General features: G+C 71.5%; 48 protein-coding genes and 1 riboswitch (2 of these 49 running past the window's edge). Of the genes, 27 read left to right on the top strand and 21 right to left on the bottom strand.

Features of this window, described 5'->3' with window-relative positions; genetic code table 11:
* From ACWD38_RS01520 to ACWD38_RS01510, 3 genes are all read right to left on the bottom strand, one after another.
* Positions 1–2,097, bottom strand: partial view of a catalase gene (locus ACWD38_RS01520; protein ID WP_184479407.1) — the 5' portion only. 18 nt of this gene lie to the left of the window's left edge; the window shows 2,097 of its 2,115 coding nt (coding positions 1–2,097); the start codon lies at positions 2,095–2,097; its stop codon lies off the left edge, out of view.
* A 219-nt stretch (positions 2,098–2,316) separates the two neighbouring features.
* Positions 2,317–2,805 carry a VTT domain-containing protein gene (locus ACWD38_RS01515; protein WP_450123086.1) on the bottom strand — a complete coding sequence of 163 codons (489 nt, stop codon included), beginning with the start codon at positions 2,803–2,805 and terminating at the stop codon, positions 2,317–2,319.
* 198 nt (positions 2,806–3,003) lie between these two features.
* Positions 3,004–3,717 (bottom strand): FadR/GntR family transcriptional regulator, encoded by a 714-nt coding sequence (locus tag ACWD38_RS01510; protein WP_450123085.1) that lies wholly within the window; start codon positions 3,715–3,717, stop codon positions 3,004–3,006.
* A 182-nt stretch (positions 3,718–3,899) separates the two neighbouring features.
* On the opposite strand from ACWD38_RS01510, the gene ACWD38_RS01505 reads away from it, so the two are divergent.
* The 8 genes from ACWD38_RS01505 (at position 3,900) to ACWD38_RS01470 (ending at position 13,138) form a co-directional block, all read left to right on the top strand.
* On the top strand, positions 3,900–5,156 hold the full coding sequence (locus ACWD38_RS01505; RefSeq protein ID WP_450123084.1) for an SLC13 family permease: 1,257 nt from the start codon (positions 3,900–3,902) through the stop codon (positions 5,154–5,156).
* Positions 5,157–5,181: 25 nt separating this feature from the next.
* Positions 5,182–6,633, top strand: coding sequence for an acyl-CoA synthetase (locus tag ACWD38_RS01500; protein WP_184479403.1), 1,452 nt, complete (start codon positions 5,182–5,184; stop codon positions 6,631–6,633).
* Positions 6,626–7,990, top strand: a complete 1,365-nt coding sequence (locus tag ACWD38_RS01495) for a carboxyl transferase domain-containing protein (protein WP_450123083.1) — start codon at positions 6,626–6,628, stop codon at positions 7,988–7,990. The genes ACWD38_RS01500 and ACWD38_RS01495 overlap by 8 nt, the downstream gene beginning before the upstream one ends.
* Before the next feature lie 356 nt (positions 7,991–8,346).
* Positions 8,347–9,129, top strand: a complete 783-nt coding sequence (locus tag ACWD38_RS01490; protein ID WP_450123082.1) for a 2,3-dihydro-2,3-dihydroxybenzoate dehydrogenase — start codon at positions 8,347–8,349, stop codon at positions 9,127–9,129.
* Positions 9,130–9,162: 33 nt separating this feature from the next.
* Positions 9,163–10,419 (top strand): isochorismate synthase DhbC, encoded by a 1,257-nt coding sequence (gene dhbC / locus ACWD38_RS01485; RefSeq protein WP_184479400.1) that lies wholly within the window; start codon positions 9,163–9,165, stop codon positions 10,417–10,419.
* Positions 10,420–10,451: 32 nt separating this feature from the next.
* Positions 10,452–12,080, top strand: coding sequence for a (2,3-dihydroxybenzoyl)adenylate synthase (locus tag ACWD38_RS01480; protein WP_184479399.1), 1,629 nt, complete (start codon positions 10,452–10,454; stop codon positions 12,078–12,080).
* 72 nt (positions 12,081–12,152) lie between these two features.
* Complete coding sequence (locus ACWD38_RS01475; RefSeq protein ID WP_184479398.1) at positions 12,153–12,806, top strand: isochorismatase family protein; 654 nt, start codon at positions 12,153–12,155, stop codon at positions 12,804–12,806.
* Positions 12,807–12,904: 98 nt separating this feature from the next.
* Entirely contained in the window at positions 12,905–13,138 is a 234-nt protein-coding gene (locus ACWD38_RS01470; RefSeq protein ID WP_184479397.1) for a phosphopantetheine-binding protein, read from the top strand.
* 389 nt (positions 13,139–13,527) lie between these two features.
* Here the strand turns inward: ACWD38_RS01470 and ACWD38_RS01465 are convergent, their stop codons facing one another.
* Positions 13,528–15,033, bottom strand: coding sequence for a GAF domain-containing protein (locus ACWD38_RS01465; protein WP_450123081.1), 1,506 nt, complete (start codon positions 15,031–15,033; stop codon positions 13,528–13,530).
* 450 nt (positions 15,034–15,483) lie between these two features.
* On the opposite strand from ACWD38_RS01465, the gene exaC reads away from it, so the two are divergent.
* Both exaC and ACWD38_RS01455 read left to right on the top strand, forming a co-directional pair.
* The gene (exaC, locus tag ACWD38_RS01460) at positions 15,484–17,007 is read left to right on the top strand and encodes an acetaldehyde dehydrogenase ExaC (protein ID WP_184479395.1); all 1,524 of its coding nucleotides are present in this window, start codon (positions 15,484–15,486) and stop codon (positions 17,005–17,007) included.
* The gene (locus tag ACWD38_RS01455) at positions 17,007–17,414 is read left to right on the top strand and encodes a DUF779 domain-containing protein (RefSeq protein WP_184479394.1); all 408 of its coding nucleotides are present in this window, start codon (positions 17,007–17,009) and stop codon (positions 17,412–17,414) included. The genes exaC and ACWD38_RS01455 overlap by 1 nt, the downstream gene beginning before the upstream one ends.
* A gap of 143 nt (positions 17,415–17,557) precedes the next feature.
* Here ACWD38_RS01455 and ACWD38_RS01450 read toward each other — a convergent pair whose 3' ends face one another.
* Together ACWD38_RS01450 and ACWD38_RS01445 are read right to left on the bottom strand one after the other, a co-directional pair.
* A complete protein-coding gene (locus ACWD38_RS01450) occupies positions 17,558–19,144 on the bottom strand; it encodes a beta-N-acetylhexosaminidase (protein WP_450123080.1) in 1,587 nt (528 codons plus the stop codon).
* A gap of 119 nt (positions 19,145–19,263) precedes the next feature.
* Entirely contained in the window at positions 19,264–21,141 is a 1,878-nt protein-coding gene (locus ACWD38_RS01445; protein ID WP_184479392.1) for a propionyl-CoA synthetase, read from the bottom strand.
* A 400-nt stretch (positions 21,142–21,541) separates the two neighbouring features.
* Here ACWD38_RS01445 and ACWD38_RS01440 point away from each other — a divergent pair, with 400 nt between their 5' ends.
* The 8 genes from ACWD38_RS01440 (at position 21,542) to ACWD38_RS01405 (ending at position 29,436) form a co-directional block, all read left to right on the top strand.
* Complete coding sequence (locus ACWD38_RS01440) at positions 21,542–21,760, top strand: hypothetical protein (protein ID WP_221317021.1); 219 nt, start codon at positions 21,542–21,544, stop codon at positions 21,758–21,760.
* A gap of 338 nt (positions 21,761–22,098) precedes the next feature.
* The gene (locus ACWD38_RS01435; protein ID WP_246458145.1) at positions 22,099–22,704 is read left to right on the top strand and encodes a CDP-alcohol phosphatidyltransferase family protein; all 606 of its coding nucleotides are present in this window, start codon (positions 22,099–22,101) and stop codon (positions 22,702–22,704) included.
* Positions 22,705–22,889: 185 nt separating this feature from the next.
* Positions 22,890–23,273: a glycine cleavage system protein GcvH gene (gene gcvH, locus ACWD38_RS01430; protein WP_184485270.1), complete on the top strand. Its 384-nt coding sequence runs from the start codon at positions 22,890–22,892 to the stop codon at positions 23,271–23,273.
* A gap of 115 nt (positions 23,274–23,388) precedes the next feature.
* A complete protein-coding gene (gene garA / locus ACWD38_RS01425) occupies positions 23,389–23,847 on the top strand; it encodes a glycogen accumulation regulator GarA (protein ID WP_184479391.1) in 459 nt (152 codons plus the stop codon).
* A gap of 547 nt (positions 23,848–24,394) precedes the next feature.
* On the top strand, positions 24,395–24,871 hold the full coding sequence (locus ACWD38_RS01420; protein WP_184479390.1) for a bifunctional nuclease family protein: 477 nt from the start codon (positions 24,395–24,397) through the stop codon (positions 24,869–24,871).
* A gap of 331 nt (positions 24,872–25,202) precedes the next feature.
* Positions 25,203–25,769: a MerR family transcriptional regulator gene (locus ACWD38_RS01415; protein WP_184479389.1), complete on the top strand. Its 567-nt coding sequence runs from the start codon at positions 25,203–25,205 to the stop codon at positions 25,767–25,769.
* 125 nt (positions 25,770–25,894) lie between these two features.
* Positions 25,895–25,997, top strand: a riboswitch (glycine riboswitch).
* 168 nt (positions 25,998–26,165) lie between these two features.
* On the top strand, positions 26,166–29,063 hold the full coding sequence (gene gcvP, locus ACWD38_RS01410; RefSeq protein ID WP_450123079.1) for an aminomethyl-transferring glycine dehydrogenase: 2,898 nt from the start codon (positions 26,166–26,168) through the stop codon (positions 29,061–29,063).
* A gap of 88 nt (positions 29,064–29,151) precedes the next feature.
* A complete protein-coding gene (locus ACWD38_RS01405; protein ID WP_184479387.1) occupies positions 29,152–29,436 on the top strand; it encodes an iron-sulfur cluster assembly accessory protein in 285 nt (94 codons plus the stop codon).
* Positions 29,437–29,569: 133 nt separating this feature from the next.
* On the opposite strand, the gene ACWD38_RS01400 is transcribed toward ACWD38_RS01405, so the two are convergent.
* The 9 genes from ACWD38_RS01400 to ACWD38_RS01360 form a co-directional block, all read right to left on the bottom strand.
* Positions 29,570–30,448, bottom strand: coding sequence for a 3-methyladenine DNA glycosylase (locus ACWD38_RS01400; RefSeq protein WP_184479386.1), 879 nt, complete (start codon positions 30,446–30,448; stop codon positions 29,570–29,572).
* 85 nt (positions 30,449–30,533) lie between these two features.
* Positions 30,534–30,956, bottom strand: coding sequence for a thioesterase family protein (locus tag ACWD38_RS01395; RefSeq protein WP_221315818.1), 423 nt, complete (start codon positions 30,954–30,956; stop codon positions 30,534–30,536).
* A gap of 3 nt (positions 30,957–30,959) precedes the next feature.
* Positions 30,960–31,373 carry a MaoC family dehydratase gene (locus ACWD38_RS01390; protein WP_221315817.1) on the bottom strand — a complete coding sequence of 138 codons (414 nt, stop codon included), beginning with the start codon at positions 31,371–31,373 and terminating at the stop codon, positions 30,960–30,962.
* Positions 31,370–31,819 carry a hypothetical protein gene (locus tag ACWD38_RS01385; RefSeq protein WP_184479385.1) on the bottom strand — a complete coding sequence of 150 codons (450 nt, stop codon included), beginning with the start codon at positions 31,817–31,819 and terminating at the stop codon, positions 31,370–31,372. The genes ACWD38_RS01390 and ACWD38_RS01385 overlap by 4 nt, the downstream gene beginning before the upstream one ends.
* A complete protein-coding gene (locus ACWD38_RS01380) occupies positions 31,816–33,363 on the bottom strand; it encodes an AMP-binding protein (protein WP_184479384.1) in 1,548 nt (515 codons plus the stop codon). The genes ACWD38_RS01385 and ACWD38_RS01380 overlap by 4 nt, the downstream gene beginning before the upstream one ends.
* Before the next feature lie 37 nt (positions 33,364–33,400).
* Complete coding sequence (locus ACWD38_RS01375) at positions 33,401–33,814, bottom strand: nuclear transport factor 2 family protein (protein ID WP_450123078.1); 414 nt, start codon at positions 33,812–33,814, stop codon at positions 33,401–33,403.
* Between the two features lie 50 nt (positions 33,815–33,864).
* Positions 33,865–34,698, bottom strand: a complete 834-nt coding sequence (locus ACWD38_RS01370; protein ID WP_184479382.1) for a mycofactocin-coupled SDR family oxidoreductase — start codon at positions 34,696–34,698, stop codon at positions 33,865–33,867.
* 357 nt (positions 34,699–35,055) lie between these two features.
* Positions 35,056–36,099 carry a hemolysin family protein gene (locus ACWD38_RS01365; protein ID WP_184479381.1) on the bottom strand — a complete coding sequence of 348 codons (1,044 nt, stop codon included), beginning with the start codon at positions 36,097–36,099 and terminating at the stop codon, positions 35,056–35,058.
* Positions 36,096–37,457 (bottom strand): hemolysin family protein, encoded by a 1,362-nt coding sequence (locus ACWD38_RS01360; RefSeq protein ID WP_450123077.1) that lies wholly within the window; start codon positions 37,455–37,457, stop codon positions 36,096–36,098. Before ACWD38_RS01360 ends, ACWD38_RS01365 begins: the two co-directional genes overlap by 4 nt.
* 534 nt (positions 37,458–37,991) lie before the next feature.
* On the opposite strand from ACWD38_RS01360, the gene ACWD38_RS01355 reads away from it, so the two are divergent.
* Complete coding sequence (locus tag ACWD38_RS01355) at positions 37,992–39,470, top strand: peptide MFS transporter (protein ID WP_450123076.1); 1,479 nt, start codon at positions 37,992–37,994, stop codon at positions 39,468–39,470.
* 55 nt (positions 39,471–39,525) lie between these two features.
* Here ACWD38_RS01355 and ACWD38_RS01350 read toward each other — a convergent pair whose 3' ends face one another.
* Together ACWD38_RS01350 and ACWD38_RS01345 are read right to left on the bottom strand one after the other, a co-directional pair.
* Positions 39,526–41,751: an FUSC family protein gene (locus ACWD38_RS01350; RefSeq protein WP_450123075.1), complete on the bottom strand. Its 2,226-nt coding sequence runs from the start codon at positions 41,749–41,751 to the stop codon at positions 39,526–39,528.
* A 109-nt stretch (positions 41,752–41,860) separates the two neighbouring features.
* Complete coding sequence (locus ACWD38_RS01345) at positions 41,861–42,454, bottom strand: TetR/AcrR family transcriptional regulator (protein WP_184479377.1); 594 nt, start codon at positions 42,452–42,454, stop codon at positions 41,861–41,863.
* A 264-nt stretch (positions 42,455–42,718) separates the two neighbouring features.
* Between ACWD38_RS01345 and egtA the strand changes: the two genes are divergently transcribed.
* The 5 genes from egtA (at position 42,719) to ACWD38_RS01320 (ending at position 47,765) form a co-directional block, all read left to right on the top strand.
* On the top strand, positions 42,719–43,957 hold the full coding sequence (gene egtA, locus ACWD38_RS01340; RefSeq protein ID WP_184479376.1) for an ergothioneine biosynthesis glutamate--cysteine ligase EgtA: 1,239 nt from the start codon (positions 42,719–42,721) through the stop codon (positions 43,955–43,957).
* 83 nt (positions 43,958–44,040) lie between these two features.
* Complete coding sequence (egtB, locus tag ACWD38_RS01335; RefSeq protein ID WP_184479375.1) at positions 44,041–45,429, top strand: ergothioneine biosynthesis protein EgtB; 1,389 nt, start codon at positions 44,041–44,043, stop codon at positions 45,427–45,429.
* 6 nt (positions 45,430–45,435) lie between these two features.
* Positions 45,436–46,191: an ergothioneine biosynthesis protein EgtC gene (egtC, locus tag ACWD38_RS01330; RefSeq protein ID WP_184479374.1), complete on the top strand. Its 756-nt coding sequence runs from the start codon at positions 45,436–45,438 to the stop codon at positions 46,189–46,191.
* Positions 46,188–47,159 (top strand): L-histidine N(alpha)-methyltransferase, encoded by a 972-nt coding sequence (egtD, locus tag ACWD38_RS01325; protein ID WP_184479373.1) that lies wholly within the window; start codon positions 46,188–46,190, stop codon positions 47,157–47,159. Before egtC ends, egtD begins: the two co-directional genes overlap by 4 nt.
* A gap of 141 nt (positions 47,160–47,300) precedes the next feature.
* Positions 47,301–47,765 (top strand): nitroreductase family deazaflavin-dependent oxidoreductase, encoded by a 465-nt coding sequence (locus ACWD38_RS01320; RefSeq protein WP_221316475.1) that lies wholly within the window; start codon positions 47,301–47,303, stop codon positions 47,763–47,765.
* Positions 47,766–47,772: 7 nt separating this feature from the next.
* On the opposite strand, the gene ACWD38_RS01315 is transcribed toward ACWD38_RS01320, so the two are convergent.
* Positions 47,773–48,477: an SAM-dependent methyltransferase gene (locus tag ACWD38_RS01315; protein ID WP_450123074.1), complete on the bottom strand. Its 705-nt coding sequence runs from the start codon at positions 48,475–48,477 to the stop codon at positions 47,773–47,775.
* Positions 48,478–48,799: 322 nt separating this feature from the next.
* Positions 48,800–49,072, bottom strand: coding sequence for a hypothetical protein (locus tag ACWD38_RS01310; RefSeq protein ID WP_221315815.1), 273 nt, complete (start codon positions 49,070–49,072; stop codon positions 48,800–48,802).
* Positions 49,073–49,363: 291 nt separating this feature from the next.
* On the opposite strand from ACWD38_RS01310, the gene ACWD38_RS01305 reads away from it, so the two are divergent.
* The gene (locus tag ACWD38_RS01305) at positions 49,364–50,788 is read left to right on the top strand and encodes an LCP family protein (RefSeq protein WP_450123073.1); all 1,425 of its coding nucleotides are present in this window, start codon (positions 49,364–49,366) and stop codon (positions 50,786–50,788) included.
* Between the two features lie 90 nt (positions 50,789–50,878).
* On the opposite strand, the gene ACWD38_RS01300 is transcribed toward ACWD38_RS01305, so the two are convergent.
* Positions 50,879–53,701: an aconitate hydratase gene (locus ACWD38_RS01300; protein ID WP_450123072.1), complete on the bottom strand. Its 2,823-nt coding sequence runs from the start codon at positions 53,699–53,701 to the stop codon at positions 50,879–50,881.
* A 502-nt stretch (positions 53,702–54,203) separates the two neighbouring features.
* On the opposite strand from ACWD38_RS01300, the gene ACWD38_RS01295 reads away from it, so the two are divergent.
* Positions 54,204–55,106, top strand: coding sequence for an MIP/aquaporin family protein (locus ACWD38_RS01295; protein WP_184479368.1), 903 nt, complete (start codon positions 54,204–54,206; stop codon positions 55,104–55,106).
* A 55-nt stretch (positions 55,107–55,161) separates the two neighbouring features.
* Complete coding sequence (locus ACWD38_RS01290; RefSeq protein WP_184479367.1) at positions 55,162–56,103, top strand: EamA family transporter; 942 nt, start codon at positions 55,162–55,164, stop codon at positions 56,101–56,103.
* A 6-nt stretch (positions 56,104–56,109) separates the two neighbouring features.
* Here ACWD38_RS01290 and ACWD38_RS01285 read toward each other — a convergent pair whose 3' ends face one another.
* Positions 56,110–57,296, bottom strand: partial view of a glycosyltransferase 87 family protein gene (locus ACWD38_RS01285; RefSeq protein WP_450123071.1) — the 3' portion only. It continues 70 nt past the right edge of the window; 1,187 of the gene's 1,257 nt are visible here — the last part of the coding sequence; its start codon lies off the right edge, out of view — the gene reads right to left on this strand; the stop codon is at positions 56,110–56,112.

Raw genomic sequence — 57,296 nt, 5'->3', positions numbered from 1 at the left:
GGTGTCCCGGTTCCACACGCGGTGCCCGGCCAGGACCGCGGCGAACTCGGCCATGAAGCCGTCGGGCAGCGCACCGCCGGTGGCCGCGGCGGTCACGACGCCCTTGTCGGACACCACGCCGTCGCCTTCGCCCGCGTGGCGGACCTTGTCGACCCCGGCGCGCTGCAGCATCGCCAGGCCCTCGTCGCTGGCCGCGACGGGCTTCGCGTGCTTGAACGCCTCCGCGACGAAGTGCACCGCGTAGCCGTCGGCCGACAGCGCCCGCACGCTGCCGCTGCCGCCGGGCACGATGACCCCGTCGTAGAGCGCCGAGGACATCGTGTTGATGGCCCGATCCACCGGGACGTCGCTGTCGTCGGCGCCGCGCACGCTGCCGTCCCGGCTGCCGAGGACCTCGGCGGTCGCGCCGCGTTGGGCGAGCGCCTCGCGGATCTGGGCGACCTCGGCCTGATCGACCCCGTCGGAGACCAGCACGGCGACGGTGCGGGTGGCGATGGTGTCGGTGACCGAGTGGGACTGGCTCAGCGCGGGGGAGTGCTTGCCGTGGTTGGGCCCCGCCGCGGCCGGAGGGGGCGTGACGCCGACCCCTTCGGCGACGGCGATCGCGAGGTCGTGGTCGACCCGGTTGATCTGCTCCACGGCCGCTTCGCGCACGTGGTGGTGCTCGACCTTGCCGAGCTCGAACCGGAACGCGGCGATGATGTGGTCGCGTTCCCACGGCGCCATGCTGTTCCAGAACAAGGTGGCCTGCTGGTAGTGGTTCTGGAAGCTCTCGCTGCGCTGGCGGATCTTCGCGCCTTCCACCTTCTCCTGGTAGTGCTGGAAGGCTCCGTTGCCGGCGCCCGCGATGACCGGGCAGCCGCCGCCGAGGCTGTTGTTGGAGTAGCTGGTCTGCCCCTGGTGGATGCGCTGCTGCTGGAAGCCGTCGCGCTGGTTGGTGGAGACCTCGGCGACCGGGCGGTTGACCGGGATGTGGGCGAAGTTCGGCCCGCCGAGCCGGATCAGCTGGGTGTCCAGGTAGGAGAAGTTGCGCGCCTGCAGCAGCGGATCGTTGGTGAAGTCGATGCCCGGCACCACGTTCGCGGTGTGGAAGGCGACCTGTTCGGTCTCGGCGAAGAAGTTGTCCGGGTTGCGGTCGAGCACCATGCGCCCGACCGGGCGCACCGGGACCTCCTCCTCCGGGATGATCTTGGTGGCGTCGAGCAGGTCGAAGTCGAAGTCGTGCTCCTTCGACTCGTCGACGAGCTGCACGCCGAGCTCCCACTCCGGCCCGTTCCCGGCTTCGATGGCGTCCCACAGGTCGCGGCGGTTGAAGTCGGGGTCCTTGCCCTGCACCTGCTGGCATTCCTCCCAGACCAGCGAATGCGTGCCCAGCCGCGGTTTCCAGTGGAACTTCACGAAGGTGCCGGTGCCCTCGGCGTTGACGAAGCGGAAGGTGTGCACCCCGAAGCCCTGCATCATGCGGTAGCTGCGCGGCAGCGCCCGGTCCGACATCAACCACATGATCATGTGCATCGTTTCCGGTTGCAGCGACACGAAGTCCCACAACGTGTCGTGCGCCGACTGCGCCTGCGGGATCTCGTTGTGCGGCTCGGGCTTCACCGCGTGGACGAAGTCGGGGAACTTGATGCCGTCCTGGATGAAGAACACCGGCATGTTGTTGCCGACCAGGTCGTAGTTGCCCTCCGCGGTGTAGAACTTCGTCGCGAACCCGCGCACGTCGCGCACCGTGTCCGCCGAACCGCGCGACCCCGCCACCGTGGAGAACCGGACGAACACCGGGGTGCGCCGGCTCGGGTCGGTGAGGAACTTCGCCGCCGTGTAATCGGCGAGGCGATCGTCGTAGGCCTCGAAGTAGCCGTAGGCGCCCGCGCCGCGGGCGTGCACGACCCGCTCGGGGATGCGCTCGTGGTCGAAGTGGGTGATCTTCTCGCGGGCGTGGAAGTCCTCCAGCAGCGTGGGGCCGCGCGCTCCCGCGCTCAGGGAGTCGTCGGTGTGGTCGACCCGCACGCCCTGCTGGGTGGTCAGGTAGGTGCCGTCCGGATCCTGGCGCACACCGTCGAGTTGTTCCTGCTTGTCGCCGTGCTGAGAAGCCATGCCGACCTCCGGGAGCGGGTTCGCCTGCTCCCGGTGGGTGCCCGCCCCGGCGGGTCGTTACGCCTCGCTGCCTGTTTTGAGCTCGGCGTGAGTAGTGGGCCGCTCAGCGAAACCTCAGCTGCTTCCTCGCTGCGGGATCGATTTTTCGAGCGGCTCCGCCGCTGACAGGCAACGACCACAATGTCGCTCACCTGGGAAGACAAGCTCAAAGACGGGCGATCAGCCGAAGAAGGGCAGCTGGTGGATCAGTTCGGGTGCGCCCGCGATGATCAGGAAGTGGATCGCCCGCCCGGCGAGGCTCACCGCCAGGAAGCCGAGCAGCGGGAGGCCGGCCGCGCCGGAGAGGAAGCACAGGACGGTGAACGGGGGGAAGCTCGCGACGGCGCTGACGAACAGGACGCCGAGGCCCCACCACGGGTGCTGCCGGGTGCGGTCGTGGAACTTCTCCAGCCAGGCCGCCCAGCGCCCGCCCTTGCGCGCTTCGGTCATGCGGCCGAGCCGGGTGCCGAGGCTGAAACCGCCTCGCCCCGCCAAGTAGAACAGCGTCTTGCCGGTCATCTGGCCGATCGCGGCGGCCAGCGCCAGTGCCCACCAGTTCAGCCCGTCGACGCTGGTGAGGACGCCGACCAGGTAGAGCTCGATGTTGGCGAGCGGGAAGACGCTGCCCAGCAGGGCGGTTCCCGCGGTGGCCAGCAGCCATCCGATCATCGTGCGAGTCCCGGCCGCGTGCCGTCGGGTCGGGGGCGAGCGGGCATCAGGCGGTACTCCACGGAACTCGAACGGGGGAACGGGGCGACCTTACCGGGGTGTCCGGGCAGGTCATCGGGGGAGTGGGGCGGTGTGCGGTACGTCCTGTTCCGCGCGGTGGACGCCGGTCGCGACCGCCCTGGCCGGGTGGTGCTCCGCTCAGGGCTGCTCGTCGGCGTCCGGGTTCCAGGCCAGCAGGCGGACCCGGCTGACGGTGCGCAGGTGCCGGCGCATCGCGGTGCTCGCGGTGCGGGGATTGCCCGCGCGGATCGCCTCGGCGATGCGCTCGTGCTGGGCCAGCGACTTCGGCGGCCGGTTCGGCTGGCGCAGCGACTCCTGGCGGCTCTCGGCGATCTCGTCGGCGATGGTGCGCATGAACTCGGCGAGCATCGTGCTGTGCGCGGCGGCGGTGATCGCGGCGTGGAAGCGGCGGTCCCCGTCGCCGCCCAGCTCGCCGCGTTCGACCTGGGCGCGCATGTCGGCGAGCGCCGCGTCGATCTCCGCGACGTCGGCCTCGGTGCGGCGTTCGGCGGCGAGCTCGGCGAGCTTGGTCTCCAGGCCCTCGCGGGCGTCGAGCACGTCGGGAAGCCGGTTGCGGCGTGCCACCAGCTCGTCGACGGGCTCGCTGTCCAGGGTGCGTCGCAGCAAGTAGGTGCCGCCGCCGTGGCGGACCTCGACCAGCCCCTGCACCTCCAGCACCACGATCGCCTGGCGCACCGATGCCCGGCTCACGCCGAGCCGCTCCGCGAGCTCGCGCTCCGGCGGCAGCCGATCGCCGATTTCGAGTCCGGATGCCGCGACGTGCTCGCGCAACCGCAGCACGACCTGCTCGTAGAGCCTCGGTCGGGTCAACGGCCGCAGCGCGTCGGACACCTCATCCCCCGTTTCTCCGGAGATCGCGGAAAACCAGACTAGCAGCGGCGGGGCGGGTCAGTGGTTCTAGCACTGGACCACTTCGGCTCTTGACGCTCCATGCGTGGCAGCGCAAAGTGGTCCAGCCAGTAAACCACTGTGTCCGGTCTCACCCGAGGCGCATGGACGGTGAGGAGACAACGGTGTCGCCCGAGCTGATTTCCATCTTCGCGCTCGTGGCCTGCTTCGTGCTGGCCACGACGATGTCGGTGAACATGGGGGTGCTGTCGTTCGCCGCCGCCTTCGCGGTCGGCAAGCTCGCCGGCGGCCTCTCCGACGACGACATCTTCGCCGGATTCCCCGGCGATATCTTCGTGGTGCTGGTCGGGGTGACGTACCTGTTCGCCATCGCCCGCGCCAACGGCACGACGGATTGGCTGGTGCACTGGGCGGTCCGGCTCGTGGGCGGCAGGCTCGCGGTGATCCCGTGGGTGATGTTCGGGATCGCGGCGCTGCTCACCGCCATCGGCGCGGTCAGCCCCGCCGCCTGCGCGATCATCGCGCCGATCGCGCTGAACCTCGCCGCCCGGCACGGGATCAACCCGCTGCTGATGGGCGCGATGGTCGTGCACGGCGCGCAAGCGGGCGGGTTCTCGCCGATCAGCGTCTACGGCGTGATCGTGAACGGGGTCGTCGCCGACAACGGGCTGGCGGCCAGCCCGCTGGTGCTGTTCCTGGGCAGCTTCGCGGTGAACCTGGCCATCGCGGCGGTCGTGTTCGTCGTGTTCGGCGGACTGCGCACCGCCCGTGCCGACACCACCGCCGCCCCGGACGACTCCGCCGACGAGCCGGAGCGCCTGCGGCTCACCCGCGATCGGGTGCTGACGCTGCTCGGCCTGGCCGCGCTCGTCGTGTGCACCCTCGTGTTCGAACTCGACGCCGGGCTGGTGGCGATGAGCGTCGCGGTGGTGCTCACCGTGATCTCGCCGAAGACCGCGGCGAACGCGCCCGCCGAGGTCACCTGGCCGACGGTGCTGCTGATCTGCGGTGTGCTGACCTACGTCAGCGTGCTGCAGGAGATGGGCACGATCGACTACGTCGGGCACGCCGTCGCCGGGGTCGGCCTGCCGCTGCTGGCCGCACTGCTGCTGTGCTACATCGGCGGCGTCGTGTCGGCGTTCGCCTCCTCGGTGGGGCTGATGGGGGCGTTGATCCCGCTGGCGGTGCCGTTCCTGGCCACCGGCACGATCGGTCCGATCGGCATGGTGACCGCGCTGGCGGTGTCCGCCACGCTGGTGGACGTCAGCCCGTTCTCCACCAACGGCGCCATCGTGCTGGCCAACGCGAAGGGCGTGGACCGCGACGTCTTCTTCCGCCGCCTGATGATCTACGGCGGGGTGATCGTGGCCGTGGGCCCGCTTGTGGCGTGGCTCATTTTCGTCCTCCCCGGACTGGGGTGAAATGGAACCGAGCTCGGAGGTACGCATGGATCGCGCGATGGAGTTGTTCCCGACGCTGCGCAGGCCCGAGGGCAAGGAAGCCCTCCGGTTCGGTGCCCGCGCGCTGACCTATCCGGAGCTGGCCGCCGCCGCGGCGGGCATCGCCGAACAGGTCGGTTCCGCCCGGCGCGTCGCCGTGTGGGCGACCTCGGAGCTGGAGACCTGCGTGGCGGTGCTCGGCGCGCTCGCCGCCGGTGCGGCCGTGGTGCCGGTGAACCCGAAGGTGGGGGAGCGGGAACTCGCCCACATCATCGGCGACAGCGAACCGGAGCTGCTGCTGGCGGCGCCGGGGTTCCAGCCGCCGGAGGCGCTGGGGCGGGTTCCGGTCCGAGAGGTGGATCTCGCGCGCACCGGCAGTGAGCTGCCCCCCGAACCGAGCGAGGACGCGCCCGCGCTGATCGTCTACACCTCGGGCACGACCGGGCCGCCGAAGGGCGTGGTGCTGCCGCGGCGCGCGATCCGGGCGAACCTGGACGCGCTGGCCGACGCCTGGGAGTGGACCGAGCAGGACGTGCTGGTGCACGCGCTGCCGCTGTTCCACGTGCACGGGCTGATCCTCGGCACGCTCGGGCCGGTTCGGCTCGGCGGCACCGTGCGCCACTTGGGCAAGTTCTCCTCGCAGGCCGCGGCCGAGGAGCTGGCCGGGTCGGCGACGATGCTGTTCGGGGTGCCGACCATGTACCACCGGCTCGCCGACGACGCGGAATCCGATCCGGAGCTCGCGAAGGCGGTGGGCCGCGCGCGGCTGCTGGTCTCGGGGTCGGCGGCGTTGCCCGCCGTGGAGCACGAGCGGATCTCCCGGCTGACCGGGCAGCGGGTGGTGGAGCGCTACGGCATGAGCGAAACGATCATGAATTCGGGCGTGCGTGCTTCGGGTGACCGCAGACCCGGCTACGTGGGGCTGCCGTTCGACGGGGTGGAGATCAAGCTCGTCGACGACGCGGGCCGGGACATCGAGATCAGCGACGACGAGACGGTCGGGGAGATCCTGGTGCGCGGGCGGAATCTGTTCACCGGCTACCTCAACCGCCCCGACGCCACCGCCGAGGCGTTCGTGGACGGGTGGTTCCGCACCGGCGACGTCGCCACCCGCGCTCCCGACGGATATCTGCGCATCGTGGGGCGCAAGGCCACCGACATCATCAAGAGCGGCGGGTACAAGATCGGCGCGGGCGAGATCGAGAACGCCCTGCTGGAGCACCCTTCGGTCGCGGAGGTCGCCGTGACCGGGCAGGCCGATCCGGATCTGGGCGAACGCATCCTCGCGTGGGTGGTGCCCGCGGCGGACCCCGCCGACTCGGAGGCGACGGCGCGCGAACTCGTCGAGCACGTGGCTCGGCTGCTCACCCCGCACAAGCGTCCGCGTGAGGTGCGGTTCGTGGATTCCTTGCCGCGCAACGAGATGGGCAAGGTCATGAAGAAGGCGCTGCATGGGTGAGGTGGCCGGCGTGCGCGAGCTGATCGGCACCGTGTGCGAGGACTTCGAGGAGTTCGAGTCCCCGCGCGGTGCCGAGCGCACCTCGGCCGCGGACGGGCCGTTGGCGTGGCCCGGCTACGACGATCAGCGCCGCCGCGCCGCCGAGCGCACCGGCGCCGAGGAGTCGGTGCTGTGCGGGCACGGCAGGATCGGTGCGGACCGGGCGGTGTTCATCGCTTTCGAGTTCGGGTTCCTCGGCGGTTCGGTGGGCGAGGAGGCGGGCGCGCGGGTCGTGGCCGCGTTCGAGCAGGCGCGCGAACGCAGGCTGCCGGTGGTGTCCCTGGTCGCCTCCGGTGGCAGCCGGATGCAGGAGGGGATCCGCGCGCTGGTCCAGTTGCAGGCGATCGCGCGGGCTTGCCTGCTGACCAGGCAGGCCCGGATTCCGCACATCACCGTCCTGCGCAACCCGACGACCGGCGGGATGTGGGCGTCGCTGGCGGCGGGCGCGGATGTCGTGCTCGCCGCACCGGAGGCCGCGGTGGCCTTCGGTGGCAGCCGGGTGCGCAGCGCCAGCGAGACCGGTGAGCCGTTCACCGCGGAGGGCAAGCTCGCCGACGGCCAGGTGGATCGCCTGGTCCCGGACGCGGAGCTCCCCGCCGTGCTGGCCCAGCTGGTCGGCCTGCTGCACCCGCAACGCCTGGTGCGTCCGCCCGAGCCGGCCGAGGTCCCGGCACCGTTGCGCGAACCGGATCAGGTGCGACCGGGTGCGGACAGCGGGTGGGACGCCGTCCGGCGAGCGCGGGCCGCCGACCGCCCGCACGCGGCGGACTACCTGGATCGCTACTTCACCTCCCGGTTCGAGCTCAGCGGGGACCGTGCCGGCGGCACGGACTCGGGAATGCTGTGCGGGATCGGCGAGCACGACGGCCGCCCCGTCGCCTACGCCGCGCAGGCGGGAACGGCGAACACCCCGGCCGGATTCCGCACCGCGGCCCGGCTGGTCCGGCTGGCCGATCAGCTGGGCCTGCCGGTGCTCACCTTGGTCGACACACCGGGTGCGGCCAACGACGCCGAGGCCGAGCGCGCGGGTGCCGGAGCCGCCATCGGGCAGCTGTTCACCGCCGTGGCCGAAGCCCGCGTGCCGATCACGACGCTGGTCATCGGCGAGGGCGGTTCCGGCGGCGCGTTGGCCCTGGCGGCACCGGAGTCGACCTGGATCACGGCGGACGCGTACTTCGCCGTCATCGCGCCGGAGTCGAGCGCGGCGATCCTCAAGCAGCCGCCGGAGCAGGTCCCGGAGCTCGCCCACCGGCTCAGGCTCCGTCCGCGGGACCTGCTCGAACTCGGCTTCGTGCAAGGCGTGGTCCCGCCGGGCTGAGGCGCGCCGAGCCCGATGTGCACCGAACTCAGGAGCGCCGTGCTCGGCCAGGGCCGTGCGGCGACGTCGTGCGGGCTGGGCGGCGTTTTGGTGTGCCGCGCGGTCGAGCGATGCGGGGGCGAGAACGGATGTGCTGAGCGGAGGTCCATGCGTTCGACTCTGCCCGTTCGAACACCTGTGCGCCATCGCTGGATCGTGTGATCGCGGAGAGGTCCGGCTCGTCAGGTCCTGGCGGGTCGCCCGGCGCGAGATGTGATGGTCATCCCCTACCGGATCACTCGATGGTCAGGTTAGCCTAACCATACAGGCGCGAGTCAATCTCAGGTACGGCTCGCGTCGCCGAGGGGAAGGGCAAGATGGACCGCAGGGGGATCAGCGGCCGGACCGCGGTGGTGACCGGTGCCGCCCACGGTATCGGCTCCGCGGTGGTGCACGCGCTGGGTGAGCTGGGTGCGACCGTCGCCGCCGTGGACGTGGACGCCGACGCGCTCGCCGAGGTCGTCGCGACCGGCGCGGGCGAAGGGCGCCACGTCCTGGCGTGCCCCGCCGACGTCGCCGACGCCGCCGCGGTCGAGTCCGTGGTCGAACGGGTCGAGTCGGAGCTGGGCCCGGTGGACCTGCTGGTCAACGTGGCGGGCATCCTGCGCCCCGGCACCGTGCAGGACCTCGCCGAGGACGACTGGCACCGCACGTTCGCGGTCAACACGACCGGCGTGTTCCACCTGTGCCGCTCGGTGTCGAAGCGGATGATCCCGCGCCGGCGGGGCTCGATCGTCACGGTCGGCTCCAACGCGGCGGGAGTGCCGCGGCACGGGATGGCCGCCTACGGCGCCTCGAAAGCGGCCTCGACGCTGTTCACCAAATCGCTGGGCCTGGAGCTCGCCGAACACGGCATCCGCTGCAACGTGGTCTCGCCCGGTTCGACCGACACGCCGATGCAGCACCGGCTGTGGGATGAACGCGGCGCCGAACCGGTGATCGCCGGCTCGTTGGAGACCTACAAGACCGGCATCCCGCTGCGCAAGCTCGCCACGGCCGAGGACGTCGCGGAGGCGGTCGTGTTCCTGCTCTCCGACCAGGCCGGGCACATCACGATGCACGACCTGTACGTCGACGGCGGCGCGACCCTGCGCGCCTGAGCCGCCCGACACCCGCCCGCACGGAAGGCACACATGACCACCGACAGCGATACCACTCTGCGCGGAGGATCCGACGATCTCGGCGAGCGGCTGAGCCCGGCCGAACTGCTCGCCGGGTACCGAGCCGGTTCGTCGTTCTTCTTCGCCTCGCCGCGCGGCTCGATGCTGGCGCGCGGCGTCGACGCCGTGGTGCCGAAGACGTGCTCGGGGGGACGGCGGCGGTTGCCGGAGCGGGTCGCCGAGTTCCTGCGCCACGCCGAGGAGTTCGGCCGGGTGAACCCGATGGTCGTCGGTGCGGTGCCCTTCGGCGAGAACCTGCCCGCGCACCTGGTGCTGCCGAGCGAGACGCGCCGAGCCGAGCCGCTGACCGCCCCGGAGACCCCGCCCGACCCGCCCCGGCTGGACTACCGGCTCAAGCAGGTCCCGGCGCCTGCCGAGTACGAGCGGGCGGTGGAGCGGGTGCTCAAGCGCCTGCGCGACGGCGAGATGAGCAAGGTCGTGCTGGCGCGCTCCCTGGAGCTGACGACGTCGGAGCCGATCGACCCCGGCGTGATGCTGCGCAACCTCGCGGGCGCCGACCCCGGTGGCTACACGTACGCCGTGGACCTGCCGAGCCGCGGCGAGGACGGTTCGCGCGACGCCTTCGGCCCGCGGCCCGCGCTCGGTCGCACGCTGCTCGGGGCGAGCCCGGAACTGCTGGTGTCCCGGGACGGCGTGCGGGTGCGGGCGAACCCGCTGGCCGGGTCCCGGCCGCGCAGCGACGACCCCGTCGAGGACCGCCGCCGCGCCGACGAACTGCTGCACTCCGGCAAGGACCTCCGCGAGCACGCCGCCGTCGTCGAAGCCGTCGTGGCGGCGCTGCGCCCGCTGTGCCGCGACCTCGTGGTGCCGGAGCGCCCCTCGGTGGTGCACACCGCCGCGATGTGGCACCTGTCCACCGACATCACCGGTGAGCTGGCGGACCCCGATACCTCGTCGCTGCAGCTCGCCGTGGCGATGCACCCGACGCCCGCGGTGTGCGGCACGCCGCCGCAGGACGCGCGGGTCGCCATCGCCGAGGCCGAACCGTTCGAGCGGGGCTTCTACACCGGCATGGTCGGCTGGTGCGACGCCTCCGGGGACGGCGAATGGGTGGTCACGATCCGCTGCGCCGAGATCGAGGACACCTCACTGCGGTTGTACGCGGGCGCCGGAATCGTCGAGGGCTCCGAACCGGCCGACGAGCTGGCCGAGACCTCCGCGAAGTTCCGCACCGCGCTGTCGGCCATGGGCTGGTCCGACGCGCTGTGACGCCCGCCCGCCCCGAACGAACAGGAACGACGATGCTGCCCGGATGTCCTACCTGGCCGGAAGAGGCCGCCGCCCGCTACCGCGAAGCCGGTTACTGGCGCGGTGAGACCTTCGGCGCGATGCTGCGCGCCCGCGCCGCCGAGCACGGCGAGCGGACCGCGATCGTGGACGCCGCGCGCTCGGTCACCTACGCCGAGCTCGACGCCCGCGCCGACCGGCTGGCCGCCGGGCTGCGCGAGCTCGGCATCGGCGCGCAGGACCGGGTCGTGGTGCAGCTGCCGAACATCGCCGAGTTCTTCGAGGTGTGCTTCGCGCTGTTCCGCATCGGGGCGGTGCCGGTGTTCGCGCTGCCGTCGCACCGGCTCACCGAGGTCGCGTACTTCTGCGAGTTCAGCGCGGCGGCGGCCTACATCACCTGCGACGTGGAGGCCGGGTTCGACCACCGCGCACTGGCCGCCGAGGTCGCGGCGAAGGTGCCGGGGCTGCGGCACGTGCTGATCGCGGGCGATCCGGGGGAGTCCGGTTTCCGCCCGCTGTCCGGGATCGGCGCGGATTCGTCCGATGTGGACGGTCCGGGCCCGGGTGACATCGCGTTCCTGCAGCTGTCCGGTGGCAGCACGGGCGTGCCGAAGCTCATCCCGCGCACCCACGACGACTACGCCTACTCGTTCCGCGCCAGCAACGAGATCTGCGGCGTCACCGCGGAGACCGTCTACCTGGTGGCGCTGCCCGCCGCGCACAACTTCCCGATGAGCTCGCCGGGCGCGTTCGGCGTGCTGCAGGCGGGCGGCCGGATCGTGCTGGCCCGCAGGCCCAGCCCGGACGAGGTCTTCCCGCTGATCGAGCGGGAACGCGTCACGCTGCTGGCCGCGGTGCCGCCGCTGGCGCTGGTGTGGCTCGACGCGGCGGCGAACACCGAGCACGACCTCTCCAGCCTGGAAGTGCTGCAGGTCGGCGGCGCCAAGTGCAGCGAGGAGGTGGCGCGGCGGGTGCGCCCGGTGCTGGGCGCCACGTTGCAGCAGGTGTTCGGGATGGCCGAAGGGCTCGTCAACTACACCAGGCTCGACGATCCCGAGGACGTCATCGTCAGCACCCAGGGACGCCCGATCTCGCCCGACGACGAAGTGCTCGTCGTCGACGACGCGGACGAACCGGTGGCCCCCGGCGGCACCGGGCACCTGCTGACCCGCGGTCCCTACACGATCCGCGGCTACTACCGGGCCGAGGAGCACAACGCGAAGGCGTTCACCCCGGAGGGCTTCTACCGCACCGGCGACGTCGTCCGGTTCACCGCGGAGGGCAACATCGTGGTGGAGGGGCGCGCGAAGGACCAGATCAACCGGGGCGGCGAGAAGGTCGCCGCCGAAGAGGTGGAGAACCACCTGCTCGCGCACCCGGCCGTGCACGACGCCGCGGTGGTGTCCATGCCCGACGACTACCTCGGCGAGCGCACCTGCGCCTTCGTGGTGGCGCGCGGGACGCCGCCGAAGCCCCGGGAGCTGATCAAGTTCGTCCGGGAGCGGGGGCTGGCCGGCTACAAGGTGCCCGACCGGGTCGAGTTCGTCGACCGGTTCCCGCAGACCGGCGTGGGCAAGGTCAGCAAGCGCGACCTGCGCGAGGCGGTGCAGCGCGAACTGGTGCCGGAACTCGAACGTCGTTGACCGGCCGGTCGATCCCGGTGAAGCCCGGCCGGACGGCGGCCGGGCGAGTGAGCAGGACAGGAGGACGTGCAGGTGGGGTTGCCGACGATCGCGCCGTACCGGGTCCCGCGGCAGGACGAGCTGCCCGCGAACCGGGTGGACTGGCGGCCGGACGCGAGCCGCGCCGTGCTGCTGGTGCACGACATGGAACGCCACTTCGTGGGCGTGTTCGAGCCCGACGCGGAACCGCTGACGGAGGTCGTGCCGAACATCCGCGCGCTGGCGCGGCAGGCCCGCGCGTCGGGCGTGCCGGTGGTCTACTGCGCGCAGCCCAGCGGCCAGACGCCGCAGCAGCGCGGGCTGCAGCTGGAGTGGTGGGGGCCGGGCGTGTCCGACGCTTCGCAGGAGGCGATCATCGACGAGCTCGCGCCCGAACCGGGTGACGTGCACCTGACGAAGTGGCGCTACAGCGCGTTCCAGCGCACCGAGCTGCGCGAGATGCTGCGCGGCTGGGGCCGGGACCAGCTGATCATCACCGGGATCTACGCGCACATCGGATGCCTGATGACCGCCGCGGAGGCGTTCCAGCAGGAGGTGCAGGCGTTCCTGGCCGCCGACGCCGTCGCGGACTTCTCCGCCGACGACCACCGGATGGCGGTGCAGTACGCGGCGAAGCGGTGCGCCGTGGTCGATTCGACGCAGCGGCTCGCCGCCGACCTGGCGTCGCAGCCGTCCGCGGTCGCGTGATCGGCTCGGAGAGGCGGCCCCGCCGCTGACGACCGCCGGTGGATCGGGCAGGACCGGGCTTCGCCGAAGCCGGGGAAGATCGGGTGCAGGAGGAGAAGATGAGCGCGAAGCTGACCTTGGAGGGCGTGCGGGCCGACGTGGCCGAACTGCTCTACGAGGACCCGGAGGAACTCACCGACGAGGAGAACCTGCTGGACTGGGGGCTCGACTCGGTGCGGATCATGAGTCTGGTGGAGCGCTGGCGCACCCGGGGCGTGGAGGTCACGTTCGCCGACCTCGCCGAACGGCCCACCTTGGCGGAATGGTGGACCGTCCTCGAACCGAAGGCTTGATCCTCGGCTCCTTGCCGGTCTTGGCCTGAGCTGCGGGTCGGGTGGCGGGTTCTCAACGGTTTCCTCGCTGCGGGATCTTTTTCCAAGTGGCTCCGCCACGAGGGAAAAAGCTGTCCTCGCGAGGAAACCGCTGAGAACCCGCGGGTGGTCGGCTTGCTCGGGCTGGTCACCGCTCGGCGGCTTCGCCGCTGACAGGACAACGACCACCAACGCCGCCCACCGTGGAACGGCAAGATCAAAGGTAGGTGGTCAGCGGTTTCCTGGCTGCGGGCTCATTTTCCGAGCGGGAACGACGAGAAATGCCGTCCTCGCGAGGACAGCCGAGAAACCGCGTGCCGGGCGCTGCTCGGCGGCTTCGCCACCGGTGGTCGAGGACGTGGGCCGGTGCCTCAGCTCGGGTCGTGCAGGAGCCGTTTCAGGCGGGCCGTGATCGTGGGGCGGCGCCAGTCGTGGGTGGCCAGCAGGGTCAGCAGCACCTCGTGGACCTCGATGTCGTCGCTGCCAGCCGGGCCGTCGGCCAGCCGCCACAGCAGCTCCGGGTCGCGTGCCGCCAGCACCGCGCCGCGCAGTCCGGTGATGAGGTCTTCCCGCTCGTCGCGCACCGCCGGTGCCTCCGAGGAGGGCAGCAGCGCGCCGCGGTGCAGTTCCAGCGCCGCATCGAGCCGTCCCGCCCGCAACGCGGCGCGCAGGTCCAGGAAGTCGGCGTCGACGTCCGCGGCGAGCCGGTACGGCTTCGTGTGCACCACGTCGTGGCCCAGCTGGGTGCGCAGCCGGTGGATCTCCGCGCGCACCGTCACCGGATTGCCCTGCTCGCCGTGCAACGCGAGGGCCAGCTGCTCGGCGTTCACGCCGTCCGGGCGCAACGCCAGCACGGCCAGCAGCTCGGCGCGGCGCGGGCTCAGCGACACCTCTCGGCCGCGGAGCTCGGCGACCGGGCGCGAGGTGAGGAAGCGCAGCCGCAACGTCGGAGCCCGCCGCGCCGGGGGCTCCGGTGCGGTGACCGCGGTGGCCTGCCGCGGCGCGCGCAGCAGGTAGCCGTCGTCCAGCGGCTCGATCAGGGCCTCCCGGCCACCGAGCAGCAGCGTGCCGTCCGGCCGGTCCAGCTCGACCCGCTCCGGGAGCCCCAGGTCGCCCGGCTCGGCGGCGATCACCCGGCCCGACGAGCTCAGCAACGCCCCCGGCTCACCGCGCAGCGAACGCAGCACGTCGCGGTGCCGCTCCCGCAGGCGGTCGTCGCGCCGCGCCATCCAGTCCCGCAGGGTGCTCTCGACGAGCGTCGCCGCGGCCGAGACCAGCGCGGGCAGCGCGGGGTGCATGGTGTGCAGCGGACCGCTGAGGTCGATCGCGCCGAGGATCCGCCCCGTCTCCGGGTCGTGCACCGGCGACGCGGCGCAGGTCCACGAGTGGTAGCGGCGGACCAAGTGCTCGGCGGAGTGGATCTGCACCGCGCGGCCGGTGGCCAGCGTGGTGCCCATGGCGTTGGTGCCGATCGAGGACTCCGACCAGGTGGTGCCTTCGGCCAGGTGGACCCGGTCGGCCGCCCGGCACACGTTCGGATGGCCTTCGCGCCACAGGATGTTCCCGTCGGCGTCGGTGACGATCATGATGTGCGTGGTGCCGTCGGCCGCGTCGAGCAGGGTGCGCCGCAGCAGCGGTACGCAGGCCGCCAACGGGTGCGCCGCGCGGACTTCGGCGAGCCGGTCGGAGCCGAACACCACCGGCGGCTCCCACCGCTCCGGGTCGACGCTGGCGGCCAGCGATCGGCGCCACGACTCGAACACCACCGGGCGCGGCGCCTGCGGAGCGCGCTGGCCGGAGAGCACGGCGCTGTGCACCCGCCGCAGCAGGCGGGCCCGTTCCACCGGGTCGGCCGGGGTGTCGTCGGTGCGCTTCATGACTCCGTACTCGCTGCGAGGACTGGGCGGCGCCACCCGCCGCCGGTGCGGTGCGGACGCGGAGTCCGCCGGAGACCTGCCGCGGCACCTGGTCGAACCGTCCTGACCAGGTGCGCGGATGCCCGGACGCCACGGTGAGCCAGCGTCTTCTCCTCTCCAGCCGAGCGCCGAACCCCGGCATCGCCGCGAAGCGGCAACGGTCCGCTTCAAGATCCGGATCCGCTACGGTACCGAACGGTGCTGAGGCGCTCGCGCTCGGAAAGCCGCTCGGCCGGTGCAGCCGAGCGCGCCCGATCGGACCATCCTGGACCGTGACGCAGGCAACAGGCAACCATGGTCACTCCGTTGCCGTCCGCCGCCGCTGCGCCGCGAGGCGTCGGCAACGTCACTGCAACGTCGCCGTCCGTAGCTTCCCGACGACACCGCACAACGTCGTACGGGAGGCACCAGATGACCCTCTACGCAGCACCGGGAACCGCTGGTTCGGTGGTCGAGTTCCGCTCGCGTTACGACCACTTCATCGGCGGCGAGTACGTCGCGCCCGCCAAGGGCGGCTACTTCGAGAACCCGACGCCGATCAACGGCAAGGTCTTCACCGAGATGGCCCGCGGGACCGCCGAGGACGTCGAACGGGCGGTGGACGCCGCCGAAGGCGCCGCGGTCGCCTGGGGACGCACCGCGCCCGCCGAGCGCGCCGGGGTGCTGCTGGCCATCGCCGACCGCATGGAGCAGAACCTGGAGAAGCTCGCGGTCGCCGAGAGCTGGGAGAACGGCAAGCCCGTCCGGGAGACGCTGGCCGCCGACATCCCGCTGGCCATCGACCACTTCCGCTACTTCGCGGGCGCACTGCGGGCGCAGGAGGGCTCGCTGTCGCAGATCGACGCCGACACCGTCGCCTACCACTTCCACGAGCCGCTCGGCGTCGTCGCCCAGATCATCCCGTGGAACTTCCCGCTGCTGATGGCGACCTGGAAGCTGGCGCCCGCGCTGGCGGGCGGCAACGCGATCGTGCTCAAGCCCGCCGAGCAGACCCCCGCGTCGATCCACGTGCTGCTGGAGCTGATCGGCGACCTGCTGCCGCCGGGCGTGCTCAACGTCGTCAACGGGTTCGGCGTGGAAGCGGGCAAGCCGCTGGCCTCGAACTCCCGTATCCGCAAGGTCGCCTTCACCGGTGAGACCACGACGGGCCGGCTGATCCTGCAGTACGCCAGCGAGAACATCATCCCGGTCACCGTGGAGCTCGGCGGCAAGAGCCCGAACATCTTCTTCGACGACGTCGCCGCGCAGCGCGACGCCTTCTACGACAAGGCGCTCGAAGGGTTCACGATGTTCGCCCTCAACCAGGGCGAGGTGTGCACCTGCCCGTCGCGGGCACTGGTCCAGCAGGGCATCTACCGGGACTTCCTGGCCGACGCGGTGGCGCGCACGGAGACGATCAAGCAGGGCCACCCGCTGGACACCGAGACCCAGATCGGCGCCCAGGCCAGCAACGACCAGCTGGAGAAGATCCTCTCCTACATCGACATCGGCAAGCAGGAGGGCGCCAAGGTGCTCACCGGCGGGGAGCGCATCGAGCACGGCGGCGAGCTCGCAGGCGGGTACTACGTGCAGCCCACGATCTTCGAAGGGCACAACAAGCAGCGGATCTTCCAGGAGGAGATCTTCGGCCCGGTGCTGTCGGTGGCGTCGTTCTCGGACTACGACGAAGCGCTCAAGACCGCCAACGACACCCTCTACGGCCTCGGCGCCGGGGTCTGGTCCCGCGACGGCAACACCGCCTACCGGGCGGGCCGCGACATCCAGTCCGGCCGGGTGTGGGTGAACAACTACCACGCCTACCCGGCGCACGCGGCCTTCGGCGGCTACAAGCAGTCCGGCATCGGCCGCGAGACCCACAAGATGATGCTCGACCACTACCAGCAGACGAAGAACCTGCTGGTGAGCTACGCCGAGAGCGGCCCGGGGCTGTTCTGATGGGCGACACGGACACGGGCACTCCCGCACGGGTGGCCGTGACGCCGGAGGCGGCGGAGCTGATCCGCCGCCTCCGCGCGCAACACGGCCCGGTGATGTTCCACCAGTCCGGCGGGTGCTGCGACGGGAGCGCCCCGATGTGCTACCCGCAGGGCGAATTCCGCACCGGCGTCTCGGACGTGCACCTCGGCGATCTGGCCGTGGACGACGAGACGGGCGCGCCGGATCCGGTGCCGATGTGGATGTCCGGCGCGCAGTTCGAGTACTGGAAGCACACCCACCTCACCATCGACGTGGTGCCGGGGCGGGGGAGCGGTTTCTCGTTGGAGGCGCCCGAAGGCCTGCGCTTCCTGATCCGCTCCCGGCTGCTCACCGACGAGGAGTGGGCGGCGCTCGGCGAGAGCTGACGCGGCGCCGGGGTGAACGGACCGTTCGTCCAACCGGATCGGGCGAACGGTCCGTTCACGCAACCCCGCGGGTCGGCGCGTTCGAAGAGTCAACGGACCGTTCGTCCCACGGCATTGGGCGAACGGTCCGTTCACGCAGGTGCTCACGGCCAGGGGATCTGCGGGGAGCGGGTGAAACCGATGCCCGCCGCCGTCCAGCGCGGTCCCTGCTCGGCGAGCCGGGTGCGGAACGATTCCCAGTCGTGCGTGGCCGCGGGCGACCAGCCGAGCTCGGCGATGGCCGGGAGCCGCGGGAACGCCATCGTCTCCAGGTGCGCGGAGTTCTCCAGCGTCTCCGTCCACATCGGAGCCTCGACGCCGAGCACGGACTCCGCGGGAACACCGGGCAGGTGGCTCGCCGGGTCCCAGCCGTAGGCGTCGGCGACCTCGATGAAGGCCGCCCAGCTCAAGCCGAGCTCGGTGGACTCGTCGTACTTCATGTCCAGGTAGGACCGGTCCGCGGGCGACATCAGGATCTTGTTGCCGCGGGCGGCGGCAGCGGCCATCTCGGCGGCCTCCGCGCTCTCCACGCCCCAGTACTGCACGACCGAACCGGCCTGCGGCTCGGCCTTGGCGTACTCGTGCCAGCCCAGGGCGGTCTTGCCGTGCTTCTCGACGATCGGCAGCGCCCGGTCCATGAACGCCCGGTACTGCTCGTCGGTCGTCGCGTCCGCCTCGTCACCGCCGATGTGCAGGTACGGGCCGGGGGTGAGCTCCGCGATCTGGCCGATCACGTCGTCGAGGAACTCGTAGGTGATGTCCTTGTCCACGCACAGCGAGCTGAAGCCGACCTCGATGCCGGTGTACAGCGGCGGCGCGACGCCGTCGCAGTTGAGCTCCGCGTAGGACGACAGCGCCGCGTTGGTGTGCCCGGGGGTGTCGATCTCCGGGATGATCGTGACGTGCCGGGACTCGGCGTAGGCGACGATCTCGGAGTAGTCCTGCTGGGTGTAGAACCCGCCGGGCCCGCCGCCGACCGAGGTGCTGCCGCCGTGCTCGGTCAGGCGCGGCCAGTCGTTGATCTGGATCCGCCAGCCCTGGTCGTCGCTCAGGTGCAGGCGCAGGAAGTTCATCTTGTAGCGCGCGATCTGGTCGATGTAGCGCTTGACCTGCTCGACGTCGAAGAAGTGCCGGGCCACGTCGAGACCGGCTGCGCGGTGCTCGTAGCGGGGCCGGTCGGTGATCTCGCCGCCGGGCACCGTCCACGGCCCCGGCTGGACCTGCGGGCTCTCGATCGCGGCGGGCAGCAGCTGGCGCAGCGTCTGCACGCCGTTGAACAGCCCTTCGGCCGCACCGGCGTGCAGGGTCACGGCCTCGCCGGTGACCTCGAGCCGGTAGCCGGCGGGGCCGAGCTCGGCGTCGTCGAGGCGCAGCGCGACGTCGCCGCCTTCGGCGACGGGCAGCGGGAACCCGGTCGAGGGGCGCAGAACCCCGGCCAGGTAGTCGGCCACGTCGTTCGCGCCGGGATCAGCGGTGATCGCGCTCTCGGCGGTCAGCGCGAACTCGACGTCCGGTGCTTCCCGGACGGTTTCCGGCGCGGGGATGACCTGGTGCAGCGGCGATTCCGGTGCGGCGGTCGCCGCGGGCGTGATCGTGCTCAGCGCTCCGGCGGTGAGCACACCGGTCAGCAGTGCGGCCGTCGCGGCGCGGACCCGGCGCGCGCGGGCAGGCCGTGCGGAGGTGAGGGGCATGGGCTCGCTCCCGGTAGGGGACGTGATCATAAAGGTATAGACCACGCGTCCCGCTCAGGCAGCGCCCGAACGGACGTATCGGACGCCGTCCGGGGCCCCTCCCCGTCTCGCCGCGGTGCTCAGCGGTCGCCGCGCAGCGCCGCCCGCAGGTCCTCCAGCACGGCCGGGTCCTCGATCGTCGACGGCACCTTCGTCTCCCCGGAATCGGCGATCTCCCGCATCGACTTGCGCAGCACTTTGCCGGAGCGGGTCTTCGGGAGGCCGTCGACCACGTCGACGTCGCGGAACGCCGCGACCGGTCCGATCTGGTCCCGCACCGCGGCGACCAGCTCCGCGCGCAGCGCCTCCGGATCCGCCTGCACCCCTGATTTGAGCACCACGAAACCGCGCGGCACCTGGCCCTTGAGCTCATCGCGCACACCGATCACGGCGCACTCCGCGACCGCCGGGTGCGTCGCCAGCACCGCCTCCATCGAGCCCGTCGAGAGCCGGTGGCCCGCCACGTTGATCACGTCGTCGGTGCGGCCCATGACGAACACGTAGCCGTCCTCGTCGACGTGCCCGCTGTCGCCGGTGAGGTAGTAGCCCGGATAGCGCGACAGGTACGACTCGACGAACCGCTCGTGATCGCCCCACAGCGTCGGCAGCATGCCCGGCGGCAGCGGCTGCTTGATGCAGATCGCGCCGTCCGCACCGGTCGGCAGCTCCTCGCCCGCCTGGTCCAGCACCCGCACGTCGAAACCCGGCACCGGGACCGTAGGCGAACCCGGCTTGATCGGCATCGGCTCCAGCCCGCGCAGGTTCGCGCAGATCGGCCAGCCCGTCTCGGTCTGCCACCAGTGGTCCACCACCGGCACCTCCAGCGTGCGCACCGCCCACTGGTAGGTCTCCGGATCGAGCCGCTCACCCGCCAGGAACAACGTGCGCAGGCCGGAGATGTCGTAGCGGGCGAGCTCGGCGGCCTCGTGGTCCACCCGCTTGATCGCGCGGAACGCGGTGGGGGCGGTGAACAACGCCTTCACCCCGTGCTCGGCGATGACCCGCCAGAACGCCCCCGCGTCCGGGGTTCCCACCGGTTTGCCCTCGTAGACCACCGTCGTGGCCCCGGCCAGCAGCGGCCCGTAGACGATGTAGGAGTGCCCGACGACCCAGCCCACGTCGGAGGCCGTCCAGAACACCTCGCCGGGGCCGATGTCGTAGATCGCGCTCATCGACCAGCGCAAGGCCACGGCGTGGCCGCCGTTGTCGCGCACCACGCCCTTCGGGCGACCGGTCGTGCCGGAGGTGTAGAGCACGTACAGCGGATCGGTCGCCGCCACCGGCACGCAATCGGTGGGCTCCGACGCGGCGAGCTCCTCGGCCGCGTCCGCCTCGCCGGGGCCGAGCTCGGCGCGCACCTGGTCCCGCTGGAAGATCAGCACGCCGCCTTCCGGGCGGTGCTCGGCGAGCCGCAGCGCCTCGTCGACGATCGGTTTGTACTCGACCACGCGGTTCGGCTCCAGGCCGCAGGACGCGGCCACCAGCACCGTCGGCCGGGCGTCGTCGATCCGCGCGGCGAGCTCCTTGGGCGCGAAGCCGCCGAAGACCACCGAGTGGACCGCGCCGATCCGCGCGCACGCCAGCATCACCACCAGCGCTTCCGGGATCATCGGCAGGTACACGATCACGCGGTCGCCCTTGCCGACGCCGCGCGCCCGCAGCGCTCCCGCGAACCGGGACACCCGGTCCAGCAGCTCGCGGTAGGTCCACCGCGACACCTGCCCGGTCATCGCCGAATCCCAGATCACCGCGTCCTGGTCGCCGCGCCCGTCGCGGACGTGCCGGTCCAGCGCGTTGAAGCAGGTGTTGAGCACTCCGTCCGGGAACCACCGGCCGGAGTCGTCCAAGGCCCTGGTCGGGGCGCGGTCCCAGTCGACGGCCGCCGCGGCGTCCAGCCAGAACCCCTCGGGGTCCGTGCGGCTGCGCTGGTAGGCGTCGGCGTACGCACCCATGGTCATGACCTCCCGCTGGCGGTGTCGACGAGCCCCAGAGTCCTACCCGACGACGGGCGTTCGCGCCAGCATCCGCGCCGCGCCGGGCCCGGGACGCGCTCCGTCCCGCGCGCCGCCGTGCGACAGTCCACAATGGGCGATCGACGGGCCGGTCGGTTTCCGTCGCAACAACAAGATGATCGTGTGTTTCGCGACGAACGGTCGGTGTGGTTTCTGCCGCGCCGAACCCGCGCACTTTCAAGATCATCCGCTCGTCGGTGCGGTCCTCCCGCTGGGCGCACCCCCGTCGAATTCAGGGGAACGTGCGGTCATGGGTCGAACACAATGCGTGGGTGGGGAGGCGGCCGGATAACGCGCACCGCGGTTCGGTCGACAACCGTGATGGAGGTGTCGAGCATTGATCAGCGTGGAAACGACTCACCGGGACGGCATCGTCGACGATGATGCCGAGACGGCGGAACTGCCCACCACCCCGTGCAGCGTGGTGTGGAGCGGCGGCCACTCGTTCGTCCTCGAAGGCGTGGGCGGGCGCGCCCGCTGGGCGGGCGTCGACGACCGCGGCCGGGCCCGCTTCCTCACCGACGCGGAACTGCAGCGCCGCGGCTGGAGCCACAACCGCGGTTGACCGGTCCGCCCACCCCCGGCCGCTCCGGCCACCGCAAGGGGGGTGTGGCACCCTGATCCGAGCGGGCGCCCGAGGCGCCCGAGACCCGCAGGCGCAGGTGAGCGCTTCGCGGTGGATCGACAACCGTGTCAGGGAGGGCTGTGGTGCAGGACGCCGACGGCACCACGGCCGGAGCCAAAGGCCAAGGTGAAGCGGGCGATCCCACGTCCCCGGAACCGGCGGGCTCCAGCATGGCCGAACACGACGAACCGGACCGGGGCGCGGAAGCCCCGGAGCGGTCGTCGCAGTCCGCTGAACGACCGGAACCCGACGCGGAGGCCCCGGCGCCCGATCCCGGCATGGCCCGGATCAAGGAAGTCGCCGCCGGCGTCTGGGACGACCCCTGGCTGACCTGGCCGAACCTGCTGTCCCTCGTGCGGCTCGCCGGCGTCCCGCTGTTCCTGTGGCTGCTGCTCGGGCCGCAATCCGACCTGCTCGCGCTGCTCGTGCTCGTGGTCAGCGGAGCCACCGACTGGCTCGACGGCAAGCTCGCCCGCTGGCTCGACCAGTACAGCCGCGTGGGCGAACTGCTGGACCCCGCGGCCGACCGGCTCTACATCGTCGCGACGCTGATCGCCTTCGTGCTCCGCGACGTGATCCCCTGGTGGGCCGCCGCGGCGCTGATCGGCCGCGACGTCGTGCTCACGCTGTGCCTGCCGGTGCTGCGCTGGCACGGTTTCGAACCGCCGGAAGTGCACTACCTCGGCAAGGCCGCGACGTTCTGCCTGATGTACGCGTTCCCGCTGTTGCTGCTGGTGCAGGAGGACTTCGCCTTCGAAGGCGTCGTGCGCCCGGTGGCCTACGCCTTCACCTGCTGGGGCGGCGCGCTGTACGTGTGGGCGGGGGTGCTGTACCTGATGCAGGTCATCGCCGCCGTGCGCGCCGCGCGCTCCCGACCGGCCTGACGCCCGCGCCTTCCTCCTGGAGCGACCCGGCCGGGATCCGGTGCCGTGTCGATCACGGCGTGCCCATCTTGCGGTCGAAAGCGGCCGCGACCTACGCTCGCGTGGCCCGTCGCGATCACTGCGCGCGGGTGCGGTGGCGCACTTCGGCCCCCGCTCCACGGCTCGACGAGGAAGGCGGGACCCCAGTGGCCCCGGACGGGATCAAGTACACCCAGGAGCACGAGTGGGTGCTGCGCACCGGCGCGGACACCGTGCGCGTCGGGATCACCGACTACGCCCAGCAGCAGCTCGGCGACGTCGTGTTCGTGCAGCTGCCCGAGGTGGGGGAGACCGTCGAAGCCGGGGGTGGCATCGGCGAGGTCGAGTCGACCAAGAGCGTCTCCGACATCTACGCGCCCGTGGCCGGGGAGATCGTGGCCCGCAACGAGCAGCTCGACGAGCAGCCCGAGCTGGTCAACTCGGCGCCGTTCGGCGACGGCTGGATGATCGAGATCAAGCTCGCCGACCCCGCCGCGCCCGACGGCCTGCTCGAGGAGAGCGACTACCAAGGCCTCATCGACCAGGGATGATCGTTGATCTCGGGTTCGCAGGCGGCTTGAGGTGGGAGTCCCGCGTCTGCGACCTGGGACGGCACGGTACGTTTGAACGCACTTGCACGACCCATCCGCGCAGAGGAGAGCTCAGGTGAGCCAGAACGACGGGCCCGGCGGCGTTCCGCCGGAGCAGTCACCGGAGACCACCTCGGTCTTCAGGCCGTTCCTCTCGGAGCCGGAGAGCACCGAGAGTGCGACCCCGGAGCCAGCGGCCTCCGGGGTCGATGCGCTGCCCGCCGGGGCTGCCCTGCTGGTGGTCAAGCGCGGCCCGAACGCCGGGTCGCGATTCCTGCTCGATCGGGAGACCACCAGCTCCGGACGCCACCCGGACAGCGACATCTTCCTCGACGACGTGACGGTGTCCCGTCGGCACGCCGAGTTCAGGCGAGAGGGCAACGACTTCGTCGTCGTCGACGTCGGCAGCCTCAACGGCACCTACGTCAACCGGGAACCGGTGGACACCTCGGTGCTCGCCAACGGCGACGAGGTTCAGATCGGGAAGTTCCGGTTGGTGTTCCTGACCGGTCCGATCGAGGGCCAGGGCCGCTGAGCCGAGCGTTCCGCGTACCGAGCGCATCGGGGCGGCGCCTTGCGGCGTCGCCCCGATCGTGCTCGGCGGGCACCGCAACCCGGTCCGCCGCACGGCCGATGATCTTCACGGCCGTTCGGCGCCGCCGGCGGGCGGTCGCGTTACGAGGTGCTTTCCGCAGCGCGCAACGGGTTCTGCGGATGGCGGTGCGGTGTATCGTGGCGTTGGGCATCGTTCGCGTCGGGAGCGGTCGGAGTCCTTCATCGGACGGGCCGGTCGGCGACGCCGCGCGAGCTCGCTCCACGAGGGACCTCCGGGTGTTCGCGGAGGGCGGCGGCGTCAGGAACCGCCTCGGAACGATGTGCGGACCGAGTCGGACAAGGGAATGCCGGGTATCGGCGATCGGCCGGTACGCGGCCGTGAACGGGCCGGAAGAGCCGTCCACCGAGCGGGAATTCCGGGCGGAGGCGATGGCCACCGCCGTATCGCGGGTAGCGTCAGAGGCGTCGGTGCGCGATCCTCGACCAAGGATGTCACGCTTCGGCGCGCTGGAGGAGGCGATGAGACGATGAGCAGCGAAATGCGCGTCGTCGGCGTGCGAGTGGAACTACCAGCCAACCAGCCGATTCTGCTGCTGCGCGAGACCGAAGGCGAGCGGTACCTGCCGATCTGGATCGGATCGGTGGAGGCCACCGCGATCGCGCTGGAGCAGCAGGGCGTGCGACCCGCCAGACCGCTCACCCACGACCTGCTCAAGGACGTCATCGGCGCCCTGGGGCGGGACCTGGAAGAGGTGCGGATCACCGATCTGCAGGAGGGTACGTTCTTCGCCGAACTCATCTTCGACGGGGATGTGCGGGTCTCGGCACGCCCGAGTGATTCGGTGGCGCTGGCGCTGCGGGTCGGAGTGCCGATCCACGCTGACGAGTCGGTGCTGGACGAAGCCGGGCTGATCATCCCGGACGAGCAGGAGGACGAGGTCGAGAAGTTCCGGGAATTCCTGGACTCGGTCTCTCCGGAGGACTTCCGCGGCGCCGATACGTGATCAGGTGAGCGGACGTGCGGTCCGCTCACCCCCGGTGCCGTACCCGGCTCCCGGTGCGAGTTCGCACCGGGAGCCTTTTCGCGTTCGGCGAGCGGCGCGAGCCGGAGCGGGGACGTCACACCCGGGGTGGGCGGGCGGCTCCGCGCGTCGCGTTGACCCGCTCACGGGCCGGGCTTACCGTCGGAGTGCGCGAATCGCCCCGATGTGATTTTCCAGGTCGGGGAAGGTCGAAGCCCCGGTTCCATGATCGTTCCCCCGTTCGGCGGATGATCATGCGTCGAGCCGGGTTCTGGTGGTTCGCCGGCCTCGGGCCGGGCGAGGGGAGGCAGGCGTGGTGGAGCGAGCACCTGGCGAGGATTCCGCCGCGGAGCAGTCGGCGCCGTTCCCCGACACCGCGCTCCCGGACGAGCTCGTCGGCTACCGCGGACCCGCGGCGTGCCAGATCGCCGGCATCACCTACCGGCAGCTGGACTACTGGGCGCGCACCAAGCTGGTCGGCCCGTCGATCCGCGGCGCGGCGGGATCCGGGTCGCAGCGGCTGTACTCGTTCAAGGACGTCCTGGTGCTCAAGGTCGTCAAGCGACTGCTGGACACCGGGGTCTCGCTGCACAACATCCGGGTCGCCGTGGAGCACCTGCGCCATCGAGGCGTGCAGGACCTGGCCAAGATCACGTTGTTCAGCGACGGCACGACGGTCTACGAGTGCACCTCCGCCGAGGAGGTCGTGGACCTGCTGCAGGGCGGTCAGGGCGTGTTCGGGATCGCGGTCAGCGGCGCGATGCGCGAGATCACCGGGACGATCCACGAGTTCCCCGCCGAGCGGGCCGACGGCGGCGAGCACGAGGAGCCGGTCAACGACGAGTTGTCCCGCCGTCGCCGGGACCGCCGCACGGGCTGAGCGCCTCGCCCCGTGACGGGGGCGTCACCGCCGGTCAGCGCCGTGCCCGGCGCACCGGAGTGATCGAGCGGGATGAAGATCGCACTTTCGGTCGTCACTGGATCGGGTAGGCTGCTGAGCATCGCTGACCCCGCGCGGGAGAGTTCGCCGGTGACCTGGTCACCGGCGGCGCCGAAGGAGCAAACCCTCCCCGACAACCTCTCAGGCCTGCTGGACCGCACGGGCGAGATACCTCTGGAAAGAGGGACCACCGGTAGGTGGTTCCCCGCCGACGGTGCAAGCCCGGTCGCCGTACCGGGTGAAGCTCTCAGGCGTTCGTATCGCGGACGGTGACAGAGGGGGAGAGCAGCATTCGTGCTGCCGCCCTGTGTCCGTCGCGATGAATGAGGTGTGGCGATGACGACCGAAGACCGTATCCCGCTGGCCGCCCTGGAACACGGCACTCCGTTCGCCGACCGCCATGTCGGGCCGTTGCCCGCCGAGCTGGCGCGCATGCTGGACGTGATCGGTGTCGGCTCGCTGGAGGAGCTGGGCCAGGCCGCGGTGCCCGAAGGCATCCGCGAACGGGACCTGCAGCTGGCCCTGCCGGAGCCGGCTACCGAGGCCGAGGCGCTCAAGCAGCTCCGGGACCTGGCGCGGCTCAACAGCCCGCACACCGAGATGATCGGGCTGGGCTACTACCCGACGATCACGCCGCCGGTGATCCTGCGCAACGTGCTGGAGAGCCCCGCCTGGTACACGGCGTACACGCCGTACCAGCCGGAGATCTCGCAGGGCAGGCTCGAGGCGCTGCTGAACTTCCAGACGATGGTCGCCGACCTGACCGGTGTTCCGGTGGCGAACTCGTCGATGCTGGACGAGGCCACCGCCGCCGCCGAGGGCATGACGCTGGTGCGCCGCGCGGGCCGGGCCAAATCGCCGCGCTTCGTGGTGGACGCGGACGTGATGCCGCAGACCCTGGAGGTGCTGCGGACCCGCGCCGAACCGCTGGGCATCGAGGTGATCGTCACCGACCTCGCCGCGGGTCCCGAGGCGCTGCCGGAGGACGACTTCTTCGGCGTGCTGCTGGCCTACCCCGGTGCCTCCGGCGCGCTCCGCGACCACGAGGCGATCATCGAGCGGGTCCACGAGCGCGGCGGGATGGCCGTGGTCAGCGCCGACCTGCTGGCGCTGACGCTGCTGCGCGCTCCCGGTGAGATCGGTGCCGACGTGGTGGTCGGCACGACGCAGCGCTTCGGCGTGCCGATGGGCTTCGGCGGCCCGCACGCCGGGTACATGGCGGTGCGCAAGGGCATCGAGCGGCAGCTGCCGGGCCGATTGGTCGGCGTGAGCGTCGACGCCGACGGCGACCAGGCCTACCGGCTCGCCCTGCAGACCAGGGAGCAGCACATCCGCCGGGAGAAGGCGACGAGCAACATCTGCACCGCGCAGGTGCTGCTGGCGGTCGTGGCGTCGATGTACGGCGTCTACCACGGCCCGAGCGGGCTGCGGGCCATCGCGCGCCGGGCGCACCGGATGGCCGCTGTGCTGGCGGAGCGGTTGCGCCGGGGCGGGGTGCGGATCGAGCACGCGGAGTTCTTCGACACGATCGTCGCGCGGGTTCCGGGCAGGGCAGCGGAGGTCGTGCGGGCGGCCCGCGAGGGCGGCATCAACCTGCGCCACATCGACGACGACCTCGTCGGCATCAGCTGCGATGAGACCACCACCAGGGAGACGCTGGTGCGGGTGGCCGCCGCGTTCGGGATCGAAGGCGGCTCGGTGGCCGACGTCGACGCGCTGGACGCGGAGACCGCCGACGCGCTGCCCGGCGTGCTGCGGCGCACCTCGGAGTACATGACGCACCCGGTGTTCCACACCCACCGCTCGGAGACCTCGCTGCTGCGCTACCTGCGCCGCCTGTCGGACTCCGACGTCGCGCTGGACCGGAGCATGATCCCGCTGGGGTCCTGCACGATGAAGCTGAACGCGACCGCGGAGATGGAGCCGATCACCTGGCCGGAGTTCGCCGAGGTGCACCCGTTCGCGCCCGCGCAGGACGCGACGGGGCTGCTGGAGATCGTGCGGGACCTGGAGCGCTGGCTCGCGGAGATCACCGGCTACGACGCGGTGAGCCTGCAGCCGAACTCGGGCAGCCAGGGCGAGTTCGCCGGGTTGCTGGCGATCCGCGCCTACCACCACAGCCGTGGTGAGTCGGCCCGCGACGTGTGCCTGATCCCGGCCAGCGCGCACGGCACGAACGCCGCGAGCGCCGTGATGGCCGGGCTGCGCGTGGTCGTGGTGCGCTGCGACGACAAGGGCAACATCGAGCTCGACCACCTGCGCGAAGTGGTGGACCAGCACCGCGACGACCTCGCCGCGATCATGATCACCTACCCGTCCACGCACGGCGTCTACGAGGACACCGTGGAGCAGGTGTGCGGCCTGGTGCACGACGCGGGCGGCCAGGTCTACGTCGACGGCGCGAACCTCAACGCGCTGATCGGCCTGGCGCGGATGGGCAAGTTCGGGTCCGACGTCTCGCACCTGAACCTGCACAAGACGTTCTGCATCCCGCACGGCGGTGGCGGTCCCGGCGTGGGCCCGATCGGGGTGCGCGAGCACCTGGCGCCGTTCCTGCCGAACCACCCGCTGCAGCCCGCGGCCGGTCCGGAGACCGGTGTGGGCCCGATCAGCGCGGCGCCGTGGGGCAGCGCGTCGATCTTGCCGATCTCCTGGGCCTACGTCCGCATGATGGGGTCCGACGGGCTGCGCCGGGCGACGCTGACGGCGGTGGCCGCGGCGAACTACGTGGCCCGCCGGCTCGACGAGTACTTCCCGGTGCTCTACACGGGCACCGGCGGTTTCGTCGCCCACGAATGCATCCTGGACCTGCGGCCGATCACCAAGGCCTCCGGCGTGACGGTGGACGACGTGGCGAAGCGGCTCGCCGACTACGGCCTGCACGCACCGACCATGTCGTTCCCGGTGGCCGGGACGCTGATGGTCGAGCCGACGGAGAGCGAGAACCTCGCCGAACTCGACCGGTTCTGCGAAGCGATGATCGCGATCAAGGACGAGATCGACAAGGTGGCGAGCGGTCAGTGGCCCGCGGACGACAACCCGCTGAGCCAGGCCCCGCACACCGCCGCGTCGCTCGCCGGTCCTTGGGATCACGCCTACAGTCGAGCGGAGGCCGCCTACCCGCTGGGTACCGGGACGCAGAAGGTGTGGCCCGCGGTGCGCAGGATCGACGGCGCGCGGGGCGACCGGAACCTGGTGTGCTCGTGCCCTCCGCTTTCGGCGTACGAAGGCTGATCGTCCTGCGGGGGTGAGCGGGTGCCGTGGGCGATGCACTACGGTGGGCGGCTCCATCATCCCAATCGCCTCCGAGAGGAGTGCAGCAATGCTCACGATCAGCGAGAGCGCAGCTGAGGTCATCAAGGTCGTCCTGGCCGGCGGTGACTCGCCCGAGGGTTCGGGGCTGCGCATCGCCCCGGTCGCCGACGAGGCCGGTCAGGCCGAGTTGCAGGCGGCGATCGCCAGCGAGCCGCAGGGAGACGACCAGGTGGTGGAGGAATCCGGTGCTCGGGTCTTCCTCGAGCCGCAGGCCGCGGAGCTGTTGGGCGACAAGGTGCTCGACGCCGAGCGCGACGACAACGGCGAGCTGAACCTGGCCGTCCGGGACTGAACGTGATCGGCCCGCCGCCTCGGTGGCGGGCCGATTCGTTCGTTCCGGACGGGGCAGCGGCGGTGAACGTGCCGGCCAGGCCCGATCGGGCCTGGCCGTCGTGCTGTCCGGGGTGCCCTCGACGAGGGCGGCCTCATGGAGCGGCGTGCGGCTCCACGGTGAGCAGGTCCTCGCAGGCCTCGATCAGGCGGGCGCGCAGCGGGGCGGCGCGGTCGGCGAAGTCGCGCTGCCTGCGCACGTACTCGGCGCGGCCCTCGGGCGTCTCCACGGCGATCGGCTCGTAGCCGAGCTCGCTGAGGTCGTACGGGCTGGCGCGCATGTCCGCCTCCCGGATCTCCACCGCGAGTTCGAAGCAGTCGGCGACGAGTTCGGCGGGCACCAGCGGGTCCAGCTTGTAGGCCCACTTGAACATGTCCATGTTGTTGTGCAGGCAGCCGGGCTGCTCCAGCGCGACCTGCTCGGCGCGGGTCGGTTGCAGCGCGTTGAGCGGCCGGGCCGGTTCGGTGAAGAAGCGGAACGCGTCGTGGTGACTGCACTTGATCGGCATCGACTCGACGACCTCATCGGTGCCCGCGTGCCCGAGCCGCAGCGGCCACGCCTCGTGGCGGACGTCGCCGGGGGAGGTGCGGTAGAGCATCGCCCACTCGTGCAAGCCGAAGCACCCGAGGTGCGGGCGCCGGGAGCGCACGGCGGTGAGCAGTCCGTGCACGAAGCGCGCCGTGTCGCGGCGCTTCGCGGTGAGCACGGCGGGATCGAGCGCGACCCCGTCGGGGGTGGCGCGGTAGCCACGGCGTTCGAGGAACTCTTCGCCGCCCTCCAACGCGACCCCGAGGCCGGGTTGCCAGCGTTCCAGCAGCGACGGCTTGTGGGAGTAGTAGGTGAACAGGAAGTCCATCACCGGGTGCTTGTGCCCGGCGCGCTGCCTGCGCCGGTGCGGTCCGGTCCAGCGTTCGACCCGCTCCTGGTGCGCGGCTCGGCGGGCCCGCCATTCCTGTTCGCCCAGCACTCGCATAGTGCCGCCAGGATAGGCGGCGGCGGGTGCGGGCGTTCCGGCGGTCCCGGGCCCGTCCGCGTCGGTGCCGGGCTTGCCGAGTCCGTCAGCCCGCCGGGGCGTCGGCGGCTCGCAGCGTCTCCAGCAGGGCCCGCAGCCGGTCCGGGATCGGGGCTTTGGTGCCTTCGGGGCTGCGGCAGGCGAAGGTCATCCGGCCGTAGGTGACGAGCTCGCCGCCCCTGGTGAACTCGAAACCGAGCGTGTACGAGGTGGCGCCGATCCGCTCGCGCACCGCCGCGCAGGCCAGTTCGTCGAACACGTGCACCGGCGCCAGGTAGGTCGCCTCGGAGCGCACGCCCACGGTGCCGGCGCCGAGTTCGGTTGCGAGCTCGGCGGAACGCAGCCCGTGGCCGTGCAGCCAGCTGCTGTAGGTGCGTTCCATCCACGGGTAGTAGATCGCGAAGTACGCGATGCCGAGGGCGTCGCAGTCCCCGTAGGACAGCCGGAACCGCTGCACGTCGTCGACCACCGTTCACCCTCCTACGTGGACCGTCGCGGTGCCGGAGAGCACCGGATCGCCGCCGAGCACGTCGAGTCCGACCTCGCAGCGGACCAGCAGCTCGCCGTCCTGTTCGGACACGTCGAGCACGGTGCCGTGCGCGCGCAGCCGATCCCCGGCGTGCACCGCGCCGAGGTGGCGCAGCCGCAGCTCCCGGACCCGGTGCGCGCCGCCCGCCCAGCGGCCGAGCAGCGAAACCACGTACGCCTGGTTCAGGGGCCCCTGGTTGATCACCCGGTCGCCGAGGCCGAGCGCGCGCACCGCCGCGACGTCGAAGTGGATCGGGTTCGCGTCCCGCATCAGCGCCGACATCGTCTTCATCTTCTCGGCGCTGACCGGGCCGACCCGGTAGTCCGGCAGCGCGTCTCCGGGGCGCACGGAGGTCATCGCCGCTCCCTCGGAAAGAGGATCGAGCTGGTGCAGGACGCGGCGAGCTCGCCGGAGGTCTCGTGCAGGTCGAGCCGGTAGCCGACCAGGTCGAACACCCCGGTCCGCGCACCGCGCTTGCGCCGCGCGGACTCGATGCGCCCGCGCACCGCGTAGGTGCCGCCGACCCGCAGCGGGCGGTGCAGCACGGTGTGGATCTCCCCGGCCATCGGGCCGTCGGACTCCCGCGCGCCGAACCACGACCAGAGCCGCTCCCAGGACACGCCCATCGCGGAGGTCGCGGCGAGGAACACGAACACGGGACTGCCCGCCTCGTCGGCCGGGTCGGCCAGCGCGCACTCGTTGACCAGCCGGACCCACCACCGCTCGAAGGTGAACTCCCCGCCGGGGAATTCGGTGCCGACGAGCTCGTCGAGCTTGGCCTCGTCGGGTACGGCAGGTGTCATATCGACCGCTCCTGATCAGCCCAGTAGGGAGCGCGGAGCTCGCGCTTGATCACTTTGCCGGTCGGCGCCTTGGGCAGGCTCGCGACGAAATCGACCGACTTCGGCTTCTGGTACGAGGGCAGGTGCCGCTTGGCGGTGGTGATGATGTCCGCCTCGGTGGCCGCGGCGTCAGGCTTGAGCACGACGACGGCTTTGACGTTCTCGCCCCACTCGTCGTCGGGCACGCCGATCACGGCGCATTCGAGCACGGCGGGGTGGGCGGCGACGGCCTCCTCGACCTGCACGCTGTAGATGTTCTCGCCGCCGGAGACGATCATGTCCTTGGCGCGGTCGACGATGTAGACGTAGCGCTGCTCGTCCCAGGTCGCGATGTCGCCGGTCCACATCCATCCGTCGCGGACGGTGCGCGCGGTCAGCTCCGGGCGGTTCCAGTACCGCGCCATGTTCGCCTCGGAGCGCACGACGATCTGCCCGGGGCTGCGCCCGTCGAGCGGGACCTCGCGCCCGCCCGGGTCGACCACGCGCAGGCGCGCGCCGAACCCTTCCCGTCCGCAGGAACGCAGCCGGTGCGGGTGCCGTCCGGCGACCGCGGCGACGTGGTCCTCCTGGGACAGGAACGCCATGCCCGGCCCCTCGGTCTGCCCGTAGCCCTGGATCAGCGAGCAGGGGAAGGCGTCCAGCGCGGCGCGCACGATCGACGAGGGCATCGGGCCGCCGCCGTACTGGATGTTGCGCAGGCTCGACAGGTCGTGCGCGGCGAATCCGGGCACCGCCATCATCCAGTTCAGCATCGTGGTGATGCCCAGGAACGCCGACACCCGCTCCTGCTCGATGATCCGCAACGCCTGCTCGGCCTCGAAGTTCACCAGCACCAGCGGGCATCCGTGCCGGAGGTAGTTCATCGCGAGCACGATCGGGATGTGGAACATCTGCCCGGTCATCAGGTAGACGTCGCCGGGCACGATCCGTTCGGCCACGGTCTGGTTCACCCCGCCCGCCTCCGCGCTGCGGTGCGTGTGCAGGGCGCCCTTGGCGCGGCCCGTGGTGCCCCCGGTGTAGAGGATGAAGAAGGGGTCGTCGCCGCCGACGTGCTCGCTGCCGTCGGGTTCGGCGTCGCTAGACGCGGCGAGCAGCTGCTCGTAGTCCGCGCCGAACTCCAGCCAGCGCGCCACGTCGCAGACCTGCTGCAGCCGCCGCACCCGCGCCGCCCACTCGGCGTCGGCCACCACGACCCGAGGCGAACCGTCGTGCACGAGCCGGACGAGCTCGTCGCCGGTGAGCCGCCAGTTCAGCGGTTGCAGCACCAGGCCGGCCCGCCCGCAGGCGAAGTACAGCTCGACGTACTCCAGCCGGTTGCGGGCCAGCACCGCCACCCGGTCACCGGGGCGCGCACCGAGCCCGAGCAGCCCGTTCGCCAGCCTGCGCACGCGCTCGTCGAGCTGCGACCAGCTCACCCGCCGCTCGTGCGGCACGTCGTGGACGGCCAGCGCGCGCGGTGTCAGCGCCGCCCACTTGGCGGGGATGAATCCCTGGTTGAGAGTCATGGCGGGCTCGCGGCGGAACTCATGGGGGAGGGGCTCCTCAGTACGGCAGGTCCAGCCGGATCCGCAGCCGGGTGAGCCGCCAGCCCTGCTCGGTGCGGTGCAGCTCGGTGAGGTAGTCGCCGGTGGTGACCGCGCGCAGCGCGCCGTCGGCGACCGCGAACAGCGTCAGGTAGCAGCGCGCCCGCGCCCGGTCGCCCTCGTGCTGGAGCACGAGGTTCGTGAGCACGTGCCTGCGCCGGTCCGATTGGGAGCGGGCCGTGGCGCGCACCATCTCGACGATCGCCTCGCGGCCGCGGAACGGACCGGCGGGCTCCTCACCGCCGACTTCCAGCGACAGCTCCGCGTCGGCGGTGAAGCACTCGGCGATCAGCTCCAGGTCGCCCTCGTCGTAGCCGAGCGCGTAGCCGGCCAGCAGGTCCTCGACCTCGGCGCGGACCTCGGCCGTCGACATCGGGACGTCCTCTCCTGGTTCGGTGGTGCCGCGTCGGTGAGTGGCCGCGCTCATTTGACGGCGGCCCCGGCGTCGACGGGGAAGGCCGCGCCGGTCACGAACCGCGCCTCGTCGCTGGCGAGGAAGGCGACCGCGTTGCTGACGTCGGACACCTCGACCCACGGGGTGGACAGCACGTTCATCGACCGCATCGTCACTTCGGCGTTCGCCGCGGTCGCTTCCGCGTCGGCCTGGCTGAGCGTCTCGTACATCGCGGGGTGCCGGATCATCGCCGTGTCCACGTTGGTCGGGTTGACCGTGTTCACCCGGATCCCGTGCGGGCCGAGCTCGTTGGCGAGGGTGCGCATCAGCCCGACGACGCCGTGCTTGGCGGCCGTGTAGTGCCCGACGGTCTGGATGCCCTTGGTCCCGGCGATGGACGCGGTGAACAGCAGGCAACCGCCCTCGCCCTGCTCGATCAGCGCGGGGATGGCGACCTTCGCGGTGTGGAACACCCCGGTCAGGTTGGTGTCGATCATCTCCTGCCACTCCTGGGCGGTGAACTCCCAGGTGCGGCCGAAGCCGACGATGCCCGCGTTGGCCACCACGACGTCGATCCTGCCCAGTTCGGCCACGCCGGCGTCGAACGCGGCCTGCAACCCGTCGAGGTCGCGGACATCGGCGACGCGGGGGACGACCCGCCTGCCGAGCTCCTCGACTTCGCGCGCGGTCTCGGCCAGGTCGAATTCGGTGGGCATCGGGTACGGCGTCGAGTCGACCTCGGCGCACCGGTCGACGGCGATGATGTCGGCGCCTTCGGCGGCCAGCCGCAGCGCGTGGCCACGTCCCTGGCCGCGGGCCGCTCCGGTGATGAAAGCGACCTTGCCCGCCATCCGATCGGCCATGCGTCCGCCTCTCCCTCGGTGTCGTCCGGAGGTCGGCATCCGATTCACGGGCCGCGCCGGGCCTGGACTTCTTGGGGAGTATGTCGAACTCGATCTTGGTGTCAAGGTGGTTGCCACCTCGGCGGGAAGCGCTCCGGACGGCGCCGGACGGCGGGTGGCGGGCCTGTTTCCTGGGCTCATGGGAGAGCGCGCACGGTATTCGCACGATTACCGAAGGTGCCCGCCTCGCTGGAATTCACGCGATCAGCCCAAGTCGTCCGCCACTCGTTCGGCCGTGTCCCCGGACGGCGGCCGCACACGCGAAAGCGCGGGCCGTCCCCGGGGAACGACCCGCGCTTCGCGGAGGACGGCGAACCGTCAGGCGGTCACGTGCGTGCCGTCCCGCACGGTGCCGACGTACTCCTCGACGAGGTCCTCCAGGGCGACGACGCCCTGCGGTGTCCCGTCCGCGTCGACCGCGGTGGCCAAGTGGCTGCGCGCCCGCCGCAGCGAGGTCAGAGCCTGGTCCAGGCGAGCCGCCACCGGCACCGTCGGGAGCCTGCGCACCCGGCTCGCCGCGACCCGCGTGGACGGCTCCGCGCCCGCCTGGTCCAGCACGTCCTTCACGTGCAGGTAGCCGAGCAGCTCACCGGACTCCGCGCGCACCGGGAAGCGGGAGAACCCGGTGCTCGACACCGCGTGCTCCACATCGCCCAGCGTCGGATCGCCCGGCAGGCTGGTGACCTGGTCCAGCGGCACCAGCACGTCGGCGACGGTGTGCTCCACCGAGGACAACGTCTGCGCGAGCCTGCGGTGCTCGGACTGCTCCAGCAGGCCTTCCCGGCGCGACTCCACCAGCAGTTCGGCCAGCTCGGAGGAGGTGTAGGCCGTGTCCAACTCGTCCTTCGGCTCCACCTTGAGCAGCTTGAGCACGCCGTTGGCCATCATGTTGAACAGCGCGATCAACGGCCGCGCCAGCTTCACGAACGCCACCAGCGCCGGCACCAGCCACAGCGCGAGGCGCTCCGGGTCGGCCAGCGCCAGGTTCTTCGGCACCATCTCGCCGACCAGCACGTGCAGCACGACCACGATCGCCAGCGCGATCGTGAAGCCCAGCGCGTGCACGACCGGTGCCGGTACCGAGAACGGCTCGATGAGTAGCTCCAGCCGGTGAGCCACGGCGGGTTCGCCGAGCCGCCCCAGCCCCAGCGAGCACAGGGTGATGCCCAGCTGGGCGCTGGTGAGCATCAGCGAACCCTCCTGGCTCGCCTTGATCACGGTGCGGGCCCGGCTCACGCCCTGGTCCAGCAGCGCCTCCAACCGGTCCCGGCGGGAGGACAGCAGCGAGAACTCAGCGCCCACGAAGAAGGCGTTGAGCAGCAGCAACAGCACTCCGAGCAGGATCGCCACGGTGTCGCTCATCGGGTCCCCCCAGTGGTGCCGGTGGAATCGGCCGCCGTGTCGGCGGCCGGGCGCTGCACCTGGCTCAGCCGCAGCTCGGCGATGCGGTGGCGGTCCATGCTCGCCACCGTGAGCCGCCACCGGCCGACCTCGACCTGATCACCGCGGGACGGGATGCGGCCCAGGCGGGCCATCACCAGTCCGGCGACGGTCTCGTACTCGCCGTCGGGCATCTCGAACCCGGTGGCCTCCTCGATCTCGTCGGCGCGCAGCAGGCCGGACACGATCCAGGTGTCCTTGGCCAGCTGGCGCACCGCCGCGGTCTCGCGCCGGTCGTGCTCGTCGCGCACGTCGCCGATGATCTCCTCGACCACGTCCTCCAGGCTCACGATGCCCGCGGTGCCGCCGTACTCGTCGACGACCAGCGCGAGCTGCAGGCCGGAGCCGCGCAACCTGTTGAGCAGCGAGTCCCCGTCGAGCGTTTCCGGCACGGTCGGCACCGGGCGGGCCAGCGAACCGACCGGGGTGGTGTCGCGCTGATCGCCGGGAACGCCGAAGGCCTGCTTGACGTGCACCACGCCCTGGACGTTGTCCAGGTCGCCGTCGTGCACGGGGAACCGGGAGAAACCGGTCCGCCGCGCCACCACCAGCAGGTCCTGGATCGACGCGTCCGAGGGCAGCGACTCCACCTTCACGCGCGGGGTCATCAGCTCGTCGGCGGAGCGGTCGCCGAAGCGCAGCGACCGGTCCATCAGCGCCGCGGTGGACTCGTCGAGCGTTCCGTGCTCGGCGCTGGAGCGCACGATCGACCCGAGCTCGTCGGGGGACCGCGCCGAGCGCAGCTCCTCCTGCGGTTCGATGCCGAAGCGGCGCACCACCCAGTTCGCGCTGTTGTTCATGCCGTCGATGAGCCAGCGGAACACCTGCGAGAAGCGCGAGTGGTACCCGGAGACGGCCCGCGCGGTCAGCAGCGGCCGGGCGATGGCGAGGTTCTTCGGCACCATCTCGCCGAACACCATCGACAGCGTGGTGGCCAGCAGGATCGCCACCACCAGCGAGATCGGCCCGGCCACCGCGTTGGGCAGGCCCACGGTCAGGAACACCGGGCGCAGCAGCTCACCGATCAGCGGCTCGGCCACGTACCCGGTGATCAGCGTTGTCAGGGTGATGGCGACCTGGGCGCCGGAGAGCTGGAACGACAGCGTGCGGTGCGCCCGTTGGACGGCCTTCGCGCGCCGGTCGCCGACGTTGCTGACGTGCGAGTCGACGGTGCTGCGTTCCAGGGAGGTCAGGGAGAATTCCGCGGCCACGGCGAGCGCGGTGCCCAAGGTGAGCACCACGACGAACAGAAGTCCGAGGACGGAGAGCACGATGGCCATCAGCGATCACCTCGCTGCGGGCCGGAGACAGTGAGCGGAAAGCCGGGACTGCTCGGTCCCGGCTCGGTACTACCTTCAGTGGACTGTGCCGTGGGCACCGAACGTGTCACTCCTCGGAAAAAAACGGAAATATGCGACCCGAGTATATCCCGAATGGAGCACCAGGACCGCACACCGTGATGCCCGCGACGCAGGGCACCACCGGTTCGGGCACCGCGCTGCGGGCATCGCGGTAGCCGCTCGGAGCGGCGTTGAGCAGTGGTTTCGGGGTTCTCGTGGAGCGTTCGGCGGCGGCCGGGTGCGGAGTGCCGAACGCGCCCTGGCGGAGATCGACACGACGCGCGTGGTGCGCTTGCCGCCCTGGTCGACGACGGGGGAGCGGCTCCCGCGTCCGCTCGATGATCATGTGAGGGGGCTCCCCCGAGTTTTCACCGTATTTCCGGGTTGTGGTTCACACCATTGGCCGAGGGCGTAACCTCTGCGCAGTTCCGCAGGCGGCCACCAGCCGCATCCAGCACCAGAGAGGTCGTGATCGTGAGTACCCCCACGGTTGCGGACGCGCCGCAGCAGGGCTTTTTCGGGCACCCGCGGGCATTGTCCACGCTGTTCTTCACCGAGATGTGGGAGCGCTTCTCCTACTACGGGATGCGCGGGATCCTCGCGCTCTACCTGTACACCGCGATCCAGGACGGCGGCCTCGGGCTGCCGGAGACGACCGCCACCTCGCTGGTCTCCGCCTACGGTGCCTCGGTCTACCTGACCGGTGTCGCCGGCGGCTGGCTCGCCGACCGCCTGCTCGGTGCCCGCAGCGCCGTGTTCTGGGGCGGCGTGCTGATCATGTTCGGGCACATCGCGATGGCGGTGCCCGGCGGGCTCACCACCACCGGGATCGGCCTGATCCTGATCATCGCCGGTACGGGTCTGCTCAAGCCGAACGTGTCCAAGATGGTCGGTGACCTCTACACCGAGCAGGACAAGCGCCGCGACTCCGGCTTCTCGATCTTCTACATGGGCATCAACCTCGGCGGCTTCGCCGGGCCGTTGATCGCCGGGCTGCTGCAGTCCGAGATCGGCTTCCACTGGGGCTTCGGCGCCGCGGCCGTCGGCATGGCGCTGGGACTAGTGCAGTACGTGGTGGGCAGGGGCAACCTCTCCAGCATCAGCCAGGTGCCCGCCAACCCGCTGCCCGCCGAGCACAAGGGCGGCGTGCTGGGGCGCGCCGGTGGCATCGCGGCGGTGTTCGTGGTGGGTCTCGTGGCGCTGGTGGGCACCGGGACGATCGGGCTCGACGGCCTGGTCAACCTGGTGACGATCATCTCGGCCGTGCTGCCGATCATCTACTTCGCGGTGATGCTCCGGAGCAAGCAGATCACCGCGGTCGAGCGCAGCAGGCTGATCGCCTACATCCCGCTGTTCCTCGCGACGGCGTTGTTCTTCCTGCTCTTCGAGCAGCAGGCGTCCACGCTGGTGATCGTCACCGACATGCAGACCACCAACGAGGTGTTCGGCTGGGAGTTCCCGGTCAGCTGGTTCCAGTCGATCAACTCGCTGACGATCATCATCCTGGCTCCGGTGTTCGCCGCGCTGTGGCTCAAGCTCGCCGACCGCCAGCCGAGCACCCCGATCAAGTTCGTCGGCGGCCTGGTGTTCGTCGGCCTCGGTTTCCTGTGGGTGGTCCTGTCCGGCTTCGTCACCAACGCCGAGGGCAAGCAGCTCGCGCTGGTCGTGGCCATGGTCTTCGTCATCATGACCATCGGTGAGCTGATGCTCTCGCCGGTGGGCCTGTCGGTGACCACGAAGCTCGCCCCGGCGGTGTTCTCCTCGCAGACGATGGGCCTGTACTTCCTGGCACCCGCGATGGGGCAGGGGATCGGGGCGCAGGTGGTCAAGCTCTACGACCCGGCGAACCAGACCCTGTACTTCGGCGTGATCGGGCTGGCCACCATCGGCTGCGGCGGTTTGCTGGCGCTGGCCGCGCCGAAGATCAAGAAGCTGATGCACGGCGTGCCGTGATCTGAGCAGGGCGACGAGCGGCGGGCGGTCCCGGAATCCGGGGCCGCCCGCCGCTTCACGTCCGGGCCGCGTCGGTGTCGCGGCCGAGCGGCGAAGCGCCCTGGTCCGGGACGCCGATCTCGGTCGCGGCGTCGTCGAGCAGGGAACGCAGCCGGTCCAGCACGGCCAGCGTCCGGTGCAGCGAGGTCGGGTCCTGCGGCAACGACTCGGCGATGTCGCGCAGGTCGTCGGCCCAGCCGCGCGCCGACTCCCGCGCGGCGCCGAAGCTCTGCTCGGCCTCGCCGGTCATCGCGTTCGCCATCTCGGCCAGCGCCCACAGCAGCTCGGCCAGCCGGGTCCTGGTGTCGTCGTCGACCATCTCCACCGCGGGCGGCAGGACCTGGGCGAGGTTGCGGGCCGCGTACGCGCAGCCGGTGAACACCGTCAACGACCGGTCCAGCGAGCTGCCCCGCGACGGCAGTCGGTAGGCGACGAGCGGACGCGCGCTGGAGAGCGCCTGGTGCAGAGCGTCGTCCACCTCGCGCACGCCTTCGCGCAGTCCGTCGTCGGGGGTGCCCGCGCTGACCGAGGTGCCCGTCGAGCGCAGCACGTCGCGCAGCCGGAGCAGGAACTCCTCGGTGTTGTCCCGCAGCAGCCGCCGGGTGCCGGTGGGCAGCACCAGCGTCGCGGCGAGCACTCCGGCGACGGCGCCGATCGCCGTCTCGGCCAGCCGCACGCCGAGCACGGTGACGTCGAACGTGCCGAGCACGCCGTAGAGGGCGCCCAGCATCGTGGTGATGAAGAACGTCATCCCGGCGTAGGAGACCCCGGCCAGGTAGAACGCCATGAACACGCAGCCGAGGATCATCGCCAGCTCGGCCGCGGAGTTCCCGGTGATGCGCGAGGCGACCAGCACCCCGGCCACCACGCCGAGCATGGTGCCCGCGGTCCGCTGCCAGGCCCGCACGACCAGTTCGCCGCGGCTGTTGGCGCTGATGAACACGACGAACGCCGTGATCACCGCCCAGTACCAGCGGTTCGGCGAGATGAGCTGGCCGAGCACGATCGCGACCGCCGCGGCGCAGGTGACCTGCACGGCGGCGCGCACCTCGGGGCGCCGCAGCCCGGTCTCCTGCTCGGTGCGGTCGTCGGTGCCGCGTTCACCGGAGTCCGCGTCGTGGTCCTCGTCCTCGTCGCCGGAGCCGGAGCCGGAGTCGCCGGAGCCGGTGTCGCGGGGACGGGGTGCGACCCGGCCGAGGTCCGCGCTCGCGGCGGTGAACTCGGCGAGCGCGGCACCCAGCCTGCGGATCGCCATCGCCAGCTCCACCGAGCCGTCCCGCCCCGGCCGGGGGCGCTCATCGGCCGCGGAGTCGTCGACGGGCCGGACGCCGTCGCGTTCGATGCGGTCGGCGAGACCGCGGGCCGCGGCCCGGACCTCCGACGCGTCGCTGCGCACCACGGCGAGCAACCCCGCCACGGCCTGCGCCACCGCGGCGCCACCGCTGGGGTGGTCGATCACCCGGATCAGCGGGTTGAGCAGGTTCTCCGCGGTCAGCTCCACGCTCAGGATCCGGCGCCGCAGCAGCTCCCGTTCGGCCTCGTCGAGCCCTTCCAGCTCGGAGACCGCGTTCTCCAGCATCCGGGCGGTCTCGTTGAGCCGCGTCGAGCGGTGCTGCAGCCGCTTGCGGTACCGGGTGGCCTCGGGGTTCTGGGCGACGTTGCGCACGTCGTGCAGCAGCCCTTGGACCTGGGCGCGCAAGGTGCGCCGGCCGCGGTCGAGGATGCCGCGCGGGTCGTCGCGCAGCAGCACGAACCGCAGCACGAACGCGCTGAGTGCGCCGCACACGGCGGCCAGCAGCAGATCGGGCAGCTGGGGCGGCTGCGGGCGCAGGAACATCGCGAAGAAGTACCCCATGAACGCGACCATGCCGCAGGCGAAGTAGCGGGGCCCGAACCGCCGGATGTAGGTCGCGACGAACACCACCGGCAGGAACAGCCCCACGTGCAGCACCGGCATGCTCGCGGTCGAGACGGCCAGCACGAGCGAGACGGCCGCGGGCAGCGGCATCAGCAGCGTCGTGCGGCGCCGCTCGCGCTCGGTCTCGTCGTTGACCGCCGTGGTCGAGTTGACCGCGACCACTGCCGCGATCATCCCGTTGGTCAGCGGGCGGTCCCACAGCGCCAGGAGCCCGAGCGTCACCACGAGCGACAGGGCCGTCGCCGCCGTCACGCGCGTGGCGTTGCGCAGGCGGCGGAGCGCAGGATCGGAGGCGAGGAAGCGGTTCCACCACTCGCTGACCATCGCGCGCGCCCGCTCCTCTCCCGGCGGTCCGGTCGGCCGCCGCCGCGACCTTACGCCCGCGCGGGTGGTGGCGACCCGCTCAACCGCGCCGCGCGGACGGCGACGTCGATCACCGGCCGCGGTGGCGGCGGACGCTCTCCTCGACGACGTCGAGCACCGGCCCGAGATCGTCGGCGGGCAGCCCCATCGCCAGGTGCGAGACGAGTCCTTCGAGGACGAGCTCCAGATAGGCCGTGAGCACGTCGACGTCCACGTCGTCGCGCAGGTTGCCGCCTTCGCGCTGCCACTGCAGCCGGGCCTTCGTGGCGGCCGTGAGCTGTTCGGAGCGCTGCGCCCAGCGCGCCCGGAACTCGGAGTCCGTGCGCAGCCGCCGGGACACCTCCAGCCGGGTGCCCAGCCATTCGGTCTCCGATTCGGACCCGCCCCCGGGCGTGCGATCGGAGAGCAGGTCGCGCATCACCTGCACCAGGCCTTGTTCGGCCACCACGTCGGCCATTCGAGCGGCATCGTCCTCGGCCAAGGCGAGGAACAACGATTCCTTGTCCTTGAAGTGGTGGAATATCGCGCCGCGGGACAATCCGGTGGCTTCTTCCAGCCTGCGAACCGTGGCGCCTTCGTATCCGTGGCGCGCGAAGCAGGTCCGGGCACCGTCGAGGATCTGACGGCGCCTGGCCTGGAGGTGATCCGGACTGACCCTGGGCATTGGATGATCGTCCCAGGTCGGCGGCGCCCAATGCAATCCGTACGTACGTATTGTTGGCAACCGTCCACCTGTTGGGGAATCATCTCGCACAGGCACTGGACTTTTCCGCACACCTGCGCGCCGATCCCGCCAATTCGAGTGATGTTCGTCCGATTCGTGTCATTCCTGCTGTTCCTTCGCGAATCGTGCCGGGCGCTCGACCGGACGGGCGCGACCAACGTCGGTCCTCGGTAGCGTCGGTTCCCCACCCAGGTGGTGATCAGCATGACCGTGTCGATCGATTCCGCGACCGCGGCGCGCCCGCCCGCCGAGGTCCCCAGCTCCCGCATCCGCACTCGCGCCGAGGCCGAGACCTACGTGGCCTCGGTCTGCTTCAAGCACGGGCCCCCGAGGCTGCTCGGCGTCGAACTCGAATGGACCGTCCACCACGCCGATGATCCGCGCAGACCGCTCGATGCCGAGACGCTGATCCGCGCGCTCGGCCCGCACGCCCCGCACTCCCTGGTCCCGGACAGCCCGCAGCGCCCGCTGCCGCACGGCTCCGCGCTCACCGTCGAACCCGGCGGCCAGGTCGAGGTCTCCAGTCTTCCGTCGCCCTCGATGCGCTCCCTGCTCGACACGGTCGCCGCCGACGCCGAGCACGTCCGGCGCAGGCTCGCCGATGCCGAACTGCTGCTGGGGGAGCACGGCACGGACCCGTGGCGCACTCCGCACCGCCTGCTGCACGTGCCGCGCTACGCGGCGATGGAATGCGCGTTCGACCGCATCGGCATCGGCGGGCGCCTCATGATGTGCAGCACCGCCGGGGTGCAGGTGTGCCTCGACGCGGGTGAACCGCACCGGGTCGCGCCGCGCTGGGCCGCGCTGCACGCGCTGGGGCCGGTGCTGATCGCCGCGTTCGCGAACTCGCCGGAGCTGTTCGGCGAGCCCACCGGATGGGCGTCGGCGCGCACCCGGTCGCTGCTGCGCACCGACATCCCGCGGATGCGCCCCGGCCCGGCGACGGCCGATCCGGCGGCGGACTGGGCGCGGCGGGTGCTCGACACCGCGCTGCTGTGCCTGCGCCGCGACGGCGCCGACTGGGGCGCGCCGGGCGGGGTGACCTTCGCCGAGTGGATCGGCGGGGCGTTGCCGGCGCCGCCGACGTTCGACGACCTCGACTACCACCTGACCACGATGTTCCCGCCGGTGCGACCGCGCGGTTACCTGGAGGTGCGGTACCTCGACGCGCAGTTCGGCGACGGGTGGATGCTGCCCGCCGCGGCGCTGATCGCGCTGTTCCACGACGAGTCCACCGTGGACGAGGTGCTGGAGCTGGCCGCCCCGGTGACCGGCAGGTGGGTCGACGCGGCACGCCGCGGGCTGGCCGACCCGGTGCTGGCGCGGACCGCGACCGCGGTCGTGGAGCTCGCCTGTCGATGTCTCGACGACCTGGGCGAAGCACCGGAACTGGTGGGCCCGCTGGCCGATGCGGTGGCCCGGCGGCTCGCCGACGCCCGCTGATCGACGCGTGCAGTCCCGCGCGTCGGGGCAGGGGCGACGACTCCCCGAGCGCGCTCGTTTCCCGCGAACTTGGAGGTGACCCGGTGAGCACCAGGTCGAAGGCACACACCGATCCCGAGACGGACACCGCGCCGGAGGTCAGCCGCGGCGACCTCGCCGAACTCGGCGTCGAACGGCTGCGCTCGCGCGTGGCCGGCGAACTGATCCGCACCCGCGAACGCAGCGCCGCGCTCACCGAGAGCGTCGACGACGACGACCTCACGCGCCAGCACTCGCCGCTGATGTCGCCGCTGGTGTGGGACCTCGCGCACATCGGCAGCCAGGAGGAGCTCTGGCTGGTGCGCGACGTCGGCGGTGCCGAGGCGATCCGCCCCGACATCGACGACCTCTACGACGCCTTCCAGCACCCGCGCCGCGACCGGCCGCAGTTGCCGCTGCTCGGGCCGGCCGAAGCCCGCTCCTACGTGGGCACCGTGCGGCAGAAGGTGTTGGACCTGCTCGACCGCGCCCCGCTGGAGGGCAGGCGGCTGGTGGAGCAGGCGTTCGCGTTCGGCATGATCGTGCAGCACGAGCAGCAGCACGACGAGACGATGCTGGCCACCCACCAGCTGCGCGACGGACCGCCGGTGCTGACGGCCGAGCCGCCGCCCGCCGCCTCCGGAGACCTGGCGGCGGAAGTCCTCGTGCCCGGCGGCCCGTTCACGATGGGCACCTCCACCGAGCCGTGGGCGCTGGACAACGAGCGCCCCGCTCACCAGGTGCACGTCGCGGACTTCCTCATCGACACCACGCCCGTCACCAACGGCGCCTACCGGCGCTTCGTCGACGGCGGCGGCTACGACTCGCCCCAGTGGTGGAGCGACGCGGGCTGGGCCTACCGGCAGCACGCGGGACTCGGCGCACCCCGGTTCTGGCGGCGCGACGGCGCTAGCTGGCTGCGGCGGCGTTTCGGGCACGTCGAACCGCTGCCCGACGACGAACCCGTGCTGCACGTCAGCTTCCACGAGGCCGAGGCGTACGCGCGGTGGGCGGGCAAGCGGCTGCCCACCGAGCAGGAGTGGGAGAAGGCCGCCCGCCACGACCCGAGCACCGGCCGGTCGCTGCGCTACCCGTGGGGCGACGAGGATCCGGGGCCGGAGCACGCGAACCTCGGCCAGCGGCACCTGCAGCCCGCACCGGCCGGGGCGTACCCGCGCGGCGCCGCCCCGTGCGGAGCGCGGCAGCTCATCGGGGACGTGTGGGAGTGGACGTCCTCGGACTTCCTGCCGTACCCGGGGTTCGGCGCGTTCCCGTACCGGGAGTACTCGGAGGTGTTCTTCGGCCCCGAGCACAAGGTGCTGCGCGGCGGTTCGTTCGGCACCGACGCGGCGGCCTGCCGGGGCAGCTTCCGCAACTGGGACCTGCCGATCCGGCGGCAGATCTTCGCCGGGTTCCGCTGCGCGCGCACACCGCGTCCGGGCGAGCTCGGCTGACCCGGCATGTGCAGGCACCTGGGCTATCTCGGGCCGCCGGTCCCGCTGGCGGAGCTGTTGCTGGACCCGGCGCATTCGCTGCTGGAGCAGACCTGGTCGCCGCGGGACATGCGCGGCGGCGGGACCGTCAACGTCGACGGGTTCGGCGTCGGCTGGTACGAGGACGACGGCGAACCCGCCCGCTACCGCGCCGCGGTTCCGATGTGGACGGACACCGCCTTCGCCGGGCTCGCCCGCAGGCAGCGCGCGGGCGCGGTGCTGGCGGCGGTGCGCTCGGCGACGGTCGGCATGCCGGTGATCGAGACGGCCTGCGCCCCCTTCGCCGACGGGCGCTGGTCGTTCAGCCACAACGGGGTCGTGGCGGGCTGGCCCGAGTCGTTGGCGAAGGCGGCCGGTGACCTCGACGTGGTCGACCTGATGACCTTGGAGGCCCCGACGGATTCCGCGGTGCTGTGGGCGCTGCTGCGCCATCGGCTGCGGCGCGGCGCGGACCCGGCCGAGGCGGTGCGCGAGGTGCTGGGGCAGGTGGTGCGGACCAGGCCGGAGTCCCGGATGAACCTGCTGCTCACCGACGGCACCACGCTCATCGCCACCACGTGGGGCCACGCGCTGTCCGTGCGGCGCGGCGAGGGCTCGGTGACGGTGTCGTCCGAACCGTTCGGCGACGACGAGCAGTGGACGGCGGTGCCCGACCGCAGCCTCGTCGTCGCCGACTCCCGCGACGTGCGTGTTCAGCCAGTGGACGAGGGGGAACTACCGTGAGCGAGCCCGAACTGATCGTGCACTTCACCGAGGCCGACGCGGCGCGCGACCTGCGCGCCGACGCCCGCGCGGGCCTGACCGACCGGCCGAAGTGGCTGACGCCGAAGTGGCTCTACGACGCGGCGGGCAGCGAACTGTTCGAGCGGATCACCGCACTGCCGGAGTACTACCAGACCCGCGCCGAGCACAACATCCTCACCCGGCACGCCGTGGAGATCGCCGAGATCACCGGTGCCGGGACGCTGGTCGAACTCGGATCGGGTTCGTCGGAGAAGACCCGGTTGCTGCTGGACGCGTTGCGCAAGACCTCGACGTTGCGGGAGTTCGTGCCGCTGGACGTCTCGGAGTCGGCGTTGCGCCAGGCCGTCACCGCGATCGCCGTGGACTACCCGGAGTTGCGGGTCCGCGGCATCGTCGGCGACTTCACCACCGAGCTCGCCGCCGTGCCCGCCGGTCAGGGCCGGTTGGTGGCGTTCCTCGGCGGCACCATCGGCAACTTCCTGCCCGCCGAGCGCGCCCGGTTCCTCGCGGCGGTGCGGTCCTCGCTGCGGCCGGGGGAGTGGCTGCTGCTGGGTACCGACCTGGTGAAGGACCCGCGGCGGCTGGTGCAGGCCTACGACGATGCGCAGGGCGTGACCGCCGAGTTCGACCGCAACGTGCTGCGGGTGCTCAACCGGGAACTGGACGCGGAGTTCGACGCGGACGCCTTCGAGCACGTGGCGCGGTGGAACGCGGAGCAGGAGTGGATCGAGATGCGGCTGCGCGCGAGCCGCGCGATGCGGGTCCCGGTCGCGGGGCTCGGGCTCACCGTCGAACTGGAGCGGGGGGAGGAGATCCGCACCGAGATCTCGGCGAAGTTCCGCCGCGAGCGCGTCGCCGGGGAACTGGCCGACGCCGGTTTCGAGCTCAGCCGCTGGTGGCTGGACGAAGGCGGCGACTTCGCGCTGTCACTGGCCACGGCGATCTGAGCTCGTCCCGCGCTCGGGACCGGGCCGCTTCGCCGCCGCCACGAGCGCGCGCCCACCGGAACGGGCGACCGGAGCCGGGCGTGAGCGGCCTGGACCACCGCGCTCGGGACCAGGTGTGACAGGGTTGCGGGCGTGAATCCGATGATCAAGGTGGCGCAGCACCTGGGCAGGCAGCAGTGGTTCGCGTCGGTGGGCAAGAAGCTGGTGCCCGCCGACCTGGCGGTGCAGCGGCGCACCGGCGGCCGGGTGAGCCTGGCGCGGCTCGGCGGGTTGACGTCGCTGGTGCTGACCAGCACCGGGCGCAAGAGCGGCCGGCCGCGCTCGGTGCCGCTGATGTACGTCCCGCACGGCGCGGAGCACATCGTGATCGGCTCGAACTGGGGTCAGTCCACGCACCCCGGCTGGTCGGCGAACCTGCTCGCGCACCCCGAGGCCGAGGTGGACCTCGTGTCCCGGCGGGTGCCGGTGCGGGCGCGGCTGGTCACCGGTGCAGAGCGGGACCGGCTGTGGCGCGAGGTGATCATCCCGACCTGGCCCGCCTACGACGACTACGCCCGCCGCGCGGGAGGCCGCGAACTGCGCGTCTTCGTGCTGACCCCGCGCTGACGGGCGCTCACTTGAGCTCGCCGACGAGGATCGACCAGCCGATGGAACCGCGTTCGCGGGTCAGGTAGTCGTTGCGGAAGCGGCGCGAATCGGCGAGCACCGTGTGCCGGTCCGGGTGGTCGGGGTTGCGCTTGACCCAGCTGTGGACGTTCTTCCAATGCCCGGATTCGTAGCGGTCCCAGTCGTCGACCGACGCGGACACGAGGCCCGTCACCTCGACGCCGAACTCCTCGGCGATGTGCACGAGCTCGATCAGCGACGGCAGGTCCTCGGTGGAGGAGCCGTCGACGGAGTGCACGTCACCGATCGCGATGCGGCCCCGTTCGACGAGCGTGGCGACCATCCATTCGAGGGCGGCCCGGTACCCGCCGAGCGCGAAGCTCGCGCCCAGGCACGTCGCGACCGTGTACGTGCCGGGTTCGAAGTCCAGTGCCGGGCCCGCCACGTGGCGCACCCGGTCGGTCAACCCGGCGCCGTCCGCACGTTTGCGGGCCGCGGCCACGAACTCGTCGTTGATCTCCAGTCCGACCACTTCCGCGCCCATCGCGGCCAGTTCGGCCGCCCACCAGCCGCGCCCGGATCCGACGTCGAGCACCTGATCACCGGCACCGATCTCCAAGTGCTCGGCGACCTCGCGGAGTTTCGCCGGGCTGCTCGGATTCTGGATGTCGTGGGTGGATTCGACGATGGAGAAGTAGTCGATGTCGCTCATCGGCGGCCAGGGTAGCGGACCTCCCGGAGGGGGCTCGGAGCGAATCGGCGACCACCGGGCCCGAGAACCGCCGGGATGGATCTTTAGCGCGTTCCGCGGACTGGAGAAGAGTCGCGGCGAGCGCGTTTCCGACCGGGAGGAGAGCCGATGCCCCGCGTGCGCCGATCCCGTTGCGCCGCACGGCGCCCGAACCTGGCCGATCCCCCGGACCGGCACGTGCGGGGCGAGTGCCCGGCGGGCGGTGACCACGTCCTGATCCCGGAGCAGGGCGGCGGCCTGGTGTGCGTCAAGTGCAACCAGACCCGCAGACCGGGCGGTGCGGTCACGCCCGTCCCGGCGCGGGCAGCCCGACCAGGCAGCGCAGGCACGGCATGCCCGCGGGGCCGTGCGAGACCTCCGCGGACTCGGCGGGGATGAGCTCACCGCACGCCGTGAGCCACTGCGCGACCTCCTCCGGGGGCTGCGCGGTCTGCGCGAGGTGCGCCTGCCTGCGCGACTCGGCGACGACACCGGGTGCGTAGCGCACCGCCACGATGCGTTCGGCGGGCGCCGGTAGCCGATCGTCGGGGGGCGCGTTCTCCGATGCGTCGGGCAAGCCGGTTCACCTCCGGGAGTGGGACGCGCCCGCCCGCACAACGTGACGCGGGGTAGGCGAAACCGCTACCTGACCAGGGTAACGATCGCGGGAGGAGGCCGGAAGTCTCCGGCCGAACGGCGCATTTTCGGTGCGCACAGTGATGATTCGGCAAAATCTCCGTCGGTCGGGCGGGGAATTCGGCGGAATGGAGCATCAGCGGAGATCCGGCGTTGAGCGCTCGGCGCACGGCTGAACGGAGCAGCTCCCGATAGCCTGACCGGCGGCCATCGACATCCAGGGGGTAACTCGTTGAGCCGAGAACGACGTGAGTTCGCCGCGCCGGATGTGCCGTACCGCTCCCGCGCCGCCACGGGCGCCAAGGTCGCCGTCGCCCTGCTCTCCGCCACCGTGCTCGCGGTGGCCGGCTACGGCTGGGCGAACTACGGCGACCTGCAGTGGGCGCTGAGCACCAGCGCCGCCACCGACGGAGCCACCGCCGACGGGGCCACCGACATCTTGCTGGTGGGGCTGGACAGCCGCACCGACGCGCAGGGGCGCCCGCTGCCGGAGGACGTGCTGCGGAAGCTGAAGGCCGGGCAGAACCCGGCGAGCCTCACCGACACGCTGATCCTGGTGCACGTCCCGGAGAACGGGCGGCGGGCCACCGCGTTCTCCATCCCCCGCGACACGTTCACCACCATCCCGGGGCACGGGCAGCACAAGATCAATTCGGCGTACGGCCGGGGCAAGGCGGCGGCAGCGGCGCACCTCGGCGGGCTCGACGCGCAGGAGCGGGAGCGCCGGTCCGCCGACGCCGGGCGGTCCTTGGTGACCGAAACGGTGCAGCGGCTCACCGGCACGCAGATCGACCACTACGCCGAGGTGAACCTGCTCGGGTTCGCCCGCCTCACCGACGCGGTCGGCGGGGTCCCGGTGTGCTTGAAGCGCCCGGTGCACGACTCGTACTCCGGTGCCGAGTTCGCCGCCGGGCACCAGCGGATCTCCGGTGCCGACGCGCTGGCGTTCGTGCGGCAGCGCCACGGCCTCCCGCGCGGGGACCTGGACCGGATGGTGCGTCAGCAGGCGTTCCTCGCCGGTCTGGTGGACACCGCGACCTCCGGCGGCGTGCTGTCCCAGCCCGCCAGGCTGAGCGAGCTGGTCGACTCGGCGCGGCAGTCCATCGTGCTGGACCGGAACTGGGACGTGCTGACCTTCGCGCAGCGGATGCAGGGCATCGCCGGGGGCGACGTCGAATTCGCGACCATCCCCATCCGGGACGCGAACTACGACACGCCCGACGGTGAGGCGGTCCGTGTCGATCCGGCCGAGGTGAGCCGCATCGTGCAGGGCGCCGCGGACGGCAGGCCGGTGCCGCGGCAGGCGGGTGAGACCGGCGGGCAGAGCACCGGCTCGGACCCGGCCACCGGTGACGGCGAGGCGGAGTCCACCGGCACTGCGTCCTCCCCGCGCAGCACCCGCGACGACGAGTCCACGGGGTCCTCCTCCAGCGCCGAGGAAACGACCGGATCGACCCGCAGCTCCCGCTCCAGCGAGTCCGCGACGACGACCCGGTCCAGCACCACCCGGTCCGGCACGAGCGAGTCGTCGACGACGTGGACCTCGGAGTCCTCGACCTCGCGCTCCACCTCGCGCACCACGACCTCGGAGCCCCCGGTCGAGCAGCCCATCGCTCCGGACCCCATCACCGCCGACGGCGTCAACTGCATCAACTGACCGGCTGCCTGGAGGTGGAAAGGCGACGGCCCCGGCACGCTTGTGACGTGCCGGGGCCGCCGATCAGCTACCTGCCGGATCGGCAGGTGATCAGGAGCGGATCATCTTGCGCAGCACGTACTGCAGGATGCCGCCGTTGCGGTAGTAGTCCGCCTCACCGGGGGTGTCGATGCGCACCTTCGCGTCGAAGTCCACGGTCGACCCGTCGGCCTTGGTGGCCACGACCTGCACCGACTGCGGGGTCTCACCATCGTTGAGCTTGGTGATGCCCGAGAAGTCGAAGGTCTCCGTGCCGTCCAGGCCCAGCGACTTCGCCGAGGAACCCTCCGGGAACTGCAGCGGGATGACGCCCATGCCGATCAGGTTCGAGCGGTGGATGCGCTCGAAGGACTCGGCGATGACCGCCCGCACGCCCAGCAGGCTGGTGCCCTTCGCGGCCCAGTCGCGCGACGACCCGGAGCCGTACTCCTTGCCGCCCAGCACCACCAGCGGCGTGCCCTGCGCGGCGTAGTTCTGCGCGGCGTCGTAGATGAACGCCTGCGGAGCGCCGTCCTGGGTGAAGTCGCGGGTGTAGCCGCCCTGCACGTCGTCGAGCAGCAGGTTGCGCAGCCGGATGTTGGCGAAGGTCCCGCGGATCATGACCTCGTGGTTGCCGCGGCGCGACCCGTAGGAGTTGAAGTCCTTGCGGTCGATGCCGTGCTCGCTGAGGTACTTGCCCGCGGGCGAGTCCGGCTTGATCGCACCGGCCGGGGAGATGTGGTCGGTGGTGACCGAGTCGCCCAGCAGCGCCAGCACGCGGGCACCGGAGATGTCGGTGACCGGGCTCGGCTCCATGCCCATGCCGTCGAAGTACGGGGGCTTGCGCACGTAGGTGGACTCGGTGTCCCAGTCGAAGGTCTCGCCCTCCGGCGTGGGCAGCGCCCGCCAGCGCTCGTCGCCCTTGAAGACGTCGGCGTAGTCCTTGGTGAACATCTCCTGGGTGATCGCCGAGTCGATGGTCTCCTGGACCTCCTGCGGCGAAGGCCACAGGTCGCGCAGGAACACCGGCTTGCCCTCGGAGTCGTGGCCCAGCGGGTCGGTCTCGAAGTCGAAGTCCATCGTGCCCGCGAGCGCGTAGGCGATGACCAGCGGCGGCGAGGCCAGGTAGTTCATCTTGACGTCGGGGTTGATCCGGCCCTCGAAGTTCCGGTTGCCCGACAGCACGGAGGTGACCGACAGGTCGTTCTGCTGCACCGCGGCGGAGATCTCCTCCGGCAGCGGACCGGAGTTGCCGATGCAGGTGGTGCAGCCGTAGCCGACCAGGTGGAAGCCCAGCTTCTCCAGGTACGGCCAGAGACCGGCCTTCTCGTAGTAGTCGGTGACGACCTGCGAACCCGGCGCCATCGAGGTCTTCACCCACGGCTTGCGGGTGAGGCCCTTGTCCACGGCGTTGCGGGCCAGCAGCGCGGCACCCAGCATCACCGACGGGTTCGAGGTGTTGGTGCAGGAGGTGATCGAGGCGATCACCACGGCACCGTGGTCGAGCTCGAACTCGCCCAGCTCGTCCGAGGTCACCTTGATCGGGTTCGTCGGGCGGCCGGAGGCGCCGTCGGCGGCCGAGACCAGCCGCGGCTTGTCGCCCGCGCCGTGGTGGGTCACCGACACCGGGTCGCTGGCCGGGAAGGACTCCTCGCCTGCCTCGTCGAGCGCGGCGTCGTCGGTGTTCTGCACCTGGACGTAGTCGGTGAGCGACTTGCGGAACGACGGCTTGGCGTCGGAGACCTCGATGCGGTCCTGCGGGCGCTTCGGCCCGGCGATGGACGGCACGACCGTGGACAGGTCCAGCTCCAGGAGCTCGGAGTACTCCGGCTCGTGGTCCGGGTCGTGCCAGAGGCCCTGTTCCTTGGCGTAGGACTCGACCAGCGCGACCTGGTCGGCCGGGCGGCCGGTGAGCTTGAGGTAGCGGATCGTCTCGTCGTCGATCGGGAAGATCGCCGCGGTCGAACCGAACTCGGGGCTCATGTTGCCGATGGTGGCGCGGTTGGCCAGCGGGACCGAGGCCACGCCCGAGCCGTAGAACTCCACGAACTTGCCCACCACGCCGTGGCGGCGCAGCATCTCGGTGATCGTGAGGACCACGTCGGTGGCGGTGGCGCCCGCGGGGATCTCACCGGTGAGCTTGAAGCCCACGACGCGCGGGATCAGCATGGAGACGGGCTGGCCCAGCATCGCGGCCTCGGCCTCGATGCCGCCGACGCCCCAGCCCAGCACGCCCAGGCCGTTGACCATGGTGGTGTGCGAGTCGGTGCCGACGCAGGAGTCCGGGTAGGCCTGGCCGTTGCGGGACATCACGGTGCGGGCCAGGTGCTCGATGTTGACCTGGTGCACGATGCCGGTGCCCGGCGGGACGACCTTGAACTCGTCGAAGGCGCCCTGGCCCCAGCGCAGGAACTGGTAGCGCTCCTTGTTGCGGCCGTACTCGAATTCGACGTTGCGCTCGAAGGCGTCCGGCCTGCCGAACACGTCGATGATCACCGAGTGGTCGATGACCAGCTCGGCGGGGGCCAGCGGGTTCACCTTGGAGGTGTCGCCACCGAGGTCGGCGACGGCTTCGCGCATGGTGGCCAGGTCGACCACGCAGGGGACTCCGGTGAAGTCCTGCATGATGACCCGCGCGGGGGTGAACTGGATCTCCGTCGAGGGCTCCGCCTGGGAGTCCCAACTCGCCAGGGCGCGCACGTGGTCGGCCGTGATGTTGGCACCGTCCTCGGTGCGCAACAGGTTTTCCAGCAGGATCTTGAGGCTGTAGGGCAGCCGTGCCGCGCCGTCGACCGCGTTGAGCCGGAACACCTCGTAGGAGGAGTCACCGACCTTCAGCGTGCCGCGGGCACCGAAGCTGTCCTTGCTCGCAGGTGCAGTCACGTTCAACTCCATCTCGCGACGGGCGCAAGTCAATTCGGGAACGACCGCGAGTCTCGCGCACGTCGGCCGAGCGTGCGCGCAGACCTCGGCGGCCTGGTGGCCGTAACAGTACGCTTGTCCTGTAATTCGGCTCAAGGCCGGGTCGGCCCGAATCGACCGCCCGATGTTCCGGTTCGTGCACAACCCCGTTTTTTCCGGCGGAATCCCGCGCGGAACCACGCGGAAGCGTGCGAGAGATCACGTTTCACCCCGGTGCGGTGGGCGAGGTCGACCTCGCCGTGCGCGACGCGGCGATCCGGTCGCGGACCTCGTGCCGAGGGTGACGTGCTCGTAGCTCCGAAATCACCGATTCGAGGAAATCCACCGCGTCGCAGTAGCCGTGCGTGGCGGGATTTCCGATGCCCGGTCAATGGCGGGCACGCCCCGAGTCGCGGATTTACGCTCGATGCGGCAAGGCGTCGTGGCAGAACACCATCGGCGCGCGATCGCTGAAAGCTCGTGCCGCGCAGGGGGAATGATGGCCACACGTGAGCGATCCCGCTCGAAATTCGGTTCCGGGCTCGGCGGTGAGCTGTCCGCGGAATTCCTGGGCACCTTCGTGCTGATCCTGCTCGGCTGCGGTTCCGTGGCCGTCGCGCTCGCCGGCCTGCCCGGCTCGGGCAGGCAGGAGGACGCCTTCGGGCCGGCGAACTGGTTGATCATCGCGTTCGGCTGGGGGTTCGCGGTGGTGTTCGGCGTGTACATTGCCGGCGGCGTGAGCGGCGCGCACATCAACCCGGCCGTGACCCTGGCCTTCGCGGTCCGCCGGTCGTTCCCGTGGCGCAAGGTCGTGCCCTACATCGTGGCGCAGGTCGTCGGCGCGTTCCTCGCCGCAGGGGTGGTGTTCTCCTGCTACCGGTGGGCGATCGACGCGTTCAACGCCAAAGCGGGCGTCGGGCGCGCCGAATCGCTGGACACCTTCTCCATCTTCGCGACCTTCCCGGCGAAGTACTTCGGCTCCTCCTGGCTGGGGCCGCTGCTGGACCAGGTCGTGGGCACCGCGATCCTCGTCGCGCTGATCTGCGCGCTGATCGACGTCCGGAACTCGGCGCCCGCGTCGAACCTGGGGCCGTTCCTGATCGGCATGGTCGTGACGGCGATCGGGCTGAGCTTCGGGGTCAGCGCGGGGTACGCCATCAACCCGGCCCGCGATTTCGGGCCCCGGCTGTGGGCCTACCTCACCGGGTGGGGGGAGATCGCGCTGCCCGGCACCTACCAGTGGTTCAGCGCCTACTTCTGGATCCCCATCGTCGGGCCGTTCATCGGCGGCGTGCTGGGCGCGTTGATCTACGACGCGTTCATCGGCAAGGTGCTCGCGGCGCGGGACACGGCGCCGGAGCCGGGGCGCGTGCCCGGGACGGAAGCGGACGGGAGCTGAGCCGCCCGGCTCGTCGAGACCAATGCCTCCGGGCTCGGTACCCGGCTGTGCTTCGATGATCGGCGTGCGCAATCCGCTCCACGATCCGAAGACCGCGGGCATCACGGCCGCGATGTTCTCCGCGTTCTGCTTCGGCGGTTCCGGGCCGTTCGCCAAACCGCTGATCAACGCCGGGTTCACCCCGTTGCAGGTGGCGTGGATGCGGCTGGCCGGCGGCGCGCTGCTGATGCTGCCGTTCGCGGTGCGCCACGCCGGGGTGCTGCGGAGGGCGCCGTGGCTGCTGCTGGGCTACGGGGTGTTCGCCATCGCGGGCGTGCAGACCTTCTACTTCGCGGCCATCGCCTCGATCCCGGTGGCGGTGGCGCTGCTCATCGAATTCCTCGGCCCGGTGCTGGTGCTCGGCTGGATCCGCTTCGTCCGGCGCGCGCCGGTGACCAAGCAGGCCGCGATCGGCACGGCGCTGGCGCTGGTCGGGCTGGCGTGCGTGGTGGAGATCGCCGCGGGGCTGCGCTTCGATGTGTTCGGCTTGCTGCTCGCCCTGGCCGCCGCCGGGTGTCAGGCCGGGTACTTCCTGCTCTCCGACAGCTCCGCCGACGTGGACCCGCGTGCGCTGGCCTCCTACGGGCTGCTGATCGGTGCCGCCATCGTCACGGTGATCGCCCGGCCCTGGGAGCTGGACTGGGCGCTGCTCGCCGGGCCCGTGCAGCTGGCCGGCGCCCCGTTCCCCGCGCTGCTGGTGGTCGGCTGGGTCGTGCTGATGAGCACCGTGCTGGCCTACCTCACCGGCATCGTCGCGGTGCGGCGGCTCTCGCCGCCGATCGCGGGCGCCGTCGCGTTCCTGGAGCCGGTGGTGGCCACGGTGCTGGCGTGGATGCTGCTCGGCGAGCACGTGGGGCCGTGGCAGCTGGCCGGGGGAGCGCTGGTGCTCGCGGGCGCGTTCATCGCGCAGCGCTCCGCGCCCGCGCCCGAACCCACCGCGGAACCCGTCGAGGTCTGACGCGCGTCAGGTCGAGGCGTCCTGCGGGCGACGACCGGTGGGGCACAGCGGGATCAGCACGAGCAGGGCGAGGCCGAGCAGCGCGTAGCCGGACGCCGGCAGCGCGCGGCCGAGGTCCAGCCCGCTGCCGGACAGGCTGTGCCCCGGAAGCGCGTAGCCCACCGGGAACAGGATCGTGCCGAGCAGCAACACCAGGCAGCACGCCCACCGGTACGGGTGCGCGCACCGGACGACCCCGATCAGCAGGACGAGGGCGGCGGGCCCAAGCCACACCCAGTGGTGCGTCCAGGTGACCGGCTGCGCCAGCAGTCCCGCCATGCCCAGCACCAGAACGGCCTTGAAGTGGTCCCGCCGCCGGACGGCGATGCTCAGGCCGATCACGGTCAGGACCGCGAGCAGTCCCCACCCGAGCGGCGGAGCCAGGCCGAGCCGCGACAGCGCCGCCGCGAGGTTCTGGCTGAAGACCTCGGTGCGCACCGGCCCGTTCGACATCCTCGGGAGCACCTCGAACCAGTAGCGCACCGCGGTGCCGCCGAGGACGAGCACGCCGACCGCGACGGTGACCAGGAAGGTCAGCACGGCGCCCGCCGCGGTCCGCCACCGCCGGGCGAGCAGGAATCCCGGCACCACGATCCCGGCGGCGAGCTTGATCGAGGTGGCCGCTCCCAGCAGCACGCCGTCCCGCGCCCTGTCACCGGTGCGCGTCGCCGCGATGACGATGGCGGCCAGCAGGAGGGAATTGATCTGCCCGAGCGCCAGTTCGGTGCGCCACGGCGTCGTGAGCGAGAACAACCCGGCCGCGGCGAAGGCGAGGGCGTGCCGCTGGGCGCGGGTCCCGAAGTCGTACCGCGCGAGCACGTGGTGCGCGGTCGTCACGGTGGCGGCGACGGTCGCGATGTTGAGTACGGCGTGGCCGAGGGCTTCCGGGATGAACCGCAGCGCGGCGAACAGCATCCCGGCGATCGGCGGGTACAGGAACGGCAGTTCCGGCCGGGGCGCGTACAGCGCCGGAGTCCACAATTCCCGACCGGCGCGGGCGTAGACGCGGTAATCCAAGCCCCATTCCGGGTCGCCGACGAGCGCGGCCTCGGGAATGGCAACGGCGAGCGCGCTGCTGAGGACGGCTGCGTAGGCCAGGGTCGCGACGGCGAACCACGGCGCCGTTCTCCGCCCGCGCGAGTCGAGCGGCGGGT

Source organism: Saccharopolyspora sp. NPDC002578 (assembly GCF_053592695.1).
The sequence above is the reverse complement of the archived record's forward strand: the minus strand, read 5'-3'. Positions and strand labels throughout refer to the sequence as shown.

What these genes read in the sequence shown, in the direction of transcription:
- ACWD38_RS01515 (WP_450123086.1), bottom strand. Translation starts at nt 2,805, where the DNA reads ATGATCGGATGGCTGCTGGCCACCGCGGGAACCGCCCTGCTGGGCAGC.
- ACWD38_RS01500 (WP_184479403.1), top strand. Translation starts at nt 5,182, where the DNA reads ATGGATCGCGCGATGGAGTTGTTCCCGACGCTGCGCAGGCCCGAGGGC.
- ACWD38_RS01495 (WP_450123083.1), top strand. Translation starts at nt 6,626, where the DNA reads ATGGGTGAGGTGGCCGGCGTGCGCGAGCTGATCGGCACCGTGTGCGAG.
- ACWD38_RS01490 (WP_450123082.1), top strand. Translation starts at nt 8,347, where the DNA reads ATGGACCGCAGGGGGATCAGCGGCCGGACCGCGGTGGTGACCGGTGCC.
- dhbC (WP_184479400.1), top strand. Translation starts at nt 9,163, where the DNA reads ATGACCACCGACAGCGATACCACTCTGCGCGGAGGATCCGACGATCTC.
- ACWD38_RS01480 (WP_184479399.1), top strand. Translation starts at nt 10,452, where the DNA reads ATGCTGCCCGGATGTCCTACCTGGCCGGAAGAGGCCGCCGCCCGCTAC.
- ACWD38_RS01470 (WP_184479397.1), top strand. Translation starts at nt 12,905, where the DNA reads ATGAGCGCGAAGCTGACCTTGGAGGGCGTGCGGGCCGACGTGGCCGAA.
- ACWD38_RS01465 (WP_450123081.1), bottom strand. Translation starts at nt 15,033, where the DNA reads ATGAAGCGCACCGACGACACCCCGGCCGACCCGGTGGAACGGGCCCGC.
- exaC (WP_184479395.1), top strand. Translation starts at nt 15,484, where the DNA reads ATGACCCTCTACGCAGCACCGGGAACCGCTGGTTCGGTGGTCGAGTTC.
- ACWD38_RS01455 (WP_184479394.1), top strand. Translation starts at nt 17,007, where the DNA reads ATGGGCGACACGGACACGGGCACTCCCGCACGGGTGGCCGTGACGCCG.
- ACWD38_RS01450 (WP_450123080.1), bottom strand. Translation starts at nt 19,144, where the DNA reads ATGCCCCTCACCTCCGCACGGCCTGCCCGCGCGCGCCGGGTCCGCGCC.
- ACWD38_RS01445 (WP_184479392.1), bottom strand. Translation starts at nt 21,141, where the DNA reads ATGACCATGGGTGCGTACGCCGACGCCTACCAGCGCAGCCGCACGGAC.
- ACWD38_RS01435 (WP_246458145.1), top strand. Translation starts at nt 22,099, where the DNA reads ATGGCCCGGATCAAGGAAGTCGCCGCCGGCGTCTGGGACGACCCCTGG.
- ACWD38_RS01420 (WP_184479390.1), top strand. Translation starts at nt 24,395, where the DNA reads ATGAGCAGCGAAATGCGCGTCGTCGGCGTGCGAGTGGAACTACCAGCC.
- gcvP (WP_450123079.1), top strand. Translation starts at nt 26,166, where the DNA reads ATGACGACCGAAGACCGTATCCCGCTGGCCGCCCTGGAACACGGCACT.
- ACWD38_RS01405 (WP_184479387.1), top strand. Translation starts at nt 29,152, where the DNA reads ATGCTCACGATCAGCGAGAGCGCAGCTGAGGTCATCAAGGTCGTCCTG.
- ACWD38_RS01400 (WP_184479386.1), bottom strand. Translation starts at nt 30,448, where the DNA reads ATGCGAGTGCTGGGCGAACAGGAATGGCGGGCCCGCCGAGCCGCGCAC.
- ACWD38_RS01390 (WP_221315817.1), bottom strand. Translation starts at nt 31,373, where the DNA reads ATGACCTCCGTGCGCCCCGGAGACGCGCTGCCGGACTACCGGGTCGGC.
- ACWD38_RS01385 (WP_184479385.1), bottom strand. Translation starts at nt 31,819, where the DNA reads ATGACACCTGCCGTACCCGACGAGGCCAAGCTCGACGAGCTCGTCGGC.
- ACWD38_RS01380 (WP_184479384.1), bottom strand. Translation starts at nt 33,363, where the DNA reads ATGACTCTCAACCAGGGATTCATCCCCGCCAAGTGGGCGGCGCTGACA.
- ACWD38_RS01375 (WP_450123078.1), bottom strand. Translation starts at nt 33,814, where the DNA reads ATGTCGACGGCCGAGGTCCGCGCCGAGGTCGAGGACCTGCTGGCCGGC.
- ACWD38_RS01370 (WP_184479382.1), bottom strand. Translation starts at nt 34,698, where the DNA reads ATGGCCGATCGGATGGCGGGCAAGGTCGCTTTCATCACCGGAGCGGCC.
- ACWD38_RS01365 (WP_184479381.1), bottom strand. Translation starts at nt 36,099, where the DNA reads ATGAGCGACACCGTGGCGATCCTGCTCGGAGTGCTGTTGCTGCTGCTC.
- ACWD38_RS01360 (WP_450123077.1), bottom strand. Translation starts at nt 37,457, where the DNA reads ATGGCCATCGTGCTCTCCGTCCTCGGACTTCTGTTCGTCGTGGTGCTC.
- ACWD38_RS01350 (WP_450123075.1), bottom strand. Translation starts at nt 41,751, where the DNA reads ATGGTCAGCGAGTGGTGGAACCGCTTCCTCGCCTCCGATCCTGCGCTC.
- ACWD38_RS01345 (WP_184479377.1), bottom strand. Translation starts at nt 42,454, where the DNA reads ATGCCCAGGGTCAGTCCGGATCACCTCCAGGCCAGGCGCCGTCAGATC.
- egtA (WP_184479376.1), top strand. Translation starts at nt 42,719, where the DNA reads ATGACCGTGTCGATCGATTCCGCGACCGCGGCGCGCCCGCCCGCCGAG.
- egtC (WP_184479374.1), top strand. Translation starts at nt 45,436, where the DNA reads ATGTGCAGGCACCTGGGCTATCTCGGGCCGCCGGTCCCGCTGGCGGAG.
- ACWD38_RS01320 (WP_221316475.1), top strand. Translation starts at nt 47,301, where the DNA reads ATGATCAAGGTGGCGCAGCACCTGGGCAGGCAGCAGTGGTTCGCGTCG.
- ACWD38_RS01315 (WP_450123074.1), bottom strand. Translation starts at nt 48,477, where the DNA reads ATGAGCGACATCGACTACTTCTCCATCGTCGAATCCACCCACGACATC.
- ACWD38_RS01300 (WP_450123072.1), bottom strand. Translation starts at nt 53,701, where the DNA reads ATGGAGTTGAACGTGACTGCACCTGCGAGCAAGGACAGCTTCGGTGCC.
- ACWD38_RS01295 (WP_184479368.1), top strand. Translation starts at nt 54,204, where the DNA reads ATGATGGCCACACGTGAGCGATCCCGCTCGAAATTCGGTTCCGGGCTC.
- ACWD38_RS01290 (WP_184479367.1), top strand. Translation starts at nt 55,162, where the DNA reads ATGATCGGCGTGCGCAATCCGCTCCACGATCCGAAGACCGCGGGCATC.